Annotated in this window: 49 protein-coding genes, 1 tRNA gene and 4 pseudogenes (2 of these 54 running past the window's edge); 39 read left to right on the top strand and 15 right to left on the bottom strand. The window is 61.3% G+C overall.

Translation table 11 applies throughout. From position 1 onward, the window contains the following. Window positions 1–865 carry the 3' portion of a bifunctional GNAT family N-acetyltransferase/nucleoside diphosphate kinase regulator gene (locus PVE35_RS11485; protein WP_277374878.1) on the top strand. Its footprint begins 47 nt before the window's first position, so the window shows 865 of its 912 coding nt (coding positions 48–912); the start codon falls outside the window, past its left edge; the stop codon is at window positions 863–865. A 280-nt stretch (window positions 866–1,145) separates the two neighbouring features. On the opposite strand, the gene PVE35_RS11480 is transcribed toward PVE35_RS11485, so the two are convergent. Then, on the bottom strand, window positions 1,146–2,324 hold the full coding sequence (locus PVE35_RS11480) for a non-ribosomal peptide synthetase (RefSeq protein ID WP_277374701.1): 1,179 nt from the start codon (window positions 2,322–2,324) through the stop codon (window positions 1,146–1,148). Between the two features lie 284 nt (window positions 2,325–2,608). Between PVE35_RS11480 and PVE35_RS11475 the strand changes: the two genes are divergently transcribed. Continuing rightward, a complete protein-coding gene (locus PVE35_RS11475; protein WP_277374700.1) occupies window positions 2,609–4,216 on the top strand; it encodes a methyl-accepting chemotaxis protein in 1,608 nt (535 codons plus the stop codon). Between the two features lie 253 nt (window positions 4,217–4,469). Further along, window positions 4,470–6,266, top strand: coding sequence for a thiamine pyrophosphate-requiring protein (locus PVE35_RS11470; RefSeq protein ID WP_277374699.1), 1,797 nt, complete (start codon window positions 4,470–4,472; stop codon window positions 6,264–6,266). A 128-nt stretch (window positions 6,267–6,394) separates the two neighbouring features. Here the strand turns inward: PVE35_RS11470 and PVE35_RS11465 are convergent. Continuing rightward, window positions 6,395–6,508 (bottom strand) — tRNA-OTHER (locus tag PVE35_RS11465). A gap of 167 nt (window positions 6,509–6,675) precedes the next feature. On the opposite strand from PVE35_RS11465, the pseudogene PVE35_RS11460 reads away from it, so the two are divergent. The 3 genes and pseudogenes from PVE35_RS11460 to PVE35_RS11450 all read left to right on the top strand — a co-directional run. Further along, window positions 6,676–6,945: pseudogene (locus tag PVE35_RS11460) on the top strand (TauD/TfdA family dioxygenase); the annotation flags it as partial. A 9-nt stretch (window positions 6,946–6,954) separates the two neighbouring features. Beyond that, window positions 6,955–7,323, top strand: coding sequence for a rhodanese-like domain-containing protein (locus tag PVE35_RS11455; protein ID WP_277374698.1), 369 nt, complete (start codon window positions 6,955–6,957; stop codon window positions 7,321–7,323). Window positions 7,324–7,826: 503 nt separating this feature from the next. Further along, on the top strand, window positions 7,827–8,762 hold the full coding sequence (locus PVE35_RS11450; RefSeq protein WP_277374697.1) for a hypothetical protein: 936 nt from the start codon (window positions 7,827–7,829) through the stop codon (window positions 8,760–8,762). 311 nt (window positions 8,763–9,073) lie between these two features. Here PVE35_RS11450 and PVE35_RS11445 read toward each other — a convergent pair whose 3' ends face one another. From PVE35_RS11445 to PVE35_RS11435, 3 genes are read right to left on the bottom strand one after another with little or no spacing between them, the layout of a single operon-like run. Continuing rightward, the gene (locus tag PVE35_RS11445; protein ID WP_277374696.1) at window positions 9,074–11,143 is read right to left on the bottom strand and encodes a 3'-5' exonuclease; all 2,070 of its coding nucleotides are present in this window, start codon (window positions 11,141–11,143) and stop codon (window positions 9,074–9,076) included. Between the two features lie 47 nt (window positions 11,144–11,190). Next, a complete protein-coding gene (locus PVE35_RS11440) occupies window positions 11,191–13,929 on the bottom strand; it encodes a site-specific DNA-methyltransferase (protein ID WP_277374695.1) in 2,739 nt (912 codons plus the stop codon). Continuing rightward, the gene (locus PVE35_RS11435; protein ID WP_277374694.1) at window positions 13,926–17,021 is read right to left on the bottom strand and encodes a DEAD/DEAH box helicase family protein; all 3,096 of its coding nucleotides are present in this window, start codon (window positions 17,019–17,021) and stop codon (window positions 13,926–13,928) included. Before PVE35_RS11435 ends, PVE35_RS11440 begins: the two co-directional genes overlap by 4 nt. 646 nt (window positions 17,022–17,667) lie before the next feature. On the opposite strand from PVE35_RS11435, the gene PVE35_RS11430 reads away from it, so the two are divergent. The 3 genes and pseudogenes from PVE35_RS11430 to PVE35_RS11420 all read left to right on the top strand — a co-directional run. After that, entirely contained in the window at window positions 17,668–17,937 is a 270-nt protein-coding gene (locus PVE35_RS11430; RefSeq protein ID WP_010791781.1) for a hypothetical protein, read from the top strand. Continuing rightward, the gene (locus PVE35_RS11425) at window positions 17,934–18,281 is read left to right on the top strand and encodes a LasR-specific antiactivator QslA (RefSeq protein WP_277374693.1); all 348 of its coding nucleotides are present in this window, start codon (window positions 17,934–17,936) and stop codon (window positions 18,279–18,281) included. The genes PVE35_RS11430 and PVE35_RS11425 overlap by 4 nt, the downstream gene beginning before the upstream one ends. Window positions 18,282–18,772: 491 nt before the next feature. Next, window positions 18,773–19,003 (top strand): annotated as a pseudogene (locus PVE35_RS11420) (DNA repair protein RadC); the annotation flags it as partial. A 5-nt stretch (window positions 19,004–19,008) separates the two neighbouring features. On the opposite strand, the pseudogene PVE35_RS11415 reads toward PVE35_RS11420, so the two are convergent. Then, window positions 19,009–19,200: pseudogene (locus tag PVE35_RS11415) on the bottom strand (DDE-type integrase/transposase/recombinase); the annotation flags it as partial. Between the two features lie 19 nt (window positions 19,201–19,219). Then, window positions 19,220–19,942, bottom strand: coding sequence for a Crp/Fnr family transcriptional regulator (locus tag PVE35_RS11410; RefSeq protein ID WP_277374692.1), 723 nt, complete (start codon window positions 19,940–19,942; stop codon window positions 19,220–19,222). Between the two features lie 291 nt (window positions 19,943–20,233). On the opposite strand from PVE35_RS11410, the gene PVE35_RS11405 reads away from it, so the two are divergent. The 7 genes from PVE35_RS11405 (at window position 20,234) to PVE35_RS11375 (ending at window position 32,881) form a co-directional block, all read left to right on the top strand. Next, window positions 20,234–28,855, top strand: a complete 8,622-nt coding sequence (locus PVE35_RS11405) for a glucoamylase family protein (RefSeq protein ID WP_277374691.1) — start codon at window positions 20,234–20,236, stop codon at window positions 28,853–28,855. A gap of 5 nt (window positions 28,856–28,860) precedes the next feature. Further along, on the top strand, window positions 28,861–29,076 hold the full coding sequence (locus PVE35_RS11400) for a general stress protein CsbD (RefSeq protein WP_277374690.1): 216 nt from the start codon (window positions 28,861–28,863) through the stop codon (window positions 29,074–29,076). A 1,107-nt stretch (window positions 29,077–30,183) separates the two neighbouring features. After that, window positions 30,184–30,915: a serine protease gene (locus PVE35_RS11395; protein WP_017676988.1), complete on the top strand. Its 732-nt coding sequence runs from the start codon at window positions 30,184–30,186 to the stop codon at window positions 30,913–30,915. Window positions 30,916–31,022: 107 nt separating this feature from the next. Next, the gene (locus PVE35_RS11390) at window positions 31,023–31,271 is read left to right on the top strand and encodes a hypothetical protein (RefSeq protein WP_196475022.1); all 249 of its coding nucleotides are present in this window, start codon (window positions 31,023–31,025) and stop codon (window positions 31,269–31,271) included. Continuing rightward, window positions 31,268–31,480, top strand: coding sequence for a CsbD family protein (locus PVE35_RS11385; RefSeq protein ID WP_013715900.1), 213 nt, complete (start codon window positions 31,268–31,270; stop codon window positions 31,478–31,480). The genes PVE35_RS11390 and PVE35_RS11385 overlap by 4 nt, the downstream gene beginning before the upstream one ends. 235 nt (window positions 31,481–31,715) lie before the next feature. After that, window positions 31,716–31,874 (top strand): DUF3309 family protein, encoded by a 159-nt coding sequence (locus PVE35_RS11380; RefSeq protein WP_017676990.1) that lies wholly within the window; start codon window positions 31,716–31,718, stop codon window positions 31,872–31,874. Window positions 31,875–32,047: 173 nt separating this feature from the next. Continuing rightward, window positions 32,048–32,881: a BON domain-containing protein gene (locus PVE35_RS11375; RefSeq protein WP_277374689.1), complete on the top strand. Its 834-nt coding sequence runs from the start codon at window positions 32,048–32,050 to the stop codon at window positions 32,879–32,881. Between the two features lie 125 nt (window positions 32,882–33,006). Here the strand turns inward: PVE35_RS11375 and PVE35_RS11370 are convergent, their stop codons facing one another. Continuing rightward, window positions 33,007–33,549, bottom strand: coding sequence for a hypothetical protein (locus PVE35_RS11370; protein WP_277374688.1), 543 nt, complete (start codon window positions 33,547–33,549; stop codon window positions 33,007–33,009). A 223-nt stretch (window positions 33,550–33,772) separates the two neighbouring features. On the opposite strand from PVE35_RS11370, the gene PVE35_RS11365 reads away from it, so the two are divergent. Further along, window positions 33,773–34,474: an alpha/beta fold hydrolase gene (locus PVE35_RS11365; RefSeq protein ID WP_277374687.1), complete on the top strand. Its 702-nt coding sequence runs from the start codon at window positions 33,773–33,775 to the stop codon at window positions 34,472–34,474. A 36-nt stretch (window positions 34,475–34,510) separates the two neighbouring features. Here PVE35_RS11365 and PVE35_RS11360 read toward each other — a convergent pair whose 3' ends face one another. The 4 genes from PVE35_RS11360 to PVE35_RS11345 all read right to left on the bottom strand — a co-directional run bounded on the left by PVE35_RS11360 (window position 34,511) and on the right by PVE35_RS11345 (window position 35,949). Next, window positions 34,511–34,720, bottom strand: coding sequence for a hypothetical protein (locus PVE35_RS11360; protein WP_179576556.1), 210 nt, complete (start codon window positions 34,718–34,720; stop codon window positions 34,511–34,513). A 100-nt stretch (window positions 34,721–34,820) separates the two neighbouring features. Next, entirely contained in the window at window positions 34,821–35,126 is a 306-nt protein-coding gene (locus tag PVE35_RS11355) for a hypothetical protein (protein ID WP_017676995.1), read from the bottom strand. Continuing rightward, window positions 35,123–35,545, bottom strand: a complete 423-nt coding sequence (locus PVE35_RS11350; protein ID WP_277374686.1) for a phage holin family protein — start codon at window positions 35,543–35,545, stop codon at window positions 35,123–35,125. Before PVE35_RS11350 ends, PVE35_RS11355 begins: the two co-directional genes overlap by 4 nt. A gap of 23 nt (window positions 35,546–35,568) precedes the next feature. Next, complete coding sequence (locus PVE35_RS11345) at window positions 35,569–35,949, bottom strand: DUF883 family protein (RefSeq protein ID WP_013715907.1); 381 nt, start codon at window positions 35,947–35,949, stop codon at window positions 35,569–35,571. Window positions 35,950–36,157: 208 nt separating this feature from the next. Between PVE35_RS11345 and PVE35_RS11340 the strand changes: the two genes are divergently transcribed. The 4 genes from PVE35_RS11340 (at window position 36,158) to PVE35_RS11325 (ending at window position 38,886) form a co-directional block, all read left to right on the top strand. Then, the gene (locus PVE35_RS11340) at window positions 36,158–36,367 is read left to right on the top strand and encodes a hypothetical protein (RefSeq protein WP_277374685.1); all 210 of its coding nucleotides are present in this window, start codon (window positions 36,158–36,160) and stop codon (window positions 36,365–36,367) included. Between the two features lie 63 nt (window positions 36,368–36,430). Further along, complete coding sequence (locus PVE35_RS11335; protein ID WP_277374684.1) at window positions 36,431–36,826, top strand: DUF4398 domain-containing protein; 396 nt, start codon at window positions 36,431–36,433, stop codon at window positions 36,824–36,826. Further along, entirely contained in the window at window positions 36,823–37,614 is a 792-nt protein-coding gene (locus PVE35_RS11330; RefSeq protein ID WP_277374683.1) for an OmpA family protein, read from the top strand. The genes PVE35_RS11335 and PVE35_RS11330 overlap by 4 nt, the downstream gene beginning before the upstream one ends. A gap of 45 nt (window positions 37,615–37,659) precedes the next feature. Next, on the top strand, window positions 37,660–38,886 hold the full coding sequence (locus PVE35_RS11325; RefSeq protein ID WP_277374682.1) for a GGDEF domain-containing protein: 1,227 nt from the start codon (window positions 37,660–37,662) through the stop codon (window positions 38,884–38,886). A 21-nt stretch (window positions 38,887–38,907) separates the two neighbouring features. Here the strand turns inward: PVE35_RS11325 and PVE35_RS11320 are convergent, their stop codons facing one another. Beyond that, a complete protein-coding gene (locus PVE35_RS11320) occupies window positions 38,908–39,624 on the bottom strand; it encodes a Crp/Fnr family transcriptional regulator (RefSeq protein ID WP_017677000.1) in 717 nt (238 codons plus the stop codon). Window positions 39,625–39,743: 119 nt separating this feature from the next. Then, window positions 39,744–40,472: a Crp/Fnr family transcriptional regulator gene (locus PVE35_RS11315; RefSeq protein WP_277374681.1), complete on the bottom strand. Its 729-nt coding sequence runs from the start codon at window positions 40,470–40,472 to the stop codon at window positions 39,744–39,746. Window positions 40,473–41,127: 655 nt separating this feature from the next. Between PVE35_RS11315 and PVE35_RS11310 the strand changes: the two genes are divergently transcribed. From PVE35_RS11310 to PVE35_RS11265, 10 genes are all read left to right on the top strand, one after another. Next, on the top strand, window positions 41,128–41,397 hold the full coding sequence (locus PVE35_RS11310) for a hypothetical protein (RefSeq protein ID WP_277374680.1): 270 nt from the start codon (window positions 41,128–41,130) through the stop codon (window positions 41,395–41,397). Continuing rightward, window positions 41,394–41,741 (top strand): LasR-specific antiactivator QslA, encoded by a 348-nt coding sequence (locus PVE35_RS11305; RefSeq protein ID WP_277374678.1) that lies wholly within the window; start codon window positions 41,394–41,396, stop codon window positions 41,739–41,741. The genes PVE35_RS11310 and PVE35_RS11305 overlap by 4 nt, the downstream gene beginning before the upstream one ends. A 575-nt stretch (window positions 41,742–42,316) precedes the next feature. Further along, window positions 42,317–42,616: a GNAT family N-acetyltransferase gene (locus PVE35_RS11300; RefSeq protein ID WP_277374677.1), complete on the top strand. Its 300-nt coding sequence runs from the start codon at window positions 42,317–42,319 to the stop codon at window positions 42,614–42,616. Between the two features lie 284 nt (window positions 42,617–42,900). Beyond that, the gene (locus tag PVE35_RS11295) at window positions 42,901–43,413 is read left to right on the top strand and encodes an antirestriction protein ArdA (RefSeq protein ID WP_277374676.1); all 513 of its coding nucleotides are present in this window, start codon (window positions 42,901–42,903) and stop codon (window positions 43,411–43,413) included. A 594-nt stretch (window positions 43,414–44,007) separates the two neighbouring features. Beyond that, window positions 44,008–44,289, top strand: coding sequence for a helix-turn-helix domain-containing protein (locus PVE35_RS11290; RefSeq protein WP_218575876.1), 282 nt, complete (start codon window positions 44,008–44,010; stop codon window positions 44,287–44,289). An 11-nt stretch (window positions 44,290–44,300) separates the two neighbouring features. Then, window positions 44,301–45,128 carry a replication initiator protein A gene (locus tag PVE35_RS11285; protein WP_277374675.1) on the top strand — a complete coding sequence of 276 codons (828 nt, stop codon included), beginning with the start codon at window positions 44,301–44,303 and terminating at the stop codon, window positions 45,126–45,128. A 244-nt stretch (window positions 45,129–45,372) separates the two neighbouring features. Then, window positions 45,373–46,011 carry a ParA family partition ATPase gene (gene parA, locus PVE35_RS11280; protein WP_277374674.1) on the top strand — a complete coding sequence of 213 codons (639 nt, stop codon included), beginning with the start codon at window positions 45,373–45,375 and terminating at the stop codon, window positions 46,009–46,011. After that, window positions 46,008–46,250: a hypothetical protein gene (locus PVE35_RS11275; protein ID WP_277374673.1), complete on the top strand. Its 243-nt coding sequence runs from the start codon at window positions 46,008–46,010 to the stop codon at window positions 46,248–46,250. The genes parA and PVE35_RS11275 overlap by 4 nt, the downstream gene beginning before the upstream one ends. Beyond that, window positions 46,247–46,774 (top strand): S26 family signal peptidase, encoded by a 528-nt coding sequence (locus PVE35_RS11270; protein WP_277374672.1) that lies wholly within the window; start codon window positions 46,247–46,249, stop codon window positions 46,772–46,774. Before PVE35_RS11275 ends, PVE35_RS11270 begins: the two co-directional genes overlap by 4 nt. 349 nt (window positions 46,775–47,123) lie before the next feature. Beyond that, window positions 47,124–49,073: a relaxase/mobilization nuclease and DUF3363 domain-containing protein gene (locus PVE35_RS11265; protein WP_277374671.1), complete on the top strand. Its 1,950-nt coding sequence runs from the start codon at window positions 47,124–47,126 to the stop codon at window positions 49,071–49,073. Window positions 49,074–49,090: 17 nt separating this feature from the next. Here PVE35_RS11265 and PVE35_RS11260 read toward each other — a convergent pair. Then, window positions 49,091–49,944 (bottom strand): annotated as a pseudogene (locus tag PVE35_RS11260) (helix-turn-helix transcriptional regulator). Window positions 49,945–50,100: 156 nt separating this feature from the next. On the opposite strand from PVE35_RS11260, the gene hemA reads away from it, so the two are divergent. From hemA to PVE35_RS11220, 8 genes are all read left to right on the top strand, one after another. Continuing rightward, window positions 50,101–51,333: a 5-aminolevulinate synthase gene (gene hemA, locus PVE35_RS11255; protein ID WP_277374670.1), complete on the top strand. Its 1,233-nt coding sequence runs from the start codon at window positions 50,101–50,103 to the stop codon at window positions 51,331–51,333. A gap of 1 nt (window position 51,334) precedes the next feature. Continuing rightward, window positions 51,335–51,838: a GNAT family N-acetyltransferase gene (locus PVE35_RS11250; protein WP_277374669.1), complete on the top strand. Its 504-nt coding sequence runs from the start codon at window positions 51,335–51,337 to the stop codon at window positions 51,836–51,838. Beyond that, window positions 51,835–52,905: a Gfo/Idh/MocA family oxidoreductase gene (locus PVE35_RS11245; protein WP_277374668.1), complete on the top strand. Its 1,071-nt coding sequence runs from the start codon at window positions 51,835–51,837 to the stop codon at window positions 52,903–52,905. The genes PVE35_RS11250 and PVE35_RS11245 overlap by 4 nt, the downstream gene beginning before the upstream one ends. 22 nt (window positions 52,906–52,927) lie before the next feature. Continuing rightward, complete coding sequence (gene asnB, locus PVE35_RS11240; RefSeq protein ID WP_277374667.1) at window positions 52,928–54,781, top strand: asparagine synthase (glutamine-hydrolyzing); 1,854 nt, start codon at window positions 52,928–52,930, stop codon at window positions 54,779–54,781. Window positions 54,782–54,866: 85 nt separating this feature from the next. Then, entirely contained in the window at window positions 54,867–56,066 is a 1,200-nt protein-coding gene (locus PVE35_RS11235; RefSeq protein WP_122109873.1) for an MFS transporter, read from the top strand. A 13-nt stretch (window positions 56,067–56,079) separates the two neighbouring features. Next, complete coding sequence (locus PVE35_RS11230) at window positions 56,080–57,006, top strand: LysR family transcriptional regulator (RefSeq protein WP_277372376.1); 927 nt, start codon at window positions 56,080–56,082, stop codon at window positions 57,004–57,006. Window positions 57,007–57,163: 157 nt separating this feature from the next. After that, window positions 57,164–57,508, top strand: a complete 345-nt coding sequence (locus PVE35_RS11225) for a toxin (RefSeq protein ID WP_196622127.1) — start codon at window positions 57,164–57,166, stop codon at window positions 57,506–57,508. Continuing rightward, window positions 57,505–57,671, top strand: the 5' portion of a protein-coding gene (locus tag PVE35_RS11220; protein ID WP_196622128.1) for a transcriptional regulator. Its footprint extends 142 nt past the window's final position; only the first 167 of its 309 coding nucleotides appear in the window; its start codon is at window positions 57,505–57,507; its stop codon lies beyond the right edge, outside the window. Before PVE35_RS11225 ends, PVE35_RS11220 begins: the two co-directional genes overlap by 4 nt.

Genomic DNA, 57,671 nt, shown 5'->3' with positions numbered 1-57,671 from the left:
CGCACTGAAGCTGATGGATTGGCTGGAGGATGAGCGCGTTACCTACTATCTGAGCGATTCGCGTGATGTCTCCCGTTCCATCGAGCAAGCCATCGATCGGACTCAATTGCCGATCCTGACCCATCTGTTCAACCAGGGCGGCCGTTTCTTCATGGCCTATGACCGGCACGACGAGCCTGTGGGCTTCGTTCGCCTGGTCAAGAGTGGCTCGAGTTGCGAGATCGTCCTGGCCATCGGAGACAGCGACAAGTGGGGCCGCAAGCTCGGCGCACGGATGATCCGTGAAGGCATGAAACAGGCCTTCCTCGACATGCGCGCCGAGACGCTCGTGGCCAAGATCCACCCGGACAACGTGCGTTCGCAGAAAGCCTTTCTGCGCAGCGGCTTCGTGCTCGAGCGCGAAACGCCGACCTTGAAGTCGTTTGTCATGACGGCGGGGCGTTATCTGCAGTTCCTGCGCGAAGGCAGCATCAGCGACCGCAGCGATATCTACATCACCGAAATCGACAAGGCCAGACTCGAGAGCCTGGTGGTGCTCGAGCAGGGGCCGGCCCTTGTCGAACTCGAGCATGAGCTCGAGCGCGCCGTCGTCGTCCAGCCGCAGCAGGTGGCGAGCACCGTGGTCACGATGAATTCCAGGACCTTGCTGCAACTGGACGACGAAGAGATCGAAGTGGCCTTGGTCTACCCGGAAGACGCGGACAGCAGCGCCGGGAAGCACTCCGTGTGCTCCGAGATCGGCGCTGCGATCCTCGGCTATCAGGAGGGCGACGCCATCGACCGGCGAATTTCCGACCGAACCCGCCGCATCGAGATCAGGAAGGTGCTTTACCAGCCGGAGGCGGCGGGGGATTTTCACCTGTGATGGGTGTTAGGCTTTGTACGAAAAGTGCCTGCGCTCGGTGATGCTGCGTTGAAATCACTCTCAGAATGCTCATTTACAGCACGTAAACTGCGCTTCTTCGAGCGATTTCGCCTTGCCTGACCTTCGCTCGACGACTTTTCGTACAGAGCCTAGCGATAACGCTTAATTCTCAGCGAGATGGAAGCCCACAGAGTCTCCCTAGCCAAGCAAGGAGACTTTCCTACCGGGAAACCTCTGCCCGAGCCCATCGCCATGAACCCGGGCAGTAGCCTTCAGCGCATCAGGCCTCCTGCAAGACCTTGTCGATCGCCTCACCCAATGCCTGGACATAAGGTGCCTTGACCAAGCTGTTGTGCGTGCCTGGCAGCGCCACAGCCTGCACCTGTTCACCCACCACCTGTGTCCAACCCAGAGTCGGATCCTGGCGTGGCTGGTCGGCAGCGCTGAACAGCTTCAGGCTCAGCGTGCTCGGCGGGGTCACGTAGGCGCCCACTGCCTTGCGAATGCCCCAGGCCACCGCCAGGTGGCTGCGCAGCAAGGCCAGGTCGATGCCCACCGGCAGTTCTTCGGGCTGCAGCCCGTGTTCACTGCACAGTGCGAGCATGGGCTCCACGGCGTTGTCCTCGGCCAGCGACTGCAGGCGCTGGTGCAGATCCTCCGGGATGCTTTGGGGCAGCCAGGCCATCAGGAACTGCGCTTCGCTCGGTGCAGGCCCAGCCTCGGCTTCGGTGCGCGCCGAAGCGTCGATGATGCCGAGGAACTCCAGGCGCTCGCCGCTGGCTTGAAGCTGGCGCGCCATTTCATAGGCGATCAGGCCACCCGCCGACCAGCCGGCGATGCGGTAAGGTCCACGGCCTTGCACCTGGCGGATAGCGGCCAGGTAGCGCGAGGCCATGGCCGGCACGTCGCTGAGCACGCTTTCATCGGCCTTCATGCCGCTGGCGGCCAGGCCGTAAACCGGCAGGCTGTCCGGCAAGGCGGCGGCCAGATCGTAGGCGTACTGCACCTCACCCCCCAGTGGATGCACCAGGAACAGCGGGCGCCGTTCGCCGCGCGGGCGTACTGGCACCAGGTTGCTCGCCTGGCCTTGCCCGGCCTCGCCGCTCAGCGTGCGGGCGAAGCCTGCCAGGGTCGGTTCGACGAACAGGTCGCGCACCGCCACTGGCTTGCCCAGCACCTTGCGCAGGCGTGAGGTCATTTGCACGGCCATCAGGGAAATCCCGCCCAACTGGAAGAAATCGTCGTGGCGGCTGATCTGCTCCTTGTTGAACAGGCTCCGCCAGATGGCCGCCACCGCCTGCTCGACGGGGCCTTGCGGCGCCTCGAAAGGCTTGGGCTGCGCCGCGGCCTGTAGCGCCGGTTCATCACTGTGCACTTTGCGCACCGGCACCGGTAGCTGAGCCAGCACCTGGCTGAGCGGCTGGGTGGCGTCGCTGATTGGCGCAGCAACGCGGCTCACGTCGAAACGTCAACAGGCCCTAGGATGTCGATACGCTGGAGCGCTCGGTTTTTTTGGGCTTGAGGGGTGTTGTGAGGGACTTTCCACTTAAAACGCGTTGGTGCAGAAGAATAGGGAAACTTGAATGCGGCTCGCGGACATGCCTGGCATGCAATTTAACATAATATATATTATGCGAATTAACGACATGACCATTACGATCAACCACCAACATATGGGTAGAATCATTTCCAGAGGCTTCGTCTAGACTGATCACCAAATGCCATCTGAACTCGAGTGAATTCATGAAGATTCGACACAAGATGATCGCCAGTGGCTTGATCAGTATCCTCAGCGCTGCGCTCTTGGGCGGTGTTGGTTTCTGGGGACAGACTCGTCTGGCTGCGGCCTTGGAAGAAAATGAGTTGAGCGTCACCGCGCTGCGTAACCACCTTGAGGGCGACATGATGCATGACGCTCTGCGTGCCGATGTGCTCGCTGCCTTCACCACCAGGCCAGGTGACGAAGCCGCCGTGCAACAGGTGCGTGACGACCTGGCCGAACACAGCGCCTGGTTCCAGAAAGCCATGGACGCCAATGCCAAACTGCCGCTGCCTGCAGACATCCGCAGTGCCATCGATCAGTCGCAACCGGCCCTGGCCGCTTACATCACCCAGGCCAAGAGTATCGTTGACAAGGCCCTGACCGATCCTCGCGCGGCCGAAGCCGAGATGCCGGCATTTCGCGACAGTTTCACTGCGTTGGAAGAAAAGAACGAGGCCCTCAGCAGCCTGATCGAAGCCCACAGTGCCCGGTCACGCGATGCCGGCCAGGCCGCCGTGAACCAGGCTGCGATCATGTTGGTGCTGGGTATCACCCTGACCTGCGCCCTCCTCGGCCTGATCACCTGGCATCTGATGCGCAGCGTTCTGCGGCCCCTGGACAAATCCGTGATCGCTGCTCGCGCCATCGCTAAAGGCAACCTGCGCGAACGGATCGACATCGACAGCGATGACGAGAGTGGCCAACTGCAACGCGCACTGGCTGACATGCAGAGCAACCTGCGCCAGATGATCGACAGTATCCGCCAGCAGAGCGAACAGCTACAGCAGACCGTTAGCACCCTCAACGGCACCTCTCGGGACATCCTGCAAGCCACTGGCGAGCAATCGGAGGGCGCCACCAGCATTGCGGCCGCCATGGAGCAGATGATCCAGAACATCGCCCAGATCGCCAACCACACCCGCGATGCGCAGAGCATCTCCGCTCATTCCGAGCGCATGGCCGACAGCGGTGGCCAGGTCATCCTCGACGTGGTCGAAGGCATGAACCGCATTGCCGCTGCGGTCAACGAATCCTCGACCACCATCACGGCCCTGGGCCAGTCCTCCGAGGAAATCCATTCGATCATTCAGGTCATCAAGGGCATCGCCGAGCAAACCAACCTGCTCGCGCTCAATGCTGCCATCGAGGCCGCCCGCGCCGGCGAGGCTGGGCGTGGTTTCGCCGTGGTGGCGGATGAAGTACGAGGCCTTGCGGCCCGTACCGCCCAATCGACCCAGGAAATCACCGCCATGATCGAGCGCATCCGTAACAGCACGGCAGACGCGGTGGCCAGCATGCAAACCGGCGTCGACAGCGTTGGCGAAGGTGTGGCCCTGGCGCGTCAGGCCGGCGACTCGATCAACGAGATACGCAGCGGCACGCAGCGTGCCGCCCAGGTGGTCGAGGAAATCTCGCACAACATCGACGAGCAGAGCAAGGCCAGCAACGAAGTGGCACAGCGCATCGATCACATCGCCCAGATGTCGCAGCACAATACCCAGACCGCTAACGAGCTGGCAGCGGCAGCTCAAAATCTGGATAAGGTGGCTCAGGGCATGCAAGGCGCGGTGCAGCGCTTCCAAACCTGAAGCCGAACTCGAAACGGCACTGTTGCTTACCCTATCGCCGTCGGGCTTCCAAGGTCTGCTGCCGCCTTGCGCCCCTCCTTTATCCATACAGACCACCTGCACCTGAACACAGATCAATCAGTAGAAACTTCCCAGCGCCTGCCCCAGTCCACCCTACTCCACCAGCCATGCAGGACGGTAGCGACCCGCTGCGGCTCGTTCGTCAAGCCACTGTCTTGTCTGGCCCACGTTGCGATTACAAGGGAGGACTTCCATGGCCACGACAGTCGGTGACTTCATCGTCGAGCGCCTTTATCAGTGGGGTGTACGGCGCATCTATGGCTACCCTGGGGACGGCATCAACGGGGTATTCGGCGCGCTCAACCGCGCCAACGGCAAGATCCGCTTCATCCAGGCCAGGCATGAGGAAATGGCTGCCTTCATGGCCGCAGCGGACGCCAAATTCTCCGGCCAGCTAGGCGTATGCATCGCCACCTCCGGACCGGGAGCCGCCCATTTGCTCACCGGCCTCTACGATGCGCGTATGGATCACATGCCGGTGCTTGCCATCGCCGGCCAGCAAGCGCGCACCGCGCTCGGCGGCCACTACCAGCAGGAAGTGGATCTGCTATCGCTGTTCAAGGATGTCGCCGGCGCCTTCGTTCAGCAGGCCAGTGCACCGGCGCAGGTGCGCCACCTGGTGGATCGCGCGATCCGCACCGCGCTCGGCGAGCGGCGGGTGACCGCGATCATCCTGCCCAATGACCTGCAGGAGGCCGAGTACGCCGAGCCACCGCGCAAGCACGGCACGCTGCACAGTGGTGTCGGCTACACGCGGCCAAGAGTGTTGCCCTATGACGAAGATCTGCGCCGCGCTGCCGAGGTGCTCAATAGCGGCAAGAAGGTGGCCATGCTGGTGGGAGCCGGCGCACTGAAGGCCAGTGACGAGGTATTCCAGGTGGCCGAGAAGCTCGGCGCCGGCGTGGCCAAGGCGCTGCTCGGCAAGGCCGTGCTGCCGGACGAACTGCCCTGGGTCACCGGCTCCATCGGCCTGCTCGGCACGGTGCCGAGCTACAAGATGATGGAAGAATGCGACACCCTGCTGATGGTCGGTTCCGGCTTCCCCTATTCCGAATTCCTGCCCGAGGAAGGCCAGGCTCGCGGCGTACAGATCGACCTGCAGCCGGACATGCTCGGCCTGCGCTACCCCATGGAGGTCAATCTCGCTGGCGACGCCGCCGAGACCCTGCGTGCGCTGCTGCCGCTACTGGAGGACAAACAGGAGCGTAGCTGGCGCGCCAGCATCGAAAACTGGCGCAGCGACTGGGAGCAGACCCTGGAGGAGCGTGCCCTGGTCTCGGCCAAGCCGATCAACCCGCAGCGGGTGGTCTACGAGCTGTCGCCCCGTTTGCCGGATCGCGCCATCGTCACCTGCGACTCCGGCTCCTGCGCCAACTGGTATGCCCGCGACCTGAAGATTCGCCGTGGCATGCTCTGCTCGCTATCCGGCGGCCTGGCCTCCATGGGCGCGGCGGTGCCCTATGCCATCGCCGCCAAGTTCGCCCACCCGGATCGACCGGTGCTGGGCCTGGTCGGCGACGGCGCGATGCAGATGAACAACATGGCCGAGCTGATCACCGTGGCCAAGTACTGGCGTGAGTGGGAGGATCCGCGCTGGATCATGGCAGTGTTCAACAACCAGGATCTGAATCAGGTCACCTGGGAGCAGCGCGTCATGGAAGGCGACCCCAAGTTCGAGGCCTCGCAGAACATTCCTGACGTGCCCTACCACGCCTTCGCCGAATCCATCGGCCTGCAGGGCATCCTCATCGAACGCGAAGAGGACGTCGGCCCGGCCTGGGAACGCGCCCTGGCCGCCGAACGGCCGGTGTTGCTGGAGTTCCGAACCGACCCGGACGTACCGCCGCTGCCACCGCACATCAGCCTGGAGCAGGCGAAGAAGTTCGCCAGCACCCTCCTCCATGTCGATCCCGAGCAGCGCGGCATTCTCGCCCAGACTGCCAAGCAGGTGTTCGGCTCGCTACTGCCGGGCCAGCACAAGGACAAGTGATGGTGCCGCCCATCAGCCAACTGCGCGTCAGGGCCTTTCGTGTGCCGACCGATGCGCCGGAGGAAGGCCAGCACCCTGGTGCTGAGCGACCAGAGAGCTTGAATCTGCTATGGCTATAGATTGCTAGATGGTGCCCGAAGCCGGACTCGAACCGGCACGCCATTGCTGGCGAGAGATTTTAAGTCTCCGAAAATGTGCATGATAAACAATCACTTACTTAGCTATCCGTTCCGCAATCGAGCGGTCTTAGGTTCGCTATAGGCCCCTGAATTCATGGGGGTGCAGAAAATTGCGGAACGCTCATGGTGTTACTTATCACGCTGTCCCCCGATAGTGCCGGACAAAAATATCGTCTGGCCGAGTGCATAATTTCCACACCTCAAGCCCAAGGCTTGTAAGCCGAGTGGCTACCCATCCTGTTACCGGGCGCAAGGGCCTGTTCGTCAACGACGGCTTCACCAACCGCATCAACGAACTGGAAGCGGCCGAAAGCGACGCCCTGCTGCGCTTTCTCTTCGCCCACGCCACCCGCCCGGAATTCACCATCCGCTAGCGCTGGCAGGAAAACGACGTGGCCTTCTGGGACAACCGCATCACCCAGCACTACGCCGTCGATGACTACCGTCCTCAACGCAGAGTGATGCATCGCGCTACCATCCTGGGCGACAAACCCTATTGAGAGGTACCCATGGCCGAACATGACGACGAGTTCCTGCGCCGCGCGGCACAGGCCAAGAGCCGCATCGTGCAGATCAGCCCGCAGCAGGCGCGAGCAAAAGTTGCCCAAGGCGTAACCCTGCTGGACGTTCACAGTGATTCAGAATTTCACGAAGGGCATATAGATGGTGCGCTCAACCTGAGCGCGGACGAATTCGACAGCCGTATCGAAGATTTGCTACCGGACAAACAGGCTCCGGTCGTCTGCTACTGCCGTGGCGGCAACCGTGGTGCGTTGGCTGCGGACAAGCTGCAACAATTGGGGTACACGAAGCTGTCCTCGATCGAAGGCGGGCTATCGGCTTTTCTTTCCGAGGGGAGCAGCGACAAAAAAGACTGATCAAGAGCCCCCGCGTCGGCCGTCATCCTTGCCCGATGCGCGGCCTGCGGGAGGTAAGCGAACAGTAGCATGCTGGCCGCTGTTTACCATATGGGCCCCCTTGCACCCCATGCCGGAGGTCGAACAAATAAGATATTGATTTTATTAGAGTATTTTTGAGCGCTCGCTGCAGCCATTGCTCTACTCTATCCAACGGTTAGCAACGATTCCCCGCAAAAGTCCCTGGGGGCTACCAGGCGAACAGTGCCTTCAAATCTTCTTAAGCCCCATTTTTGGCCAGAGGCAAGCAAGAGCCTCCTTTCCCTCTCCGCGGGCGATTGAAAACCAGCAAGACAAAGGGCAGCAATCTCAGAGAGATCTCTCTCACGGAGCCGATCAAGGATGAAAAGACGTTGAGGGCTTCCAATACAATACTGTTTATATATACAGTATATCTAGATGCCGCCCTGCTGGTAAATGACCAGTGATCCGGCATCCCCCCTGAACGTCATAAAGGAAGCTCTATGCTGGAATTCGCCTTAGTCATCGTGTTCATGCTCACCGCCGCCGCCCTGCTCGGACATATAGCCCACGTCCACGCCTCTCCGGAAAAGCTGGCTTGGTATCTGCAGGTGACGGATTGGAAGGCCCAACATTACACAATGGCATTGTTCGTGGGACTGCTGCTCGTCTTGTATGCAATTACTGGCATCAGCCAACTGACCGGCTGGAAACCACAGCAACCGATTGGGCTATTTCTGCTAGCAGCAACCTGCATCACCGCAGCAGCCTACCTTTGGTTTTACTGGGATCTGACACCTAAAGCTGCCAAGTATAAAAGCCTTTTGAAGGCCATAGGCGCTCTGCTCACTGTCTGCATCGCTACCACATCCAAAATCCACTCAGACATGGCTATCGCTGAGCTAACTGGCCTTCCCGCACAGGAACTACCAGGAGCACAGCTGTTCCTGACCTTCATCCTGACACCAACCATCTGGTTTTTGGCGATTTCGTTTGTAGTGGGCTGTATCAGCATACCGCTTACATTGCTGTTGCTGATCTGGGGTATCTACAAGGACTGGAAGAAAGACAAAGGCAGTAAATTCGACTTTGCATCCGCGAGACATGTCTGCGCCTGGGTTGCCATGACCTATTTCAGCATCATTATGCTCACCATGAGCTCTGGCATTCTCAAGAAAAATTTCTATGAAAAGCGGCTGAACAACGCTATTGCTTATTCTGCTTTCCTGCTCCCACCATCTTACTGCGGCCTGCCAGATATAAAAGGGGGCAGCATCGCAGTGATGAAGTACAAGCGCGCGGCCTTGGCCTTACCAGACGAGAAGATGGGCTATACGTTCAGCAAAATTGCCTGCGACCCACTGCAAAAATCGCCAGAGCAGTTGGTTTCCGAGCTCGGAGCCAAGAGCCCCCCGATTGGGTTAACTCAGGCGCAGTGAACGAACATAACGTGCTGTTCTAACGCTGGTGAGGCTCAGTTGCCCGCCAGCACCACCCCAACTGCCCACACACCAGCCTACTCGACTCCAGACGCACCGGCGTCTACCCTCTAATACTGGGCACGTTATTCGAGGATCGCCTGTAAGCGACCATGATGGCGTCCATCAGTTGCCCGAGCTAAAACCGGCTACTAAACACCCAGGCTCGCCTGCTTACAAGCAGGCAGTGGCTGAAGAATCTGATATTCCGCACTGAATGAACCAGGTGTTCTCAGTCTCGCCTACCGGGTCAATTTTGAATCTGATTACAGCTATCTATGCATCACTAGATCATCCAGAAACTCCGAAGCCGGACTCACGCTAGTCACCAGTAACTCATCTCGTGCGCGCGTACAGGCCACATAAAGGAGATGCCGCTCTGTGTCATACACCTCTTGAAGGTCAGCATCATCACCCACTGTTTCGATCCGTTCCTGCAGCGGGATCACTTCGTCATCACAGGCCATGACGACCACAGCCCGAAACTCCAGGCCTTTTGCTAAGTGCATAGTGCCAATAGATACGTAGCCGCTCTCTGTATCCACATGCTCGTCCAGTACCTTGAACGGCAAGCCCGCTGCTGCCACCGCCTGCGATGCCCGATCTACCTGGGCGTCTGAACGAACGAAAACCCCGAACTCATGGGGCACAAACCCAGCCTGACTCCGTGCACTTATCCAACTGGCAACGCTCTCGATCTCGTCGCGTATTGTTTTCAGCACATGAACGGTTGGCTGCGGGCCATTGAAAACCGAAACAGTATCACTCCGGTCTTCAGTGATTCCGTCCACGTCGCTCACCATCGGCCCAAGCAAACGGTCTGCCTGTAATCGAATTTGGTGCGAGGTTCGGTAATTGATGCGCAAGGTCCGCGAGCGCCCCCTCACATCAACACCCAATGATTTCCACGAGAAAGACTGTTGGAAGATGCGCTGTCCCAGATCCCCAGCAAAGAACAACGCATTCGGGCGGCTGCCACCAATAGCGGCGAGAAATTTGAGGTGCGCAACGCCAATATCCTGCGCTTCATCAACGATGGCGTGATCGAAGATTACCTTGTCGCTCTCGGCAACCTTCCCGGCCAAAATCGTGAAAACCTCTGACATCGTTACTAGGTTGAGTACCTTCAACTCGATCTGCACGCGTTCAAAGATGCTCCACAGCACCTTGCGCTGTGCCTCCGGGAGGCGGGTCTTTCGGCCAAGCCGTGCTACATCGCGATACGCTTCCCACCCCTTCAACTGCCAGGCATCAACTACCTGCTCCCATTCGGTAAGCAAGAAGTGCAGACTGAATTTATGGCCATCAACAGCCTGGCTGGCTTCATCGATCAAAGAGCGGATCTGTTCGCGGCTCGCAACGGAAACGGCTCCGATACGAGACTTGTAAAGCCGCAGACCTATCGCCTCAAGTGAGTAAACGTCGATACGTTCAGCCAAGCGGGGCTCATTGCTCAGCAACCATTTCAATTTCGCGTGCAACGCGTTCGCGAGCGTGTTGGAGAAGGTAGTCAGTAATACGCGTGATTCTGGATTTGCACGCACCAAAACCGCTGCACGGTGCAACGCCACTACTGTCTTACCTGTACCCGCAGAACCGGAAACTCGTGCGGGCCCGGAATAATCGCGTTCGACAAGTTGCCGCTGCTCTGGGTGCAGGAATACCGTCCATTTTTCCCAAGGGCAGTCGAGCGCACGCTGCAGCTCTTCAACATCCGCCATAACACGGAAGCGGCGCTGCGCGTCCGGGTGATCGAAAGGGCTTTTCTGATCTGCAAGGAAGTCCAGAATTCGCGGCTTGCCGCCAGTCGCGAGTTCGAGCAATGCCTCCGATGCCTCGGCAGGCAGGTGATCCGTCAAGGTCAGCAAAGAGTTTTCTGTGGCCTGTTTTACATCCACCAGCCACTCCGGAGGAACGCCGTAGCTCAGGAGCTCATCGTCGGATACTCCAGAGAACAGAAGCACTGCGTCCAGCTTCTGCTGCACGTACACCGGAACCAGGATCTCCTGAACCGTCTCGCGAATTTCAACCAGTTGCGCGGCGCCCGTCTTGGGGTGCGTTTCAAGTTTTCTCCGTTCGGCCCAGGCGTATGCCTTGTCGTGATGATCGACGTAGCACAGCAACAAACTCGAATCACCGCGATGGACGATGATACGAATGTCACTACTGACCCGTACCGACCAGAAATTCTTGTCCTTCGCCTTGTCGAGCTTGTGGAAACTCATGCCAGGGTTGGCGGGGTTCAGCTGCAAATCGAAGGCTGTCATTTTTGCGGCCTTCTGCTCTTCACCCGTCAGGCGAGCCAGGCTATCGGTAAATGTGTCCGCGATCCGGAAATCCATACCCACTCTGCTTGTCTCCTAAAGACCAAACCCTGGCCATGAAATGGTCAGCTGACCTTGAATACCTTCATCACTTCATCACCCAGGTGATTGATCACCTTTACGGCAATCCGGCCGGACTTCGGCTTGGGGAAAGGACGTGAGGTATCACTATTGAGCGAAGCCCAAGCGTCAGCGTCGATCTCGGCCTTGAGCGTGGTCTTCAGCGAGTTGTATGGATCATTCGCACCCAGAAAGTAAGCATGGCGGACGAAGAAGCTTTCTTCGTTGTAATCGGTGTCGATGAACCAGCAGGCGATGCCGTCGGCACCGTCGCTGATGACTTCGCCAGTCTGCGGTTTGAACACATCAACACCGAGTACCTTCACACGCATTTGGCCGTCGTCATGGGGGATAAGATCGATGTCCGGCTCACCGAAGATCACAAAAAGGTTGCCCTTCCCTGTGTTCTTCAGATCTTCGGCCATGTGCAGGTCAGCGTTCATGCGAGCCTTGAGCACTGGCAACTTGCCTAGCTTGGCGAACTCAGTGGTGTGAGCCTCGAAGTTGAAGGCGCAGGCAATAAGCACATCGAAGCCAGCGTCTGCAGCTTCACGCGCAGCAGCCACCAGATCGGCACGTTGCACGGTGCCGAACTCGGGACCAATGAAGATGGCTGCTCGTTTCTCTGACTCGCCTTCCAAGTAGCGCCCTTCGGCACACACCAAATCACCCGGCCAGGGGGTAAGCGCGGTGAAGCTGATGCGGTCTTCCTTATGTGCCTGCTGCACACCAGCTGTTCTTAGATTCGTCAGAATTAGCTGCGGGAAGGATTGCTTAGCCGCATAGTCGGCACCTGGCTCGGATATCTGCAACTGATCAATCAGCTCGTCATTTTCATCTACGCCCAACGTGCGGTGCGGACTGAGACTTTCCACCGTGAAGGGACCTGCCACGCGTACGGCCTTCTTGTTCTCATAAGGCTTGTCGTAGAGGTACTCGAATTCAGCCTTGGCGGCAATGGAGGCATCAATTTCACTCTGCCTAGCGATGCGCGCTTGCCACCATTCGGCGTGAATTTCTTTAGCCTTGTCTGACCAGTCCTTGCCCACGCTGCGTGGAATCTGCCATTCCTGCCAGGATTTTTTCAAAACCGCATTCAGTTGCTCGCGCAGCGGCTCCAGTATCTGCTGCCACTTGTCCCATATCACATCGATCTCGGCGTTGTTAGCGATAGATTTCAGCGTGATATGTGGCACACGGTCATAGACGAAGCCATGTCGAACATTGCCATGCACAGGTTGACTGCTCGGTGCCGTGCGCGTGAGTTCGGCTTCTTTCAACTGGCCTTCGAGCGAGTCGGCGAGCAGGTAGAAGGGATAGCGTGCGCCCATGATGCGGGCGCGGGCAAGTGCCAGCGCTACACGCGAGGTGTCAATAGTAATCCAACGGCGCCCACCTTGTTCCGCTGCGGTTGCGGTAGTGCCGGAGCCGCAGGTCGGGTCAAGCACGAGGTCGCCGGGATCGGTAGCCAGTAACAAGCAACGTCCTATGATACTTGTCGATGTTTGAACGACATAAATCTTCGGATCAGATCGGCTTTGGACAGCGCCACTGATGTCAGCCCAGAGATTTCCCATCGCACCATAACCAAAGTCATTTTGCGACCTGCGATAGTTGAGCTTCCCATTCTTTGTGACAACTAATCGATCCGCTTTACCTAATCGAACGAGCCCCGACTCTTTGGTCTTAAATGTGCCTTTTCCTGGAGTGTGCTCTGCGCCAAACCACTCAAACTTGGTCACATCACCTTCACCCGCAGATCGCGAGCTTGTCAAATTATCCAGCCGAAAAAATGTTCCATCAAAGTATCTTGAGGTATAGCGACCCTCTGAACTTTCGCTGCGACCAACATAAAGTGTTCGTGCCTTTGTTACTTCCTTGTTCTTTCCAAACCAAAGCACGAAATCACAAGTAGCACCGAGTAAAGTATTTCCTTCGCTGGTCGTCTTGCGCACGGTGATTTGGCTGATGAAATTATCGTCACCAAATACTTCCTCCATTACCGCCCGTACTCGATGAACATTCTCATCGCCGATCTGCACAAAGATCGAACCCGAGTCGGTCAGTAAATCACGCGCCACGGTCAGTCGATCTCTCAGATAGGTGAGATAGGAATGAATGCCGTCACGCCAGGTGTCTCGGAAAGCCTTGACCTGTTCTGGCTCGCGCGTGATGTGCTGCGCCTTACCATCCTTCACATCACGACTGGTAGTTGACCACTGGAAGTTGCTGTTGAATTTGATGCCGTAGGGTGGGTCGAAATAGATGCACTGGACTTTGCCACGTAGGCCCTCGCGCTCGGCGAGGCTTGCCATGACCTGCAGGCTATCTCCCAAGATCATGCGGTTGGTCCAGTTTTGGTCGTGCTGGTAAAACTCCGTCTTGTCCGCCCCCTTGGGGATGCCGTTGAAGTCTGAAAACAGGTCAGCCGTGGCCTGTCCAGCATCGTGCTCACGCTCTCGTGTCTCGCGCAGTAGCTCGTCAATCAGCGCCTTGGGATGCACTTTTTCCTGAATGTAGAGTGGCGGGGCGTTGACGACGAGATCGCTCCAGTCCTGTTCATCTTTACCACGCCAAACGAGCTGAGGATCGAGATCAGTGTTACGCGGGTAGCGAATCTGCTTTGGCGTTGCAGGCTCCTGGACAAAGGATTGCTGCTCGGCAGAAGGGATATTTTTGCGCTTAGCGTCGTCGTGCTTGATGGTTTCTACAGTCTTGAGCTCGGGTTGCTTCGCCATGGTCATGCTTTCTCGCTGTCGGCCAGCACGGTGGCGGACTCGATCATTTTGTTGAATTCGTTTTCGATTTTTTCAGCAAAATCGTGCTGCATCTGGAATACGTCGGTGAGCTCAGCAAAGGCCCAGCGGCCGTAGCTGCCGAGGTGATTCACGCCGGGCACCCAGTAGGTATCCATAGTGGACTTCTTTTCCACCGCGTCTTCGCCGCGATAGCCCTTGATCTCAACAACGAGGTTAAGCAGATCGTCAGGGCCGCGGCCATCGTCGACACGCACGATGAAGTCCGGCAGATATTTGCGCATTTCCGAGCCGAAGCGATACGGTACTTCGAAACCGAGACCGTGGTTTTTCACGTAGGCCCGCACTTGCGGGTGCCGCTCAGCGACACGGCAGAATTCAGCCTCCCAGTCGCTATCGAGGACTACCCAGTTGACGTGGCTGTACTGAGAGCTGGTTTCCCAACGGCTAGTCTTAGAGGTGTTGAAGCGCACATTCCGGGTTGATCCACTGGGGTTGTATGGATCAAGCAGCGCCTTGATGGGGCGGTCACCAAGAAAGTGCCGAGTAATGGCCGCAGTGATCTTGTTGCAGGCCATGTCGGCCAGTTCCTGATACATCAGCAGGGCGGGATAAGTATCGCCTTTGCAGATGAGACAGGTGTCCAGCCATTGCTTGGTGATGCGCTTGAGCTGGCCGAAAAGGTGCAGCCTGGGTTCCTCGCCGGGATCTCGCCACTTGGTGTAGAGCAAGTGCTGTGTAAGGTTGAAAACCAGGCTGGAGGGGCGCATGTCCCCAAGATGCTGGAGCGTCATATCTGCCGACTCACCGATGATGCCGGCATTTTGCGTTTGCGATGGGCCTACCAGCGCGGGCGTAAGCACGAGTTTGGACTCATCATTAAAGTCAGCAGCTAATCGCTCCTCAGGCAGCTCGACTCGATAGCCTTCGACACGTGGAAAGACAATCTCCAACGCATCGCGCTCAGGACGCATCGCTTTGATCTGCACAGTTTCGCGCGGTGTGGAAGGCGTTGCGATTACTGGTTTGGCGGTGAAGTCGAAGGGGATACCGAACACATCGGCATATTCGACGTTGAACAAGCCCTCGTCGTTTAGCTCGTAGGATTGACGGCGCAGAGCGCGGCCAATGACCTGCTCACACAAAAGCTGAGTGCCAAAAGCGCGGATGCCTAGTACGTGGGTAACGGTATTGGCATCCCAACCTTCTGTGAGCATTGATACCGACACAACGCAACGGATCGAGCCACCCAACTGCCCAACCTTGCCGACCGTATTCATTACCTCGCGCAGCAGCTCCTGATCCGTAACATTGTCAGCCGCTCGTACGTCTCCGCTACGTTCAACGATCTCACGGCGGAAACGCTCAATTTCATCTGCAGCCATGTTGCGGAAGTTATCGTCCAACGCATCACCGACTTCGAGCTGTTCGCTGTCGATAAGTAAGGTGTTTGGGCGCGGCAACGGATTGCCGTGTTCATCGAAGTTACGAAACAAGGCAAGGCGGCCATTTTCCGGCGTCGATGTTCCGTTGTCGTTCTTGCGAATGAAACCTGAAATGTAGTCATATACCAGCTTGGAGATAGCAGTGTTCTGGCAAACGACGATGAAGCAAGGTGGAACACTGATCCCAGCGTCCTGCCATTTTGCGTAAGTCTTCTCATAGTGCCCGTAGAGGGCTTGCAGAGCTGTCTGCAGCCTTGTCGGAAGTTTGAGTGGATCGAGATCCTGATTGGAGCCACGCCCTTTCTTGGGCATGTCCTTGCGGATGTTTTCCCACAGGTTGCGGAACATCGGCATCTCATCGCCAGTGATGTTTTCTGCAACAGGGACGCGTGGCAGCTTGACGATGCCGCACTCGATGGCGTCCATCAATGAAAAGTCGCTCATCGTCCACGGGAACAAGGTGCCTTCGACATAGCCAGAACCAGCCAGGAAAAAAGGGGTGGCCGAGAGGTCGATGACGCGATTAACTCCCAACTTGCGGTTGACCGCTTCCAGCCCGGAAATCCAAAGGCGGGCAGCTTCGTTCTCATCCTTGGCGTGCGCCTTAGCTTCTTTCAGGGCTTCTCCCGTAAGCGGATTGCCCTTGTCATCAATGTAGTCGTCATCCGACGCAGGCTTTTCCCGGTAGCAGTGATGCGCTTCGTCGTTGATGACCATGATGTTCTTCATGCCCATCAAATCCGACATCACGCGTTGAATCATCTGCCCTTCAGTTTCAAGCGTTAGGGGATCATCGCCAGTTCGCCCCTTGAGCAGTTGCCTGCCGCCCTTTGAAATCTCAATACGCTCGCGCAGCTTGAAGGCGTGGTAGTTGGTTATGACGATCTTGGCTCGGGAAATGTCGTCAAGCATGTCACTCGGAACAAGCTCGCGTTCCTTGTAGTAGCTATCAGGATCGTTAGGCTGCAGCACGCGCAGACGATCCTTGATGGTGAGGCCAGGAGCGCAGAGCAGGAATCCTCGCGTAAAGTGCTTGCTGGCAGGGCTACGCACCGCGTTGACGGTCTGCCAGGCAATGATCATCGCCATAACCGTGGTCTTGCCGGCACCCGTAGCGAGCTTGAGCGCCAGGCGCATCAACTCAGGATTGGCGTCCTTGTTGGCAGCCGCGAGATGCTCCAGCAGCTCTTTGCCAGGCTTGGATAAGGGCGCGACCTCTGTAAGCCAAATCGCCGTTTCAACTGCTTCGACCTGGCAAAAGAACGGGCGCACACCATGAAAATCGTGATGTCGCCAATGCTGGAGCAAGCGTGCCGTTTCGGGGGTAACCTGCCATTGGCTCGCAGGCAGCGCACGCCATGTGTCTACATGGCCACGGACTTTATTGATGATAGAGGTGGGATCGTATTGCTGTTTGCCTGTGGACAGCCCTTTGCCTTCGTCAAAGAGAAAACCATCCTGCTTCGGAGTCACCTTCTGCTTCTTAGGCTTTGGAATCGGCGTTATGAACTGCGCTTTACGCCGATCTTCAACGATCTTCTGTGTCGGTTGGCCAGTTTCGTCTAGCTCCCAGTGACGGCTAGGGCGCTGGTATGGGGAATTCAGGATCGGGTGATCGAAAAACGGGTTCGACATAAATAGAAACCTGCGCTCCTTGGTCTTGTCGTGCGGTTGGGCAACGTACTGGTCACATTTTGCACCCAACTGTATCGGCACATGCTTGGGATTGAGCCTTCCGCGTCCCATTACCGAAAAAAGCGAAGGATAACTGTTTATGATGCCGAATTGGTGGCTATCTCGATTTGCGCAGCACACTAATCGTCGCCCAGACTAAAGGTCGAAGGATGTAATCACCTAGCGCAGACCAGCCGTTGGTTTGTATACCAGGGGGCATTTACCGGCAGCCAACTACGCCACAGTAGGTTGCCATCCTGAAACCCTCGGGCTAGAGTGCGCCCGTCGTGGTAAATCCCACGGCCGGGTGTAGCAACCTGATTCGTTCGAGGCGCGGTAGCGCCATAGTTTGAGTAGCCAGCACTCGACGTGCTTGGTTGCTTAACTTCTATGGCGGACCGTGTGGGGCAGGCTTTTGCCTGGCCGGTTCCCTCGGACGCCGGTTTGCTACCCCCGCACGGTCCGCCTCCATTACCGTGTAGCAACGGCGGTAGGCGGCTCCTTAATCGTCTGAGGAGCATAAGGAAAATGCGCTACCCCCTTTTTACCCGAGAGCTCCGCCTTGGGCTTCTGGTCTTGCTGTCCACCTCTGATCTGGAGGTGCGCCATGGCTGAGTTCGAATCCTGCGTTGTACCTTTCCCGCTGCAGCGAAGCCCGCTGCATGAATCCGAACGCTCTCCCCTACCCTCTGAAGCTGCCGCTGAACTGCGCGGCGTCATGCTCGGCAATCTGCTCGATCAACTGGCTGAACCTGAAGGCTTGCAGCCCGCGGATCTGCGCGTGCGCATCGCTGCTTATTCAGCGCTGGCTCTGCTCGATGAGATGGTCGTGCTCTATCGCCGCGCCCTCTCCGAAGTGCGGGGAGGTGCCAGATGAGCAATGGCGTCATGACGTGCCTTCCACCTAATGACGGCCATCCAGGCATCGAAATAGCCTGGGCTGCCGATTGCAGAGAGGCGTTCGACCAGGGCGTGAAGCTGGCCCAGACCTGGCTCGACAACGCCCGCAGTGGATGGCTCTGGGCAGTGATGATCGCCGAGCGCGATCTGCTGCCATGCGCCATTGAGAGACGAGCATTCGAGGTGGGTTTCCTGAGTCGTATCCACCAGCGTTTGTGCTCGCACCAAGGCTGCGGTGAGAAGGCAAAGACCTATACCACTGGTGAATACTTCGGGCACAGAAAGACCCTGACGCTCGCCGGAGCGAGCTGTCAGGGCTGACCTGAGCCATGGCAAATGCCAATGAAGAGGCCTGTTAAAACAGACCAGGAAGGAAGGTTCTGAGCTAACGGAGTGCATGGGGTCAGCGTCCTGCCTGTTCGCACTTCGTTAGCCCAGCGAGCGGAGAATATTTTGGTAGCGGCCATCTGCCAACCCTGCAGGATGGGCCATTGGTCACATAGCGAGATTTTTCTCCTGTCTCTCACACTGGCTGTTGTACGCCATGGCTGCCTTTCTGCTGCTCGCCCACAACGCCTCCGGGCGTTTTACGCCGTGTCGACAGAGCCTGCGCTGCGCTTGCCGGTGACGCCTGTGAGATCGGTGGAGTGGCGGTCTTGCTGTTTCCTCCCACCCTATCACGGCGTTCTCGCCGTCAAGGGCTGCATGCGCTTCGCGCATTTGCGGCTGAACCGGCTATCCCCCCTGACTGCTGCGCTGCGACGTGCTGGGCCGGTTCCGGGCAATTCCGTCCAAGCAACTGGAGCACGATCATGTCGCAGCTTTCTCTCGCCTTTGACACTTACCTGCTGAATCGAGACGAGCAAGATCGCTATCTGCCTGCCAGTGCAGAACAAATCCTGAACGCTGCTCGCAAGGTGACCAATCAGAAGGTTCAGCGAGGTGCAGCCTTTACATCTTCGGAACTGGTCAAGGACTACCTGATCGCGAAGCTGGGTGGCTTTGAGCACGAGGTTTTCTCAGCGCTGTTTCTGGATGCCAAAGCCACCCGCGAGTGCAGATCGATGACCACCGCCAGATACAACCAACCTTCCTCCGTGGAGAGGTAGGTGATGTCGCCCACCCATTTCTGATTCGGTGCCGATGCCGTGAATTCCTGCTTGAGCAGGTTATCTGACACCGTCAGAGAATGGCGGGAGCTGGTGGTAGCCTTGAGCTTCCTGGCGCCTCTGGCACGCAGCTCAGTTCAGCCAATACCCCTATCTGAGCTTTGCTACGCAGGGTTGTAGACGCTCACTTTCCCGCTTGACGAGCCTGTAGCATTCGCAACACAACTGCTCCAGCTGATGCCGATCGAGCACGGTAATGGTCTCGGCGTCGTAATCGATTATCCCTTGGCGCCTGAGCTTATCGGCGGCGCCTACCATGTTCGTGCGACTCGTACCGGGCCTATCTCCGAGCAACTCTTGCGGCACCGTCGCATCGTTACCCGGCAGATGATCCAGCCAGAGCAAGAGCAGGCGACAGAGCTGCTGATCGATAGAATGATGCCGGGTACAAACGGCGGCCTGCGCCATCTGCGCGATCAAGGTTTGCGTATAACGCAGCACGAGCCCGAGCAAATCTCCGTAACGGGCGAACTCATCCCTGAGCAGCGCGCCCTCGAGGCGAAAGGCATGGCCGCTGCGCTGAACCACGGCACGGCTCGGGAGATTCTCCCCGCCAATCGACAAGGCGATACCCACCATCCCGTCATCTCCAACGACCGAAATCTCCGTCGCGGCGCCGTGCTCTGTCTGGTAGAGCAAGGAGATGACGGCATCGACCGGGAAATAGACGTGACTCATCACATCATGTCGCTCATGGAGAACCTGGCTCGATGCCAGATGCACCCGTTCGAGGTGTGGCAATAGCCCTGTACAGACATCCGGCGATAGCGCACCGAGCAGATGGTTTCGCACAGGCAGTGGTAGTTCTTGCATGTTCGATCTCCCGCAGTACAAGCGCAACGCAGCCCAGCATACGCCGAGAATACGGGCCGTCAGTACGCTGGAACACAAACGCCGCTAGAGGCGGGCTCCATGACTGAGTAAGACTTGGAATAACACCTGGAGAGCCCGGAAGCTATGTGCGGCAGCGGACAGACGTCCCACCTGTTTCAGAGCCTGATGACTGTTCACGCATCTGGATCTGCGCAACGGCATGCTGGCAACCCTGGAGTGATTGCTCTGCGCTGGCCTGTCCGAACGCTGACGCCGCACGCCAGGAAGCATATGGATACTCAGTGGTCTAGTCTCATCCGGCGATTATGGCGCTCTACGCCTCGTACATTCGAATACGAGGCCGTCCTACGCTCTGAACTGTTCAGTGCCGAGCAAATGGCGAACCATGGTGTCGAGCTCGCGCATCAGCATCGACTCAGCCAGCACACCACCTCGGACGCCTTGCTGGAGCGACTGACCGAGAACGCCAGGGTACTGGCGAGCAGCTGCCAGGCCATGACGGTCGCGACGCTTTCCAGCCAGCGGGCCACACCCGCCGCCGAGTGGTTGCTGGACAATTTCTATCTGATCGAAGAGCAGATCCGTACCGCCCAGAAGCACCTTCCCAGAGGCTATTGCCGCGAGCTACCCGGGCTGTCCCATGGGCCATCGTCCACACTGCCCCGCGTTTACGACATCGCCCTGGAAACCATTTCCCACGGGGATGGGCGGGTCGACAGCGAAAGTCTCGGGCGTTTCATCACCGCCTATCAGTCCATCACTGTGCTGAGCCTGGGCGAACTCTGGGCCGTGCCCATCATGTTGCGCCTTGCTCTGATCGAAAATCTGCGCCGTGTGGCCGCACGGGTGATGGCCAGCTGGAACGATCGCAACCTGGCGAATCACTGGGCAGACCGCCTGAGCGAAACCGCTGAGCGCGATGCCAAGAGCATCGTGCTGGCCGTAGCGGACATGGCGCGCTCACCATTGCCCATGTCCAGCTCGTTCGTCGCCGAACTGGCGCGCCGGCTACAGGGGCAGAACACCGCGCTCATGCTGCCGCTGACCTGGATCGAGCAGACACTGGCGGAGTCCGACCTGAACATAGAGCGTCTGGTGCAGTTGGACGCGCAATCACAAGCGGCCGAACAGGTCTCCATCAGCAACAGTATCAACAGCCTGCGCATGCTCGCGGCCACCGACTGGCGCAAGTTCGTCGAGCGCATGAGTGGCGTGGAGCAGGTGCTGCGCGAGGACCCTGCGGGCATCTACGCGCGCATGGACTTCGCCACGCGCGATCACTATCGGCATGCGGTGGAACGGTTGTCCCGGGCCTGTCAGCACGACGAGACAGGAGTCGCGCGCGCGGCGCTCGACCTGGCCGCAGGCGCACCGCCTGATATCCCGCGCATGGCCCATATCGGCTTCTACCTGATCGATAAGGGTGTACCGGCACTGGAGCGACAGCTCGGCGTGCGGTTGTCACTCATCGAGCAGGGGCAACGGCTGCTGAGTCGTGCGCCACTGTATTTTTTCCTGATTCCGGCCCTGCTGCTCACCGCCCTACTGGCCTGGCCCCTGCTGGCCCTGGCGCATGCCGATAATTGGTCGCTGCTGTACCTGGCCCTGCTCAGCGTACCGCTCCTGCTGATGACCAGCCGCCTGGCCATCGGCCTGGTGAACTGGCTGGTGACCCTGACGATGCCGGCGAACATGTTGCCGCGCCTCGATTACAGCGAGGGCATTCCCGCGGATGCCTGTACCCTGGTGGTCGTGCCGACACTGATTGGCAGCGCGCTGGATGTCGACGAGTTGGTGGAGGGCATGGAAGTGCGCTACCTTGCCAACCGCGACAGCAATCTGCATTTTGCCCTGCTCACCGACTTCCTCGACGCGCAGCAGGAAACCCAGGATGAGGATGCGCCGCTGCTGGAGCGGGCCAGCCAGGCAATCGAAGCGTTGAATGACAAGTACCCGGCCATGGAAGGCAGCCGGTTCAACCTGTTGCATCGACCCAGACGCTGGAACCCGACCGAGCGCCGCTGGATGGGGCATGAACGCAAACGCGGCAAGCTGAGCGAGCTCAATGCAGTGTTGCGCGGCCACGGAAGAGAACGCTTCGACACGATCGTCGGCGATCTGGCGAGGCTGCAGCAGACTGTCTACGTGATCACCCTGGACACCGACACGCAGCTACCGCGTGATGTCGCACGCCAGCTCGTCGGTACCCTCGCTCACCCTCTGAACGCGGCGCAGTTCGACGCCAGCAAGCGACGCATCACCAGCGGTTACGCGATCCTGCAGCCACGGGTCGGCATCAGTCTGTCGAGTATCGCGCGCTCGACCTACGCCCACCTGTTCGGTAGCGATGCAGGGATCGACCCTTACACACGCGCCGTTTCCGATGTCTATCAGGATCTGTTCAGCAATGGCTCGTTCATCGGCAAGGGCATCTATGCCGTGGATGCCTTCGAGCGCGCGCTGGAGGATTGCCTGCCGGCAAACCGCATTCTGAGTCATGACCTCATCGAGGGGTGCTATGCGCGCTCCGGCCTGACCAGCGACATCCAGGTCTATGAGGAATACCCCGCCTGCTACAGCGCCGATGCCAAACGGCACCACCGCTGGATTCGCGGTGACTGGCAGTTGCTGCCTTGGTTGCTCTCATGCCCTCCCTCGGCTGGCTGCCAGCAGGCTACCCGCCTGGATGCTCTGGGCCGCTGGAAGATCTTCGACAACCTGCGCCGCAGCCTTGAGCCGGCGGCTTTTCTGTGCGGTCTCTTGTGGGCCTGGTTCGCCAGCTCGCAGCCGCTGCTTTGGGTACTGGCGATCATTGCCCTGGTGGTTACGCAACCCTTGCTTGGCCTACTGCACGAATTGCTGCACAAGCCACCCGAGGTACCGCTGCGTCTGCATCTGACGACAACCCTGCGCAGCAGCGGATCAAGCTTTCATCGAGCCCTCTTGCCGCTGGTATGGCTGCCTTTCGAGACGCTCAACAGCCTGGATGCGATTGGTCGAACACTATGGAGAATGCTGGTCAGCCATCGCAACCTGCTGCAGTGGAACCCTTCTCGGCAAGTCGAGCGCGGCAGTCGTAACGATCTATCCGGGCTGTATCGCCTCATGTGGGTGTGCCCGGCACTCGCCGCCGGACTGTTCATCCTGCTGGTCATGCATCCTCTGGCTCTGGCGGTCGCCGCACCCTTCCTGCTCGCCTGGTCGGTGGCCCCCGCACTTGCCTGGTGGCTGAGCAAGCCTTCGGCCTCGCTGGCGTTCGAGCCCACTGCACAGGAGCGACGCTTCATGCGCCGCCAGGCCCGCCGGAACTGGGCATTCTTCGAGGACCTGGTCGGGCCTGCGGACAACTGGCTGCCACCGGATAACATCCAGGAACAGCCGGTGGCCGTCACCGCGCATCGCACCTCCCCCACCAACATGGGGATGGCGCTGCTGTCCCACCTGGCCGCCCATGATTTCGCCTATATCAGCGGCGGGCACTTGCTCTCGCGACTGGAGCACATGCTGACCAGCATGGCCCTGCTGCAGCGTCATCGCCGGCATTTCTACAACTGGTACGACACGCTCACCCTGAAACCGCTACCGCCGCATTACATCTCGACGGTGGATAGCGGCAATCTGGCCGGCCTGCTCATGACGCTGCGCCAGGGACTGCTGGAGCTGCCTGATGCTGCGCCGAATGACGCATGCACGCTGCAGGGTCTCAGAGATTGCCTCGATGTCCTGCAGGAAGCCGTGCTGGATGCCGGTCTGGATGAACAGCTTCTGGACGAACTGTTCAAGGTATTGGCAGCACCAGCGCTCACGTCCGAGCCCCCGCACGACCTGCTACCTACCCTGCAGCGCCTGCTCGAGCAGGCCGAGAAACTGACCGTGACCCTGAGCCGGCAAGAAGAACCCAGCTACTGGCTACAGGTGCTGAGTGCGCAATGCCGAGACCTGAGCGCTGAAATGTCCAGCCTGCTCCTGCCAGGCGAACGCTCGCGACGCGTCACCTGGCGGCAACTGGCAACGCTCGATGCCAACGACTGGCCGGCAGACGAGCAGGTGCCAACGCGCAAAGCCAAAGCCTGCGCAATGGAGCGAATCGCGCTGGTAGAACGCCTGGCCACATTGGCAAGCGACCTGGCAGACATGGATTTCAGCTTTCTCTACGACCCGCAGCGAGACCTGCTGGCCATCGGTTACAACGCCGATGAGCAGCGTCTCGATGGCGCCTACTACGACCTGCTGGCCTCGGAAGCGCGACTGACCAATTTTGTCGTGATTGCCCAGGGTCAGTTGCCACAGGAGGGCTGGTTCGCCCTCGGCCGGCTGTTGACCAGCAGCGGCGGCGTCCCGGTGCTGCTGTCGTGGACCGGCTCGATGTTCGAGTACCTCATGCCCCTGCTGGTCATGCCCAGTTACCCAAGAACCTTGCTGGACCAGACCTGCAAGGCCGCAGTGGCGCGCCAGATCGATTATGCCGGCAAGCTCGGCCTGCCCTGGGGCGTATCCGAGTCTGGCTACAACGCCCTCGACACGCAGTTGAACTACCAGTACCGAGCGTTTGGCGTGCCGGGCCTTGGCCTGAAACGGGGGCTCGGCGACGACATCGTCATCGCCCCCTACGCATCGGCTCTGGCGCTGTTGGTGGCACCTGCCGAGGCGTGCCGAAACCTGCAGGCGCTGGCTGGCATGGGCATGGCGGGTCGCTATGGCCTGTACGAGGCGCTGGACTTCACCAGCGCGCGCTTGCCCCTGGGTCGCAGCTCAGCGGTGATCCAGTCGTTCATGGCCCATCACCAGGGCATGAGTTTCCTGGCACTTACTGCCGTGCTGCTCGAGCGCCCCATGCACCGGCGCTTCGAGGCCGACCCGCAGTTCCAGGCCACTGCCTTGCTGCTCCAGGAGCGCATGCCCAAGAGCGCGGCTCAATACCTGCATGCGCCTCAGGTGGCGCAGGAAGAAGCGGCGACTCGCGCCGATGAGAGCAAGTTGCGCGTCTATACCCAGCCTGATCGCGCCCACCCTGCCGTCCAGTTGCTCTCCAACGGCCATTATCACGTGATGATCAGCCATGCCGGCGGCGGCTACAGCCGATGCGACGAGCTCGCCGTTACCCGCTGGCAGGAGGACGTTACCTGTGATGCCGCCGGGACGTTCTGCTACCTGCGCGACACCGCCAGTGGTGCATTCTGGTCGAGCGCATTCCAACCGACGCTGCAACGTACGGACAGCTTCGAGGCGATATTCACCGACGCCAGGGCCGAATTTCGCGTGCGCCAACAGGATATCGACACCCATACGGAGATCGTCGTTTCCCCCGAGGACAATGCCGAACTGCGGCGCCTGCATATCAACAATCGTGGCCTTGCGCGTCGCTCCATCGAACTGACCAGCTACGCCGAAGTGGTGCTGGCGCCGCCGCGCAGTGACTCGGCCCATCCGGCCTTCAGCAAGCTGTTCATAGAGACCGAGCTGCACGCGGATCTACAGGCGATTCTGTGTACCCGCCGGCCGCGCTCGAAAACAGAACACGCTCCCTGGCTATGCCACCTGCTGGCAGCCCATGGCGTTGACATCGAAGCGATTTCCTACGAAACCGACCGCGCCCGATTCATCGGTCGCGGGCGCAGCCTGGCGCAGCCGGCGGCCATGGACGTCGAGGAGCTCTCGGGGACGGTCGGCGCCGTGCTCGACCCCATCGTGGCGATACGCTGCCGCTTCGTCCTGGAGGCCGGCCAGGGCGCCATCATCGATCTGGTAAGCGGTGTCAGCGACAGCCGCAGCGGGTGCCTGCACCTGATCAACAAATACCGCGACCGCCACCTCGCTGATCGCGTTTTCGATCTGGCCTGGACCCATAGCCAAGTGCTGCTGCGGCAACTGAACATCAGTCACGCCGATGCACGCCTGTTCGAGCAGATGGCCGCGTCGATTCTCTACAGTGCGCCGGCGCTGCGCGCCCCCCCTCAGGTCCTGGCGGCCAACCAGCGCAACCAGACAGGGCTCTGGGGCCAGGCCATCTCGGGCGACCTGCCGATCGTGCTGCTGCAAATTTCCAGCGCGGGCAACATCGAACTGGTGCGCCGGCTGGTACAGGCCCATGCCTACTGGCGCCAGAAAGGGCTGGTGGTGGACCTTGTGATCTGGAACGAAGACCAGGCCAGCTACCGGCAGAACCTGCAAGACCTGATCCTGGGCCTGGCGACCTCCGGCAGCGAGGCGCATCTGCTGGATAGACCTGGCGGTATTTTCGTCCGCCCGGTGCAGCAGTTGTCCAGCGAGGATCGGATTCTGATGCAGGCCGTGGCACACCTCGTGCTCAACGACAGGCATGGCCGTCTGTCCGAACAGATCCGCCATCGCAAGGCAGGCCCGGCATTGCCGGCGTTCGATGCGCGCTTGCTGCGCAAGCCCGCGCGCAGCTCAACACGTCCGGAACCAGACCCACGCCTGCTGCTGAGCAACCCCTATGGGGGATTCAGCGCCGATGGCAACGAGTACGTCATCCATCTGATGCCCGGCCAGCCCACTCCGGCGCCCTGGGTCAACGTGATCGCCAACCCTCACTTCGGCACGGTGATATCGGAAAGCGGCAGCGCCTACACCTGGCATGAGAATGCTCACGAATTTCGTCTCACGCCGTGGTGCAACGACCCCGTCACCGACGCAAGCGAAGAGGCCATCTACCTGCGCGACGAGGACAGTGGCCACTACTGGTCAGCGACTGCCCTGCCCTGTCCGGGAAACGCTCGGTACCTTACCCGTCACGGGTTCGGCTACAGCCTGTTCGAGCACGATGAGGACGGCATCCGGACCGAGCTGCGCGTCTACGTGGCGCTGGAGGCGCCGATAAAGTTCTCGCAGCTGCTGGTGCGCAACACCTCGAATCGGCCCCGGCGACTCTCGATCACCGGCTATGTAGCCTGGGTTCTGGGCGAGTTGCGCAGTCAATCGAGCATGCACATCGTCACCGATGCGGACCCGGACACGGGCGCCCTGTTCGCGCGCAACGCCTACTCGATCGAATTCCCTGGCCGGGTAGCTTTCTTCGATGTCGACATGCCGCTCATGAGCAGCACGGCCGACCGCAGCGAATTCATCGGACGCAATGGCAACCTCAAGGCACCGGCAGCCATGGCCCAGGAGCAGTTGTCAGGGCGCAGGGGCACGGGGCTCGATCCCTGCGCTGCGCTGAGGGTCGGGATCGAACTGGCGCCAGGGGCAAGCCACGAGGTGACCTTCCGTCTGGGCGCCGAGCAGAGCGCAAAGAGCGCCTCTCGCCTGGTTCAGCGCATGCGCGGCAACGCCACGGCAGCGGTCGAACTGGAGATCGTACGCACACACTGGCGTTCGACGCTGGCAGCGGTGCAGATTGAAACGCCCGAGCCGGCGCTCGATGTACTGGTCAACGGCTGGCTGATGTACCAGGTCATCGCCAGCCGCTTCTGGGCACGCAGCGGCTACTACCAGTCTGGCGGAGCCATCGGCTTTCGCGACCAGTTGCAGGACGGCATGGCCATGCTGCACTGCGAGCCGGCAGCAGTACGTCGGCATCTGCTGCTGTGTGCAGCCCACCAGTTCATCGAGGGCGACGTGCAGCACTGGTGGCATCCGCCGATGAACCGTGGCGTGCGCACTAGCTGTTCCGATGACTATCTCTGGCTGGCACTGGCAACCAGCCGCTACGTGCAGGTCACCGGTGACCACAGCGTGCTCTCGGAAAGCGTTGGTTACCTGGAAGGACGCGCACTCGATAGCGGTGAGGAATCCTATTACGACCTGCCTGGCCAGTCGGCTCTGCGAGAGACGCTTTACCAGCACTGCGTGCGCGCCATCGAGCACAGCCTGCGACGCGGCGTTCATGGCCTGCCACTGATGGGGCATGGCGACTGGAATGACGGGATGAACCGTGTCGGTGAACAGGGCCAGGGAGAAAGCGTATGGCTCGGCTTCTTCGGCCATGAGGTGTTGAGCCGATTCGCGACGACCGCCGAACGCAATGGCGACCCGGACTTTGCACGCCGCTGTCTGCAGCAGGCCAAGGCCCTTGGTGAAAGCCTGGAAAGCCACGCCTGGGATGGTGCCTGGTATCGCCGTGCCTACTTCGACGACGGCACGCCGCTGGGCTCGGCCAGCAACGACGAGTGCCGTATCGATTCCATCACCCAGAGCTGGTGCGTACTCTCGGGCGCGGCCCCCGAGAAGCGCCAGCGCATGGCCATGGCGTCGCTCGACCGTCACCTGTTTCGTCGCGACATAGGTCTGATCAAGCTTCTCACGCCGCCTTTCGATAACGGCGCCATGGACCCCGGCTACATCAAGGGCTATCTACCCGGCATCCGCGAGAACGGCGGCCAATACACCCACGCAGCGGTCTGGGCAAGCATGGCCTTCGCCGCGCTCGGCGACAGCACTCGAGCCTGGGAACTCCTGCACGCCATCAACCCGATCACCCATGGTGACAGTGCCGCTGCGATTGCGACCTACAAGATCGAGCCCTACGTGCTGGCTGCCGATGTCTACGGCATGCCGCCGCATGAGGGGCGTGGCGGCTGGAGTTGGTACACCGGCTCCGCCGGGTGGATGTACCGCTTGATCGTCGAGTCCTTGCTCGGTGTGCAGCGCAGCGGCGCCTGCCTGCATATTCGTCCGCTATTGCCGGCACACTGGCCCGGTTTCACCTTGCACTACCGTTATGGCGCCACGCCTTACCGAATCACGGTGCAGCGCACAAGGCAGGATGAGCAGACGATCGACCTCGATGGCATCCGCCTCGAAGGCGACGGACTGCCATTGCGCGATGATGATCGGGAACACCACGTGGACATCAAGCTGCCGCTGAATCTCATCAGCAGCCCTGATCCCGTCATGCCGCCTACTCAGCCTTTGGACATCACGGAGTAACTCAAATGAGCAGACTACTTGGCGACATCATCAAAGGAAAATGGCGGCAACTGGCCGGCCCAGCCATGATCAACTGGGATGAGCTGAACCTTGATGAGCTGATCAAATCCGAAGGGGATAAAGATAAATTGACCCATCTGGTAGAGGTGCGCTACGGCATGACCCACGAAGAAGCAGAAAAACAGGTGCTGAGCTTCTTCGAGCGCAATCGCACCACGTAATGATCGACTACTTCTTCGAATACCGACCTCTAGAAAGTTAGAGCAGATAGTTCAACCTGCAATATCCGAGAAACAAAAGACAGCCCTGCCTTAAGCGATAGAGTTTCAAACGACCTAGCCCTAGAGTGGCTTGACCACACCGGCAAATCAACGCAATGCAATCCAGCACTCAGTTATTTCTAGTCGCGGGTTTCTCCACATGGCAAAAAGTTTGGACCTTGGCTTGCAAGGCATCTGCCATCTCCTGCGCCTCACTCATGGTTGTGCCAGCTACGAGGTGTATGATCACCGTGTGATGAGGACTACCTGGCTGCTCATCAAGTGGCTCACAAACGATAGTAAGTGGAACATTCTTTGGCTCAGGAGGCGACGGCGCAAGCTCTCTGACAATATATCGATAGATATCTGAGTACGAAGTTTTCATCACGACCTCCCAATAGGCCGGTATTAGGCCTAGCTAATTGCCCCGTCCCCTCGCCATTGCAACTCATGCTCGCGAAGCAAGGACTACTTTTTTAATAAAAACAGACGACCAACGAAAATATCACCTTTTCATATGATCGCTGACACTCAAGCTAGCGAAGACTCTTTCTGCGAAAGACCGCATAGCGTTAATGCGCTAGCTATCCATCAAGTCGTCTTGCAAGTCTCGTGTCGATTGTTCGCGCTTCTCGCGCTTGAGAAGTCGACGTTCACGCTGCTCAACCTCTTGCTGGTAACTGCTGGAATCAGCCCCCCCGGGCAAATACTGGTCAGCAGGTTTACTCGGTTGGTCAGATTTTTTGGGCTTGTGCATATCGTTCACCAATCGGAATTATCCGACGCGAAACAGACGCGCCATCCATATGGATACTGCCACCCCGTACCCACTCGATCCGTACGCTGGCACGCATACGATTCGGTCTTCACCCGATAGACTCAATGCACCGAAACGAGGGATGGCCCCGCATTCATCGGTGATGCCATGGCTGGCTGCAGAATGGATGAAAGATCAGCACGCAATGGCACGAGTAACACCGCTGGTTTGACTGTTTGCGGGCTAGCCCAATGACTTGATGCGACATGACAGTCGGTAAGCAAATTATCGACCGGAGGCTCTGTAAGGCGATGATCGATTCCCTGATGTTGAGCGTGGCACGTATCACCACCATTGCAGGCACGCAGGTGCTGACCAATGCCAGCGGGTTCTTCTTCGCTCGCGATGAGCGCCTGTTCCTGGTCACCAGCCGCCACGTATTGATCGATGAGCCCACGGGTCATCACCCGGACAGCCTGGAGATAGAAGTCCACACCGATTCGACCAATATGGCCAGCTCCACAGGCTTTTCCATCCCTCTTTACCGCAACGGCGGCAGCCTATGGCGCCAAGGCCTGGATAGTGCCGGCGAAATCGATGTGGCCGCGATCGAAATCGAACGCCCGGCACTACCCACTGCCATCGCCTACCACGCCTTCAGACCGGAACATTTAGTGCAGCCTCAGGAACATATCGAGATCGGCGCCCAGTTGCTGGTGGTTGGTTTCCCGCTCGGCTTCCATGACAGCCTTCACCACATGCCAGTGGTACGCCACGCAATTCTCGCGTCCTCTTTCGGCCTTCGCTTTCAGGGTCTCGGTTATTTTCTCACCGACGCTCGCACTCACCGCGGTACCAGTGGCTCACCGGTGGTGATGCGGACCAGCAATCCCGCCACAGGGCAACAATCCCTGCCGTGGCGCCTGCTGGGTATTCACTCGTCCCGGGTCGACCTGGGCAGCCGTGACCTGTTGCTGGACGAGGCGTTAGGCCTTAACTGCACCTGGTACGCCGATATTCTGATGACGCTGACCGAGCACTGACTTGCAACCTAAGCGCGACAACGCACCGACTGGCCCGTACCAGCCTGTCACAGTCCTCTTCCCGGCACCTCGCACCTTTGCAGTTGCCGGTTTTAGCAGAGGTCACCATGCACAAGCCCACCTATCAACAACCGGCCAAGCATTCGGGTAAAGCCGAAGGCCAAACCCAGAAACCGTCAACCGCCAGCACCGCCCAGCCGTTCTACAAGGCGGATCGCGATCCTGTCATCAGCAAGGACAGCTTCGAGGGGCCCGCCAAGTCGCCTCAACAACCCAAGGAAGCGGCCAACCAAGCCAAGCCGCAAGCCACTCAGGACAAGCGCAACGCGCAGAACCGGGAGCCGAAAAAGTCATGAGCCTGCCAAGTACGGATGCCCTCAAAGGCAAATGGCAGCAACAGGTCGGCGCCGCGAAGATCGCTTGGGGCAAGCTGACCGAGGACGAGTTGCTGAAAACCGAAGGCCAGGAGCAGAAACTGGCTGGTCTGATCAAAGAGCGTTACGCCCTCACGCGTGACGAGGCAGACAAACAGGTCAAGAGCTTCCTGCAGAAATGCAAAAGCTGATCTGACCGCGCACTCCATCGCTCCGCCCTCTGCGGAGCGTTTGGCTTCCTGGCGTTCAGCGCCAAGCTCCCCTCTCCTGCCCGCCGCAACAGCTTGCAGCGCTATCGCCAGCTTACGTGCGCAGCCGTACAGATCGGCAGCCCTGTCTACGTCATGCTGATGCCATGTAGAGCACGGACCCACCACTGCGCGCCTGCTAAACCCACCCCATCATCAATACCGCAAGGAGCCTGCCATGAGCCTGGGCACCATTCTGCTGATCGTGCTGATCCTGCTACTGGTCGGCGCCATTCCCACCTGGCCCCACAGCCGCAGTTGGGGCTACATGCCCAGCGGCGCCCTGGGCCTGATCGTCGTCATCCTCCTCATTCTGGTGCTACTTGGCCGGATATGAACCTGGGCCTGCCCACGGTGCGCCAACGCACCGACTGCCAGCCCATGGACTGCCAAGCTGCATCATCCGGTATCGGCCATAGCCGATACCGGTGCAACGCCCTCCCATCGACCATCAGCCAGGCGCCAGCTGCACGCGCATCGCCGCCGGCTTTCTCGCAAAGGACTCTTATCATGCACACGCAACCGCGCACCCTTCTGCTGGCTTCATCGCTCGCTCTGGCCATCGCCACAGCGAGCGGTGGTGCGCTAGCGGAAAACATGTCCCAGGACATCACCGAGGCACGCCAGGAAAGCCAGATCTCGACCGCCTACTCCATCAGCCCCTATCTGCGCGCCAGCGACCTCAAGGTTTCGGTGGACAATGGCAAGGCGACGCTGACCGGCCGAGTGACCGAAGAAGCCAACAAGGAACTGGCCAATGAGATCGCACTCGGCGTCAGCGGCATCGAGTCGGTGACCAACAACATCGTCGTCGATGCTAAGTTCACCCCGAGCAAATCCAGCGGCGAACGCAGCTTCGGCGATACCATCGACGATGCCAGCACCACGGCGGCGATCAAGTCCAAGTTGCTGTGGAGCCGACATGCCGAGGGCATGGATACCAAGGTGGTCACCCGCGACGGTAAGGTCACCCTCAGCGGCACCGTGGGCAGCAGTGAAGCCCTCGAGCATGCGGCCAGCCTGGCAATGAGCACCAACGGCGTGACTGCCGTCGATAATCAGCTAAAGGTCAAGGCTGACAAACCGGGTATGGTCGACAGCAGCAAGCAGGCCGCCAGCGAAGCCGGCGACGACATCGCCGACAGCTGGATCACCACCAAGGTGAAATCCACTCTGCTCTATTCGCGCAATGTCGGCGGTACGGGGATCGATGTCAGCACCGAGAACGGTGTCGTCACCCTCAGCGGCAAGGTTGACGATGGCGCCGAACGCGCCTTGGCGGTGAAACTTACGGAAAACGTGCGCGGGGTGAGAAGCGTGCAATCGAAGGCGCTGACCTTCTGAGACGAGGACGATATGCCAGGTCAGCCCCAACAGGCTGACCGGCCATATCTACTGCAAATTACGCCGCGCTGGCTGCCATGCCTCAGGCAGACCGAAGGACGCTGATGCCGGACATGACCCGCAACTTAGCTTAACCAGCCGTCACGCCCGCTCTGGACCATATCCACATCCTTGCAAGTACCACTGGAAGCCGTCAGCACTTCACGGACCATGCTGGTTTGCTCGGCACTGCGGGTATTGGCCAACAACACGCTACCGCCGGCGGCTATCTCCTCTGGAGTCAGGCTCGGACGCCACGGGACAACCGCAGCGAGGCCGATCAGGGCACCTAGCAAGGCCCCAAGAAAAGCACCCCAGCCCATCAGCATGATCGGCGCAAGCGATGGGCTGGCAGTCAGCAAGCCCATGTCCGAGATGACCAGAGCGGCTTGGGCCAGTGCGCCCAATACCCCGCCGACCACAGCGCCGATGGCGCCATAGGTCAGCATCGCATTGCGCGCCGAGCGGCTTTTGAGCCGAGCCGCCAGGCCCAGCGGCGTGTGCTCACTAGCATCCAGTATCTGCAACTGCTCACGTGATAAGCCGCGTTTGAGCAGCTTGGACAGGACGCGATCAGCCGCTGCACGCTGGGCAAAACTGGCGGATACATTATGACGATAGGTGTCCATCGCTCTACTCCCGATTGGCTCCACGCACAAAGCGCGTACGGCTTCAGGCTATTGCCACGGCAGCGCCGCGTCTGTGCGTTCGCGTACCCCCCACAGCTCAGTGCCGCCGCCCCTGGGTGCGCTAACGCACGGTCGCCACGCCGCGCATGGCGCAACCTGAGCAGAAGCTGTGTCCAGCCTGTCCGGATTCCCCCCATCTGCCGATAAAATTGCGAGGCCGACCATGACCAGACCACACCTGCTGCTGCTTCCGGGATTACTCTGCGATGCGCGCCTCTGGCAATATCAGGCCGCAGCTCTCGCCGCCACCACGCACGTTTCGGTCGCCGACGTCAGCGATGAAGACTCCATTGCCGCCATGGCCAGCGCGGTGCTTGCCCAGGCACCGGCCGATGAGTTCGCCCTGGCCGGTTTTTCCCTGGGCGGCTATGTCGCCCTGGAAATTCTCCGCCAGGCACCGCAGCGCGTGCTGGCTCTGGCCTTGCTGGATACAAGTGCCAGGCCCGACACGGACGAAAATAGCGAAGCCCGAATGCAATCGATACGTCTGGCGGCAGTGGACTTTCCCTCCGTCCTCGAAGGGCTGCTACCAAAACTGGTTCACCCAGCACATCTGGATGATCCGGGCTTGCTGGAGGTGATTCATGCCATGGCCAACAGTCAAGGTGCGCAAGTCTGCATCAACCAGCAGCGGGCCATGATCGGCCGTGTCGATAGCCGTCCGGACCTGTATCGGATCGCCTGTCCAACCCTGGTGCTGTGCGGCAGCGACGATGCCATCACACCACCGGAAGTCCACCGGGAAATGGCCGACGCCATCACCGCCTCGCATCTGGCCATTATCGAGACTTGTGGCCATCTGGCTCCGCTGGAGCAGCCGGATGCCGTCTCAAAGGAACTAAAAAACTGGCTCGCGCGGCTGTAGCCGCAAACGGTGCCAGAGATCAGGCGTCCAGCGGGCTCAAATCAGACGCTGCCAGACCTCCGTATCGGCCAGATCGTCGAGTGTGGCGTGGCGCGCCTGGCCGTACAGCGGATTGAGCTCATAGCTCCAGGCCGACTCGAGACTGGCGGCATAGCGCATGCCACTGGGTTTGTGCAGGTAGAGCGCGAGCGACTGGCACTGCGCATTGATATGCCTGACGAGGGGTGATTCGATCATTCCGTGCATGGCGAAACCTGCTGCGGCGCTGGCCGTTCTGTTTCTGGTCAACTTCATGCTGTGCCAGTGCAACGCAGTTGTATGTACGCCAGCGTACTTCCCAGACACATTACCTCAGGCGCTTTGGCCGAGCACTTGCCGGCCTCTGCCGTGGCGCACCAGAAGCGAGCAGACGCACGAAGCGACCGAGAATCAGCAGTAGACTGAAACTGCGCAAGGCACGCGGCCCCAGCAACATAGCCAGCGCAGAAACCAGCTGCACGCGCTGGGCGGGCATAGCCCTGAGCAGGCGCAGGGTCAGGCTGCGGGGATAGCTGCCCTTCGAGTCAGCGCCCAACAGTTGCTGCAGACGCTGACGCTGCGCCGCTAGCTGCAAGCGCAACGCCTGGCGTTGTTGCTCGGGGGATACCTTCATATCGTCCGCCGCAGCGCGACGAACCCAGCCGTCAGTTCCTCACGCGTCGCCGCGAAGGACTGGGCGCCACGGCCAACGAGCACCTTCAGGCGCCAGCAGGCCAGTAACAGTCCCAGACCATGCAAGCCTACCACCGCCAGAACGCCAGACCACTGGTACGGCGTTGCCCAGCTCAGCGCCAGCAACAGCGCACTGAGTACCAGCAACAGGCTTAACAGGCAGGCAAAAGCCAGTCCGGCGAACAGCACAAGCCGCAGTAGGCGACGCTTCTCCTCTGCCCACTCCAGACTAGCCAACTGCCCGTGCAGCTCGACCTGTTCGAGCAATTGCGGGCCGGCGACACGCCACAGGCGCAGAAGGCGCAGCAAGCCCCGCAGTGCGCCTGGCGCTGCGGGGCTGACGGGGGAAGACTTGGGCATATACATTGCCGTTCGATCCATGCTTATCGGCTACGAGCCAGCACACAGCCGAGCAGAAAGGCCGCCGCCGCGCCGACCCCGATGGCCTTCCAAGGCTGCGCATGCACGTAATCATTGGCCATCACTGCCTGATGATTGGCCTGTTTGGCCAAGCTAAGCCCAAGCGTCTCGATTCCCTGACGAGTGCTGGCCAGGCGGGCAACCAGCCGATCCTTGGCATGTGCCAGATCGTCGGCACCGAGCGAGGTGGTTTCCTTGATAAGGTCTTCGAGGTCGGCCAACAGATTGTGAAATTCCTTGCTCAGGCCGGTGCGTGTGGTGCCCTCGGGGAGAACCAAGGCGGGTTGCGCCGCGCCACCAAAACCATTGCTACCCGACTCTGGGCGATTGTCTGAACTATGCATGATTGACTCCAAATGAACTGAGGCTGAGTGAAAGAGCAGCCTGCGCCGCCGTCGCAAGTGCGTCTGTGCGCCAGCGAACGCCATCTCCGGGGCCGCCGCAGCTTCCCTCTATGCGCGGCAACGTACCGACGCCGATTCGTACACCAGGCAATCTGCTGCATCAGGGTCAGGCACTTCCGCCGGCCCCGCTCCCCAGCAGAGGTGCACGATGCACGACCCCATGCAACCCGCCCCCACCTATCAACCGCCACAGGTGACCGAGCGCCGCCGCCCGGCCGAACCCGGCTCGATCACTGAACCCGGTTTTCAACCCAAGCGCCGGGACGATACGGACAAGAGCATGCCCCCGCAGCAGTCGCCGGGGTCATTGGCCGGGGCACCTGGCGGGCGCCATACGTTGGACGCCAAACACCGCTGAGCCGCCGTCGATTTATCACTGTGCAGGCGGATGCCCAGGCTCCGCCGGCACGAGGACAGCTAGATGAACGAGACCAAGAAAACCACCCGCATCGGAGCGCTACTGGGCCTTGCCGGAACCGCCCTGCTGCTCGCGGCCTGCGCATCGCAACCTGTGCCGCCTATCCAGAAACTGCAGGCCGCGCAATTTGCCATCCAGAGTGCCGAACAGGCCCGTGCCAGCGAACATGCCGCCTTCGAACTAGGCATGGCCCGGGAGAAACTGGCAGCCGCAGAAGTGGCGGTGCAGAACGAGGACATGCCGCTGGCCACGCGCATGGCCGAACAATCGCGGGCTGAAGCCGAACTGGCCATGGCCCGTTCGCAAATGACCAAGGCGCTCATCGTCAATCAGGAAATGCGTGACAGCACCGAGAGCCTGAAGCAGGAAATGCAACGCAACACGGGAGTGAGACCATGAACGTGCACTACACGCAAGTCTATCTATTGGTTGCCGCCTTCTCCCTCGGAGGCTGTGCAGCCACGCCAGTGACACCGACGGGTGCAGCCGATGCCCGCCACCGGTTGACTCAGTTGCAAAACGACCCGCAGTTGGCCAGCCGTGTACCGGTCTCACTGAAGGCTGCAGAGACCGCCGTACTGGCTGCCGAACAGCCGCGAACCGATGAGATCCTGGGCCAACACCTGGTGGTGATGGCTGATCGCAAGGTGGAGATCGCCCGTGCTCGCGCCCTGGAGCGTTTCTATGAGGACCAACGTAGGCAACTGGGCGAACAACGCGAAAGTGCCCGCCTCGACTCACGCACCCGCGAAGCCGATCAAGCGCAGCAACGCAACGTCGATCTGCAACGGCAGATCGACGGCCTCAACGCCGAGGAAACCGAACGCGGCCTGCTGGTGACCCTGGGTGATCTGTTGTTCGCCAGCGGCCGAGCGGAGCTCAATAGCAACGCCAACCATAACCTGGCCACACTCACCGACTTTCTCAATCGTCATCCAGAACGTACGGTGACAATTGAAGGCCACACCGACAACGTCGGCAGCGAGAGTGCCAACTTCGGTCTGTCGCAGCGTCGTGCCGACAGCGTGAAGTCCCACCTGCAAAGCCAGGGCATCGCCGCCAGCCGCCTGCTCGCCTCAGGCATGGGCGAAGGCTCGCCGGTGGCCGGCAACGACTCGGCCGCGGGACGGCAACTGAACCGTCGGGTCGAGATCATCATCAGCAACAATCTCACCTCGTCGCGCTGAAGCGGCCGGCAAAGAGGCTCCAGGCAACCGGCAAGGGGAAACGCCATGGCCTATCGAATTCTCCTGGTCTCGACGGATGCCGCAGCCGGCTGCGGGCTCCAGGCCATACTGAACCAGGCCGGCGACGGCTGTTTCGTCGTCGAATGCCTGGATCGACTGGACGATGCGGTCATGCGCGCGCAGGCCGGCGGTCTGGATATCGCTCTGTTCGAGCAGAGTCTGTATCCCGGTACCGCCCTGACCAACTTCGAGCTGCTGTCACGCATCGCCGCGGCCGTACCGCTGATGCTCTATCGAGCTCTCGGCGATGGCCGAGATTCTCGGACCACGCAGGCGTTCTGCGCCCTGATTCCAGCAGACCGGCTTGCCCATGAGCACGCACACGCCCAGATCATTCTCGATTCGATCGGCGCTGCGGTGATCACGACCGACCTGCTAGGCCGTGTCGATTACCTCAACCGCGCGGCCCAGCGTATCAGCGGCTGGACACTGGAACGAGCGCGCGGCCACTCCATCGCCGAAGTGATGCCGCCGCCCGATGGCGACGCCAGCCGCTGCGCTGCAACGGCGCCGCAGATCCTGCGAGAGAATCGTCCAACGCCCCCTGACCAAGGCACGCGTACACCGCGGGCGTTCGAGGACTCCTCGGCACCGATCCACAATGGCGATGGGCAAGTCAGCGGGGCGGTGGTCGTCTTTCATGACGTCAGTGCAGCGCAGGCGAAGGCCGACAAGATGACGCACCTGGCCCAGCACGACATCCTTACCCACCTGCCCAATCGTCTGTTGCTCGACGACCGCATTGCCCAGGCGATGCACCTGGCAAAACGGCATGCCAGTTCACTGGCACTGATGTTTCTCGACCTCGATAACTTCAAGCAAATCAACGATTCACTCGGCCACACTGTCGGCGACCAGTTGCTGCAATCCGTCGCCCGACGCCTGCTGGCCTGCGTGCGCAGCTCGGACACCGTCAGCCGGACCGGCGGCGATGAATTCATCGTGTTGCTGAGCGAAATCCAGGGCGAACGGGACGCCGCCGTCAGCGCGCGGAAAATTCTCGGCGCCCTGGCGGCGCAGCACTGCATCGAGCAGCTCGGGGTACAGATCACCTGCAGCATCGGTATCAGTCTGTTCCCGGCCGACGGCAGCAGTGCCGAGGCATTGCTGCGCCATGCCGACAGTGCCATGTATCAGGCCAAGCAGACCGGCCGCAACCGCTATCGGTTCTTCCACGACAGTATCGAGGTGCACGCGGATGGCAACCGGTAAGCCGCGCAGACGGTACCTGACTCAGGCCAAGCGGCGCAGCGGCAGGCTGAACTGCCGGCTGTAGTCGTCGAGCATCTCGGCGTAGCACTCGCAGGCCGCCGCCTCCAGCCGCGGCCGATCAAGAATGCTGATTTCGCCACGGCTGTAGTGGATCAGCCCACGTAACTGTAGCGCGCCAGCGGCAATGGTCACCCCGCTGCGGCGCACCCCGAGCATGTTGGCCAGGTATTGATGAGTCAGGTGGAAATGGTCGGCATGGGCACGGTCGTGTGTCATCAACAGCCAGCGTGCCAGGCGCGGCTCCAATGCATGGAACTGACCGCAAGCGGCGTTCTGCGACAGCTGCACCAGCAACACGTAGAGATAGCGCTTGAGTCGACGCTGCAGCCGCGGGCTGGCCAGCAGCTCTTCGTGCAGTGCTTCGATGGTGATGCGCAAGGCGCTGCCTGCGCCCTGCACCACCGCTCGGCTGGGCGCCGTCTCTACCCCCAGTACAAGGGTGACACCGAGCATGCCTTCGTAGCCGATCAAACCCAATTCCAGCGGATGATGGCCACTCAGGATATTCACCTGCGAGATAAAGGCGGTGAGCGGAAAGTACAGGTAGTGCATCGGCTCGTTGGCCTCGCACAGGAGGCTGCCGAATTGCAGCTGCACCAGCTCGCAGTGCTGCAGCACGGCATTACGCTCTTTGACCGGCAGGCCGGCGAGGAGCAGATTCTGGATGACCCCTGACATGGGCGAGTCCCTGCGGCACGTACGAATCGGAGGGGTGCGGAGCAGGTGCCTGACCATCCCGCGTCGCCAGTCTGGGGCAAGCCGGTGGTGGCGCTCTGTTCGCTACGGCACGCAACGCCTCAGTTGACCTGACGCTGCGGCACGTATGGCAGCAGACGGTCAGTCTCCTTCTTCACCACCGCGTAGCACTCGCAACTGAGCTGTTCCAGCTTGTGCCGGTCGAGCACGGTGATATGCCCGCGGCTGTACTCGATCACGCCCTGGCGCTGCAATTTTCCAGCCGCCTCGGTCACGCCTTCGCGGCGCACACCAAGCATGTTGGCGATCAACTCCTGGGTCATGGTCAGTTGGTTGCTCGGCAACCGGTCTAGCGACAACAGCAGCCAGCGACACAGCTGTTGGTCGATGGAGTGATGACGGTTGCACACCGCGGTCTGCGCCATCTGGGTGATCAACGCCTGGGTATAACGCAGCATCAGCACAAGCAGCTCGCCATGGCGATCGAACTCGGCCTTGAGTAACGGCCCCTTGAGTCGGAAGGCATGCCCACCGCTCTGTACTACCGCTCGGCTCGGCGTGCTCTCGCCGCCCATGAACAGGGCGATTCCGACCAGTCCCTCGTTGCCGACTACGGAAATTTCCGCAGAAGCGCCACTCTCCATCACATAGATCAGCGAGATGATCGAATCGGTGGGGAAGTAGACATGGCGCATGGTATCGCCCGACTCGTAGAGCACTTTGCCAAGCGGCAAGGGTACAAGCTCGAGGTGCGTGAACAGACGCTGGCGCACCTCGGCTGTCAGGGCCGCCAGCAGATGGTTCTGCTGCGGCAGATGCGACTCGTGCATGATCGGCCTCTCTCGGCGCAAAGCGCAGCGCAGCGCAGTGACTCCAGCATACGCCCAATGGTCGAGTACTCCGTACGCTAGCGCACAGAGTCCGATGTACGGCTGTTGATGCTTGTGGCAAAGAACGGAGTAAGCGATGCGCGATCCCAGCGACTGGAGCGGGTGGCTGATCGATATCTGTTACGAGCTGGCGGCCGGTAAGCCGAAAGCCACAAGCGGGGTACTCCCTCACCTACCCCACCAGGTGACCTGTGGGGCGGACGCACGAAACTAGAAACCCGACTACGCCACAGTAGGTTGCCATCCGGAAACCCTCGGGCTAGAGTGCGCCCGTCGTGGTCAATCCCACGACCGGGAGTCGAAACCCGCTTTGTCTGAGGGCGCGGCAGCGTTCATAGCTGTGTAGCTGGTGTTAGTTTCACCGAGCTACTGCATTTCTATGGCGGGCCGTGCGGGGCAGGCTTTTGCCTGGCCGGTTCCCTCGGACGCCGGTATTTCGACCCCCGTACGGTTCGCCACCATTTCCGAGTCGAAACGGCACTGGTGGCTCCTCTAACTGTCCGAGGAGCATAAGGAATGCGCTACCCCCTTTTTACCCGAGAGCTCCGCCTTGGGCTGCTGGTCTTGCTGTCCACCTCTGATCTGGAGGTGTGCCATGGCTGAGTTCGAATCCTGCGTTGTACCTTTTCCGCTGCAGCGAAGCCCGCTGCATGAATCCGAACGCTCTCCCCTAGCCTCCGAGGCTGCGGCTGAACTACGTGGCGTAATGCTCGGCAATCTCCTGAATCAACTGGCTGAACCTGATGGGCTGCAGCCGGCAGATCTGCGCGTACGGATCGCTGCATATTCAGCCTTGGATCTACTCGACGAGATGGTGGTGCTCTATCGACGAGCCCTCTCCGAAGTGCGAGGAGGTGCCAGATGAGCAAGGGCGTTATGACATGCCTGCCACCTCACGATGGCCATCCAGGTGTCGAAATCATCTGGGCTGCCGACTGCAGGGAAGCGTTCAACCAGGGCGTGAAGCTGGCCCAGACCTGGCTCGACAACGCCCGCAGCGGCTGGCTCTGGGCAGTCATGATCGCCGAGCGCGATTTACTGCCATGTGCTATTGAGAGACGAGCTTTTGAGGTGGGTTTCCTGAGTCGTATCCACCAGCGTATGTGCTCGCATCAGGGCTGCGGTGAGCGCGCCAAGACCTGTACCACTGGTGACTATGTTGGCCACAGAAAGACCCTGACGCTCGCCGAAGCGAGGTGTCAGGGCTGACCTGAGCCATGGCAAATGCCAATGAAGTGGCCTGTTAAAACAGACCAGGAAGGATGGTTCTGAGCTAACGGAGTGCATGGGGCCAGCGTCCTGCCTGTTCGCACTTCGTTAGCTCAGCGACCGGAGAATATTTTGGTAGCGGCCATCTGCCAACCCTGCAGGATGGGCCATTGGTCACATAGCGCGATATTTCTCCTGTCTCTCACACTGGCTGTTGTACGCCATGGCTGCCTTTCTGCTGCTCGCCCACAACGCCCCTGGGCGTATTCGGTCGGGTCGACAGAGCCTGCGCGCTGCGCTTGCTGGTGGCGCCTGTGAGATCGGTAGAATGGCGGTCTTGCTGTTCCTCTCACCCTATCACGGCGTTCTCGCCGTCAAGGGCTGCATGCGCTTCGCGCATTTGCGGCTGGGCCGGCTTTCGCCCCCTGACTGCTGCGCTGCGCCGTGCTGGGCCGGTTCCGGGCAATTCCGCCCGAACAACTGGAGCATGATCATGTCGCAGCTTTCTCTCGCCCTTGACGCTTCCCTGATGATTCGCGACGAACAAGGTTGTCGCCGAGCTAAACGGGAGGCCTGTGGGCTATCTCGCCGTTTCCCGTGGCTGGAATCACTTCGCTGTCATTGAGGACATAGCAGTCGATGCTCAGCACAGAGGCAGCGGCATTGCCCGCCGTCTAATGGATGCCGCCGTTGGCTGGGCACGCCGAGAAGATCTTGCAGGTGTGCGGCTCGAGACGCAGTCGAACAATGTCACCGCATGCCGCTTCTACAAACGCTACGGATTCAAACTGGGCGGTTATGACCGCTACCTGTACAGCGGGATGGACTCCGGCAGGCAGGAGATCGCAATGTTCTGGTATCTGTTGAATCCGTGACGCTGCCCTCCTCTTGATACCCATAATCAGATGGCTCGCGGAGGATAGCCTAGCCAAACAGGCTCCCCTTATCGTTTGGGGGCCTCCACCAGCCGTGAGTCAAAAATGCAGGGGTTCTTGCCCCCTCAAAATCAAGAAAAATAGACGGTTTCCACCCGGCCGCTGCGCTGGGTGAATCCTCCGCGATTTTTCCTGATTTTTTCACGACCGCCTTAGTCGCCCTAGTCGGCAGGGGTTCATGCGCAGCGCAAGCGCAGAACCCTGAAGACGAAGGAGCGAAAGCCATGAGCGAACACATCAGGATCTACGTTGCCGACCTGGCCGCCTACAACGCCGGTCACCTGCATGGCGTCTGGATCGACGCCACCCTGGAGCTGGACGACATCCAGGCGCAGGTCAGTGCCATGCTGGCGGCCTCGCCGGTCGAGGGTGCGGAGGAATACGCCATCCACGACTTCGAGGGCTTCGACGGCTACCGCCTCGGTGAGTACGAGGGGCTCGAGAACGCACACGAGATTGCATGTTTCATCGAGGAGTACCCCGAGTTCGGCGGCGCCCTGCTCGCTCACTTCAACGACCTGGAGCAGGCGCGCAAGGCGGCCGAGGAAGATTACTGCGGCTGCTACAGCTCGCTGTCCGACTATGCCCAGGAGCTGACCGAGGAAACCACCAGCATTCCGCAACACCTAACCATGTACATCGACTACCGTGCCATGGCCCGTGACATGGAATACAGCGGCGACGTATTCACCCTGGAGACCGGCTTCGAGCAGGTGCACGTGTTCTGGAATCGCTAGGCCAGCGAAAGGCACCGGGGCGAGCCGGTGCCTTGTTTTTGTGCCCCTGTCCTGCCGGCCACCCTCGCGCCCCACCCGCAAGGCTGATGCACAGGCGTCTGCACCCAACGATCAGCCTGGAGCAACCTCTTTGGGTCGTCCGCTGATTGAGACCGTTACGGTCTTACGGTTTTACCCAAATCCGTCGATCCGTATCCAAGGATTTACGGATTGGTGGGGAAGCGGATTTACGTTTTTACGGATTTACAGAAATCCGCCGTTGCGGTTTTCCGGTTTTGTGGAAAGCCGTAGGCACGTATATCCGTAGGCTGCGCGCACGGAGCTTGGCGTGCTTGAGCAACGTGGCCGGCGACACGCGTAAATCAGCGTACACGGTCAGCGTCCAGACCTTCCCGGTATCAATCCTCGCCCCTCCTGCCTGCGCATTCGCCCAGACCCAACCCGGTATGATCGAACGCGACGGCTACCGCACGGTGCTCCTCCCACGTCAACGGAGGACACACCATGTCGCACTCACACGACCTTTCCCGCCACCCGCATCGCATCGATCTTGACGCGCCGCTGCACCGCAAGGCCGGGCCGACGACGCATGCCATGCGGCCCGTGGAGGGCGCTATTGAGGCGCAAGCGCCACAGGCCTGCCCTACCCCTCGCTACCTCACCAACAACGAAGCAGCGGCCTTCCTGCGGCTGTCTCCGCGCACGCTGGAAAAGCAGCGGGTGATCGGCGGCGGGCCGCGCTTTCACAAGTTCGGCCGGCGGGTGATGTATGCGCTCACCGATCTCGAAGCTTGGGCCGCTGATCGCAGCTTCGAGACCACCTTCGATCCCGAGTACCTCGACCGCCACCCGGGAGCACAGCGTGATGAGCAGTGAAGCCCTTGTCCATGAGCCGCAACTCTCAGGACTCGCCTGCCCAGAGTGGGCAACTGGATCTGTTCCGAGCGCTGCCGGGCGACATGGCGCCGCGCGACGCCCAGGACCTGATGGCGCATCCGTTCTTCTCGCTGGCCAAGTCGCGGCGCACCGTACCCATCGACTTTCGCTCGGGCGAGGTGACGGTGCGTGTGGAAGGCACGTTGGAGCATGGCATCGCCACGATCTGGGATGCCGACATCCTGATCTGGGCGGCCAGCCAGCTTGTCGAGGCGCGCGATGCGGGTATCCCGACTTCGCGGCTGATGCGTGCAACGCCCTACCAGATCCTGCGCTTCATCGGCCGGGGCACCTCGCTGCGCGACTACCAGCGCCTGAAGGCCGCCCTGGATCGGCTACAGTCGACCAGTGTGGCCACCTCGATCCGCGAGACCACCGGCCGGCGCCTGCATCGCTTCTCCTGGATCAACGAGTGGAAGGAGTTGGCCGCGGAGGATGGCCGGCCACTGGGTATCGAGCTGATCCTGCCGGACTGGTTCTACAGCGGGGTGCTGGATCAGGCCCTGGTGCTGACCATCGACCCGGCCTACTTCCGTCTCACCGGCGGCATCGAGCGCTGGCTGTATCGCCTGGTGCGCAAGCATGGCGGCAAGCAGAAGGACGGCTGGCAGTTCGACTTTCGCCATCTGTACCGCAAATCGGGCAGCTCGGCGCGCTACTCGGACTTCGCCCTCGACCTGCGTGCGCTGGCGGCTCGCCAGTCGCTGCCCGGGTATCGCCTGGAAGTGGTGCGTCTATCCCGTTCGACCGAGCTGCTGGCCTTCCGGCGCGTGCCGTAGACGGCACGGGGATATCTTCTGGAAAAGCTGTGAATCCAGACGTGCTTTCAGGCGCACGCTGGCCCGTGCTATCAGGAGCGCGGAACACGTGCTTTCAGGCGCACGAACTTCTCTACAGGCCAAGGCTGGCGCGCCTTCCAACCCTCTCTAACATTACTAACTTAAAAGCTCTAACTTGTTATTGGGGCAGCGCCTGTGTGTGGACAGCTGCTGATTGGGGCGGTTTGGCCGGGGAGATCCGGCCATGATCGTCGCTCTGCTCAACCAGAAAGGCGGGGTGGGCAAGACCACCCTGGCCACCCATATCGCCGGCGAACTGGCCCTGCGCGGGCAGAACGTCATCCTGCTCGATGCCGACCCACAGGGCTCGGCACTGGACTGGACGCAGCGGCGCAGCCAGCAGGGCTTGCCCAGGCTGTTCAGCGCCGTCGGCCTGGCGCGCGAGACGCTGCACCAGGAAGCCCCGGAGCTGGCTCGTCGCGCCGATCACGTGATCATCGACGGGCCACCGCGCATCGCCGCCCTCGCCCGCTCGGCGTTGCTGGCGGCGGATCGCGTGTTGATCCCGGTGCAGCCCAGCCCCTACGACCTGTGGGCCAGCGCGGAGATGGTCAACCTGATCCGCGAAGCGCAGGTGTTCAGGCCGACACTGCGCGCGGCGTTCGCCATCAATCGTCGCGTCAGCACCACGGTAATCGGCCGCGAAGCGCGGGGCGCCCTGGCCGACCAACCGCTACCGGCACTGCAGGCCGAAGTACGCCAGCGCATCGTCTTCGCCGAGAGCGTGGCAGCCGGTAAGCTGGCACCTGAACTGGCGCCGGATAGCGCTGCTGCACGCGAGGTCAGCAGCCTGGTCGACGAGTTGCTGAGGTGGTCGCCATGAGCAGCAAGCGCATCGGTATCGGTGCACGCCCGCTTGCCGATCCGCAGGCCGAAGCCTGGATACGCAAAGGCGCTGGAATCGATAACGACAAGGTCGAGCGTTATAGCGCCCGGCTAACGCTGGACGTGACGCCGGCACTGCGCACGCGGATCAAGCTGGCGGCCTTCGACCGTGGCGTAACCATGGCAGAGATGCTGCGCGAAGTACTGGAGAAGCAGTTTCCAGAGGCCACGACATGACGCTGGGTACTCTCGGCGTACGGTGGACACTGGCGCTGCTCGCCTGCAGCTTGTTGGCCCTAGGTTGGGCGGCGCTCACAACGTCGCCACCGCAGCTGGTCTACAACGCGTCCGACAGCGTGCCCGTCGGCTGGTACCGCATTTCGCCAGCCAACTCGTTGGCACCGGGCGATATGGTGCTGGTTCATCTGCCGCCGGAGGTTAGGTCGCTGGCAGCGCAACGCGGCTACCTGCCGGCGAACGTGCCGTTGCTGAAGACCTTGGCGGCAGTGGCGCCGCAGCGGGTGTGCATGCAAGGCAGTCAGGTGCGTATCGATGGCGTGCTTATGGTCAGGCGTTTGAGGTGGGATCGACAGGGTCGCGCGCTGCCAACCTGGCAGGCCTGTCGGCGCCTAGTTGGTGACGAGCTGTTCCTGCTCAGCAGCAGCAACCCGGCGTCGTTCGACAGCCGCTACTTCGGCCCGGTGTCTGCCGACGCAGTGATCGGTCGGGCGCAGCCCTTGTGGCTGGAGTCGCGTCGATGAGCTGGCCGTTTCCCTGTCGCCCCGTATGCCGACTGCATGCGCTCGATGTTCGCACTCGCGGGCCACCTGGCTGCAGATAACTCTGCCCTTACCTGCCGGCCAGGAGCTTTGGAAGTCGCAGTCCCGTATCTCCTGATTACCCAACTCAGCAGCGCAAAGGCACGGAAAAAGCGGAGGGCAAGATAAAAGGGGGCGGCACTTCGCTGGCCTGGAAAGCAGTCTGCACCGGGGTTGGCGGCGACACAGCGTCCGCGTCGCCAGGTGCCGAAATCGTGTTCGCCCCACAGCGACACTGGCTTAAAAGCGTGCCTGACACGCCGCACTGCGATCAACTTGGAGGAGTCCAAACATGAGCAAGGGAAGCCGTCCGGATGACGAATTGCGCTTTCGCCCGCAGCCGGGCAAACCGCAGCAACGCGGCCAACCCTTCGTCAACCAGGTGCTGCGCCAGGCCAACAAGGCCGGTACCGGAAAGCCGCGCAAGGCGAGCCACCAGCCCGGCGCCCGCCTCGGCCGCGGGCATGTCGCCGCGCGTTTCAGCACGAAGCAACTGCCGTCCAACGCCCGTCGCGTCACCATCAAGACGCGCCTGGTAAACCTACGCCAGGCCGGCAAGCGCTCGACGCTCAGCCACCTGCGCTACATCGAGCGCGACGGCGTCAGTCGCGAGGGTGATCCGGGCCAGGCCTACGGGCCGCTGACCGACCAGGCCGACCTCAATGCATTCGAGGAGCGCGGTCGGGACGATCGCCACCAGTTTCGCTTTATCGTCTCGCCCGAGGATGCCGAGCAGCTCGACGACCTGCGCACCTATACCCGCCACCTGATGAGTAGGATGGAGGCCGACCTCGGTACGAGCCTCGACTGGGTGGCGGTCGACCACTGGAACACCGACAACCCGCACACCCATATCGTCCTGCGCGGCAAGGACGATACCGGCAAGGACCTGGTGATCGCCCGCGACTACATCGCCGAGGGCATGCGCAACCGCGCCTCGGAGCTGGCCACCGAATGGCTGGGACCGCGTACCGAGCTGGAGATCCAGCAGAGCCTGCAGCGCGAGGTGCAGCAGGAGCGTTTCACCAGCCTGGATCGCACCCTGTTACGCGAACGCCTGGCCGGCGGTCTGAGCCTGAAGACACTTGCCAACCACCCACGTCGGCAACTGCTGATCGGCCGCTTGCAGCAGTTGCAGAAGTTTGAACTGGCTCATGAAGTTCGGCCCGGGCAATGGCTTCTGCGGGAGGACGCTGAGTCCACCTTGCGCGCCATGGGTGAGCGCGGCGATATCGTGCGTACGATGCAGCGGGCCATGGGTAGCCTGCAGCGCGAGCTGGCGGTCTTCGAGCCGGGCAAGGGCACTCCCGGGGTGGTCGGCCGGATCGTGGCCAAGGGGCTGGCCGATGAGCTAAACGACCGTGGCTATTTGGTGGTCGACGGGCTCGACGGCAAGGCGCATTACCTGGCCCTGCCCGCCCGCGCGGAGCTGGCTGACTACCCCATCGGCGGCGTGGTGGAAACACGCAGCCTGAGCGAGCCGCGCGCGGTGGATCGCTCGATTGCTTCGCTGGCTGCGGACGGCCTGTATCGCAGCGATCACCACCTGGCCCTGGCACGATCACAGGCATTCGAGGGACAGGATCCCGAGGCACTCGTCGAGCGCCATGTGCGGCGCCTGGAAGCCCTGCGCCGAGCCGGTATCGTCGAGCGGCTGGACGAGGGCGTCTGGCGGGTGCCGGCCGATCTGCCCGAGCAAGGCCGGCAGCATGACGCCCGCCGCCTGGGCGACGTCGCCGTCGAGCTGCGCACGCCGCAGCCCCTTGAGCAGCAAGTGCGCGCCCTCGGTGCGACCTGGCTGGACCAACAACTGATCGGCGGCAACCGCGAGCTGATCGACAAGGGCTTCGGCAAGGAGGTGCGTGAAGCGTTGCGACAGCGTGCCGACTTTCTGGTGGAACAGGGGCTGGCCGAACGCCTGGGCCAACGCGTGGTGCTCGCACGCAACCTGCTGGCCACCTTGCGCGGAAGGGAGCTGACCGCGGTAGCGCGCGAGATCTCGGCGCAGACGGGCCTGCAGTACCGCCCGGCAGTCGATGGCCAGCGCGTCAATGGGATCTACCGACGTAGCGTGCAGTTGGCCAGCGGCCGTTATGCCCTGCTCGATGATGGCATCGGCTTCAGCCTGGTGCCGTGGAAGCCGGTGATCGAGCAGAGGCTCGGGCAGAGCGTATCGGCAGTGATTCAGGGCAACAGCGTCTCCTGGCAACTCGGCCGCCAGCGCGGGCCGTCGATTGGTTGAGCAATCGGCGCTTGGGCTTATACCAGCGCCGGCTCCTGCTGAAGCCACTGCTCGAAGTCTCGGCTTTGCGGCATGCCTTCCTTCGCCGCGTAGTAGACCAGGCGCAGGTGGCGGTCCTCGTCGATGGTCAGCGTGGTGTGTTCGAACACCACCTGGCCAACTGCTTCGATGTACAGGTGGCGTATCCCCTGGCACGGGCCGTGGATGTCCTGCTGCCGCCACCAGTCCCTGAAGTCCGGCGAGGCCTTTTCCAGATCCTTCACCAGCGCGGCGATATCCGGATCCTGGGTCGCCCGCACGAAGTCGCGGCGGAAGCTGGAGAGTATCTGTAGCGCCTGCTCATCCCAAGGGTTGAACAACTCGCGCATGGTCGGGCTGGTGAACAGCATCCACAACAGGTTGCGGCGGTCGCCGGCAGCGCAGAGAAACCGAACACCCGATCTGCCGCAGCGTTCCAGGCCAGCACATCCCAGCGCAGGTTGAGCACGTAGGCCGGACGAGACGGCAGATCCCCCATCAGGCGATGAATCAGCGCTGGTACCGTGCACCAGGTCTTGCCCGGCTCTGGCGGCAGACGCTGGTGAGCCAGCAGGAACAGGTGGCGACGCTCGGTGGCATCCAGCTTGAGCGTGCGCGAAAGGTTGTCGAGGAAGGTCGCGGACACGCTGATATCCCGCCCCTGCTCCAGCCAGGTGTACCAGGACAAACCCACCCCGGCCAGGGCCGCGACTTCCTCGCGGCGCAGCCCAGGCGTGCGTCTCCGGCCACCTGAAGGCAGCCCCACCTCCGCCGGCGAAATTCGTTCGCGGCGACTACGCAGGAATTCGGCCAGCTCTACCCGGGTGCGTTCAGCTGTGCGAGGCGCGCTCATCCGGTTATCTCCAGTACTAGGATAAACAGTCAAATTGTAACCCCTATAAATCCCGAGAAGAATACCCCGACCTGGCCGCGAATGCCCGAGCCAGGGCTCTCGCTAGATGAGGAAGTCAGCAGAGACGTGTCACCCATTTGCTAAGGAGATAAACGGATGTACCAAGCCCTTCTTCGGGAACAACTGGAGACATTGAAGTCCTCCAACCAGTACCGCACCTTCACCACCCTCAGCCGCATCTGCGGCCAGTACCCGCTGGCCAAACTGGATGGCCGTGAGCAAGAACCGGTGGTGGTCTGGTGCAGCAACGACTACCTCGGCATGTCACAACACCCCGCCGTACGCGAGCAAATGCACGACGCGCTGGAGACCTACGGCGCCGGCTCCGGCGGATCGCGCAATATCGGTGGCTCGCACGAGCTGTATGCCAGCCTGGAGGCGAGCCTGGCCGACTGGCATTGCAAAGAAGCGGCGCTGGTCTTCCCCACCGGCTTTGGCTCCAACGATGCCACCCTCCAGTGCCTGCTGCGGCGCATCCCCGACTGCGTGGTGATCAGCGATGAGCTAAACCACGCCTCCATCGTCAACGGCATTCGCTCCACGCCCAACGAGCGCAAGATCTTCCGCCATAACGATGTCGAGCATCTGGAGCAGATTCTCGCCAGCTACCCGCTGGGTCAGCCGAAGATTGTGGTGTTCGAGTCGATCTACTCGATGGATGGGGACATTGCCCCAATCGCCGAGATCGTTGCGATCGCCAAGCGCTACAACGCCCTCACCTACCTCGACGAGGTGCATGCAGTGGGCATGTACGGCCCGCGCGGCGCCGGTATCGCCGCCGAGCTGGGCGTAGCCGATCAGGTCGACATCATCCAGGGCACCATGGCCAAGGCCATCGGTGTAATCGGCGGCTATATCGCCTCGACCCAGGTGATCGTCGATGCGGTGCGCTCCTTCGCCACAGGTTTCATCTTCACGACCTCACTGCCGCCGGCCATCACCGCAGGCTGCCTGGCCAGCGTCGAGCACCTCAAGGCCAGCAGTACCGAGCGTGATCGCCTGCATGCCCAGACCGCCAAGCTGCGCGAGCGGCTCAAGCACCATGACGTGCCGGTGATGCCCTGCTCGCAGACCCACGTGCTACCGGTGCGGGTAGGTGAAGCCAAGCGCTGCAAGGCAGCGGCCGAACGCCTGCTGCATAACCATGGTGTGTACCTGCAGCCGATCAACTATCCGTCCGTGCCGGTAGGGACGGAGCGCTTCCGGGTCAACGCTACGCCGAACCACAGCGATGCGCAGATCGAACATCTGGCGGTGTCGCTGCGCGAGACCTTCGACTACTTCAGCATCCCACTGGCGTCCGAGGTGTTTGCTGCGGAGGTGGCCTGAGATGGAACAGTCCTTCTTCACAGTACGTCCGGCGAACCAGGCCGACCTGGCCCGTTTGGTGGAGCTGCGCGCGTATCTGCTGGACGGCACCAACGCCAGCTATTCGAGCAATACGCCGGAGGACGCGGCGCGCTGGCGGGTGGCCTACCGCACCTGGCTGAATAGCCGCCTGAACGACAGCGACTGCGTGCAGATCCTCGCCGCCGAGCACAAGGAATCCGGCCAGGTTCTGGGCTGCGCGACGGCCATCATCGACCAACGCGCGCCGGCGCCGGGCTGCCTCAACGGCCTGTCCGGCTGGGTGCAGTCGGTGGTGGTGGAGCCGCAGTGGCGCGGTCGCGGTATCGCCCGGCAGCTGATGCAGCACCTGCTGCGCTGGTTTGCCAACCGCGGCGTCGGCTGCGTGGTGCTGCAGAGCACCGCGGCGGCCAGCACGCTTTACCAGGCCCTGGGCTTCGCCGCCAGCGATGAGCGCCTGCTGATCCGCCAGGAGGCCTCGGCATGAAGATCCTGATCATCGGCCTGGGCTACGCCGGCAACCGCTACCGCCGCGCCTTCGAGCATATCGCCACAAGCACCGGCCTGCCGCTGTCGCTGGCCTATGTCGGGCGCAGCCAGAAGACGACCGAGTTGCCCTACTTCGACAGCGTCGACCGGGCTCTGCAGGTGTTCGAGCCGGACATCGTGGTGGTCAGCGTCAACGACCACAGCCATGCGCCCGTGCTCAAGCAACTGGCCGGCTACCGGGGCTTCGTGCTCTGCGAGAAGCCGCTGGTCACGCCCAGTGACGATCTGGCCGAGCTGCTCGGTGCGCTGGAGCAGGTCGGCGGCTTTGCCCTGGATCTGGTGGAGCGCTACTCGGACGCGACCCGGCAGTTGCGCGAGTGGGTCGAGCGCCACGACTGGCAGCTGGTGCGGGCCAGCTTCCATTGGGGCAAGGACCGCATCAACGACTACCGCCCGACCTGCGGCGTGACCAGCGAGGTGATCCATGCCCTGGATCTGCTCGGCTGGGTCTGCCCGCGCGCCGGCCAGCTCCGGCTCGATGGCGTGCTCGGCGTGCGCTCGGATTTCTCGATCTCCGGCGCAGAGGTGCTCGACACCGTGCAGCTCACCGCCAGTCTGGGCGAGGCGCGGGTCACCGGCTACGCCAGCTTCGTCAACATCGCGCGCCAGCGCACTGTGGATTTCAGCTTCGTCGACCGCGACGCCCGACTGATCCATGCACGCCTGATCTTCGACACCCCACGCTGGGATCACGACCAGTTGCGCATCTGGACGCGCGGCGCCAACGGCGTCGAGGAGCTGCTGCACGCGTTCGCCACCGCCCCCGACGAGCCTGGCCTGAACACCCTGCACAAGCTCTCGCGGCTGTGCCGGCAGGTGGTGCGCGCCGTGGCGCTAAAGGAACCGCCCCGCCAGCCCTTCGCCGGCCTTGATACCGCCGTGGCGCTGCAGCGACTGCTCAATGACCTGGAAACCCATGCCCAAACCCCAGCACCGGCGCGCTACGCCCATGGCGAGACGCGCGTGCTGCTGGCCGAGGACAGCGACCTGGAAAGCCTCGGGTAACCCAATCACAAGGAGAACGATTATGTGTGGAATCACTGGATGGCTGTCCTACAGCCAGAATCTGGAAACGCAACGCGACACCCTGCAGCGCATGACCGACACCATGGCCCTACGCGGGCCGGATGCCGGCGGGCTGTGGATCGATGGCCCGGTCGGCCTGGGTCATCGGCGCCTGTCGATCATCGACCTGGAGGGCGGTCGCCAGCCGATGACGGCGATGCACGGAGGCCCGCGCGAGGTTGCCGCGATCACCTACAGCGGCGAGGTCTACAACTTCCGCGAGCTGCGCACCGAACTGCAACGACTTGGCCACCGTTTCGAGACCCGCAGCGACACCGAGGTGGTGCTGCGTGCCTATGTCGAATGGGGCGAGGCCTTCGTCGAGCGGCTCAACGGCATGTATGCCTTCGCCATCTGGGACCTGCGCTCGCAGGAACTGCTGCTGATCCGCGACCGCATGGGCGTCAAGCCGCTGTATTACTTCCCCACCACGGACGGTGTGGTGTTCGGCTCCGAGCCCAAGGCGCTGCTGGCCAACCCGCTGGTACCGCGCAAGGTGCGTGCAGACGGCCTGCGCGAGATCCTGGAGATGGTGAAGACGCCGGGCCATGCCGTGTTCGACGGCATGCGCGAGGTGATGCCAGGCGAGATCGTGCGCATCCACCGCCAGGGCCTGGGTCGCCGACACTACTGGAAGCTGGAGGCACGCGAGCACGAACACACGCTGGACGAGACCATCCGCCACACCCGCGACCTGCTGGAGGACATCGTCGATCACCAGATCGTCGCCGACGTGCCGCTGTGCAGCCTTCTCTCCGGCGGCCTCGACTCCTCGATCATCACCGCGCTGGCATCGAAGAAGCTGCTGGCCGCCGGCAAGGAGAACATCCGCTCCTTCTCCGTCGACTTCGTCGATCACGGCAGCGGCTTCACCGGCGACGCCGTGCGCGGCACCCCGGATGCGCCCTTCGTGCGCGACCTGGTGGAGAAGATCCGCTCCAGCCACCAGGAGATCGTCCTCGACAGTCGCGAGCTAGCCGATCCGGCGCTGCGGGCACAGATCGTTCGCGCCCTCGACCTGCCACCGGCGTTCTGGGGCGACATGTGGCCATCGCTCTACCGGCTGTTCCAGGAGGTGCGCAAGCACTCGACGGTGGCGCTGTCCGGCGAGAGCGCGGACGAGGTGTTCGGCGGCTACCGCTGGTTCCACGATCCGGAGGCGATCCAGGCCGACACCTTCCCCTGGCTGACCTCGGTCACCGGCAAGTACTTCGACGGCAAGACCCTCTTAGACCCGGGCCTGCTGGCCCAGTTGGACATGCAGAGCTTCCTGCGCGACAGCTACGTCCAAGCCAACGCCGAGGCGCCTGTACTGCCCGGCGAAAGCGCGGTGGACCAGCGCATGCGGCAGATGAGCTACGTCAACCTGACCCGCTTCGTGCAGACCCTGCTCGACCGCAAGGATCGCATGAGCATGGCCGTCGGCCTCGAGGTGCGGGTGCCGTTCTGCGACCACCGCCTGGTCGAGTACGCCTTCAACATCCCCTGGGCGATGAAGGCCTTCGACGGGCGGGAGAAAAGCATCCTGCGCGCGGCGACCCGCGACCTGCTGCCCGAATCGATCAGCGAGCGGGTCAAGAGCCCCTACCCCTCGACGCAGGATCCGGCCTACGAGCAGGCGCTGCGTGACGCCCTGGCCGCCATCCAGGCGGATCGCAATGCGCCGGTGACGCCCCTGCTCGACAGCGGCCGTATCCAGCAAACCTTGGCCAAGCCGCTCGGCGGTGTCTCGCCCATGTACGAACGCATGGGCATGGAGCTGGCGGTCGGCCTCAACACCTGGCTGAACGAGTACGACGTCAGCCTCGAACTCTAGTCCCCAACCGGATGCGGCCCCGGTGCGGGGCCGCATCCATTCGCTGTACCACCCACGCGTTCCTGCAACGCAAGCGAGTCCGAGCATGCACACACCCAACCAATCACCCATCTACCTCATAGCGCTGGGGGCCTTTGCCCTCGGTATGGCCTCCTACGTCACCGCCGGGTTGATCCCGATGATCGAGGCCTCGTTCGCAGTCTCCGTCGCGGTGGCCGCACAACTGGTCACCGCCTTCACCCTGGCCTACGGACTGGGTTCGCCGATCTTCGTCGCCCTGACGCCGGCGCATCGCCAGCGCGCCGGCCTGCTGCTGGCCCTGGGCCTGTTCGTCATCGCCAACGCCGCCAGCGCGCTGGCCGAGAGCTTTACCGCGCTGATGGTCTGGCGCGCCATCGCCGGTATCGGCGCCGGTGTCTACCTGGCCATGGGCATCGGCGCCTCGGCCGCCGTGTCTTCTCCTGAACGGCGTGGCAAGGCCATCGCCATCATCATGGGTGGCATGGCCAGTGGCGTGGTGCTCGGCGTTCCGCTAAGCCTGCTGATCGCCGAACAGCTCGGCTGGCAGGCCGCCCTGTGGCTGGTCACCCTGCTTGGCCTGGTGGCCTTCTTCGGCCTGCTGCTGAAGCTCCCTTCCCTGCCGGCAGCCACCGCCACCACGCTGGGCCAGAAGCTGGCTATCCTCGGCGACGGCCATGTGCTGGTCATCCTGCTGGTCTCGCTGCTGGCCGCCATCGCCAGCCTGGGCATGTACACCTTCATCGCCCCGCTGCTGGCTGACCCAGCCTACGGCGCGGTGCGTTCGGTCACGCCCTATCTGTGGGTCTGGGGCATCGGCGGCGTGCTGGGCAGCTTCCTGATCGGTCCGCTGGTGGATCGCATCAAGGGCCCGGTGCTGACCTTCGCCATCATGCTGATCCTCGCCGTATCGCTGTTCGTGCTGCCGCTGGCGGCGGCCCTCAGCACCTGGCTGGTGATGCTGCCCATCGCCCTGTGGGGCGCGGTCGGCTGGGCGCTGCAGGTGCCGCAGAACAACGAGCTGATCCTGGCGCGCCAGGCCCAAGGCGACGGCAACCTGGCCATCGCCCTGAACGAGTCGGCGCTCTACTTGGGCAGCGCCATCGGCGCCGCGGCCGGCGGCTTCGTGCTGCTGTTGCAGATGCCCACCTGGACCCTGGCCGCCAGCGCCGGTGGTGTCGCCGCGCTGGGCGCCCTGCTGCAGATCGTCAACCTGCGTCGCCAGCCAACCTGGAACGGCGACGTGCAAGCCGAACCCTACAACTGACGGAGGAAAGGCCGTGGAACTGCGCCACCTTCGCTGTTTCATCGCCGTCGCAGAAGAACTGCACTTTGCGCGTGCCGCCGCGCGCCTGCATATCGAACAGTCGCCCCTATCGCGGATCATCAAGGAGCTGGAGTACCGCCTGGGCGTCCAGCTGTTCGAGCGCACCACTCGGCGCACGCGCCTGACCTGGGCCGGCAAGGTGCTCTTGGAAGAAGCGCGCCGGGTGCTGGCCGTGGTCGACCAGGCCAAGGCCAGCGTCAAGAGCGCAGCGGCCGGCTACCGTGGGCGTATTCGCGTAGCACTGTCCGACGGTATTCCCCAGGCGCGCCTGGCGGCCCTGCTCGCCCAGTGTCGCGAGGAAGAACCGGAAGTCGAAATCTGTCTGTCGGAAGTCACCTTTAGCGAACAGGTCAGAGGCCTGAGCGACGACCTGTACGACATCGGGCTTGCACAGTCCGAAGAGGTTGGCGATGGGCTGGTGGCCGAGCCGGTCTGGTTCGACCCACTGGTTGTGGCGGTACCTGCGCGCCACCCACTGCTGAGCTACCGGCGCGTGCCGCTCAACGAGGTGGTGCGCTACCCGTTAGTCCTTTGCGATCCGCAAGTTTGCGAAGGTTTCTGGCAACAGTTGCAGCGGGTGCTTGGCGCCGTAGATACGCGACTGACTATTGCCGACCGCGTTCCAACCCTGGATCTGATGATGGCGTTGGTGGCCGCGGGTTACGGCCTGGGTTTCTCCAGCCTGGCGCGCATCAACGAACTCAACAATCCGGACGTCGTGGCCAGGCCGCTAGACGGCTGCGCATCGATGCTAACCACCTACTTGGTAAGGCGCGAAGGCGAACCGACCGAACAATTGGCGCGGTTTATCGGGCGGGTGAGCCCGGCGGAAAGCCAGGCGTTGCTGCCGGATCACACATCACAGAAGGAAATCGCCTGATCGCCCCAGGCACTAGATCTCCCCTCGCGGCGAGCCCTCTCAGAAGAGCGTCTTAGCGGCAGCCCAGCCAGGCTGCCGCATTTCTTATATCTGGCCACCTGCTCATTTCTTGACAAGAAGATAGCCACCATTAAACATACGCAAATAGCGTACACATATGAAAGCATTGTTCGTTGAACTGTCACCCTTTGAGCGCAACCGAAAAGCCTACCTGGATGACGGCGAATACTCGCTATTCCAACAGATGCTCTTGGCCAACCCGGAGGCAGGCGCAGTCATCGCCAACAGCGGTGGTCTGAGGAAGGTCCGCTTCGGATCGGCCAGGCGCAACAAAGGGAAGCGCGGTGGCGTTCGGGTGATTTACTACTACTGGCACAGCTGTCTGCAGTTCTGGCTCTTCACCCTGTATGACAAAGACGAACTCGATGACCTGAGCAGTGACCAGCGCAGACAGTTGAAAGCGCTCCTTGAGCGCGAAGTGAAGACGAGGCAAGCACCATGACCAAACGCGATATTTTTTCCGAGCTGATCGAAGGCTTCGATGACCTGGCCGCAGCACGTGAAGGCAAGCGTACGCTGCGTACCCACAAGGTCGAATACACGCCAATCGAGCCCGCGACAGGTGCGGAAATCGTCGCACTGCGCGAAAAGCTGAAGATGTCTCA

This window comes from Pseudomonas sp. AA-38, assembly GCF_029457475.1.
In the GTDB taxonomy this organism is placed as follows: Bacteria; Pseudomonadota; Gammaproteobacteria; order Pseudomonadales; family Pseudomonadaceae; genus Aquipseudomonas.
Note: the sequence above shows the minus strand (reverse complement) of the source record. Positions and strands in the feature narration are given on the sequence as shown.

Bases quoted from the DNA above. Each gene is read 5' to 3' on its own strand.
- PVE35_RS11395 (WP_017676988.1), top strand. From the start codon at position 30,184: ATGATCGATTCCCTGATGTTGAGCGTGGCACGTATCACCACCATTGCA.
- PVE35_RS11250 (WP_277374669.1), top strand. From the start codon at position 51,335: ATGGAACAGTCCTTCTTCACAGTACGTCCGGCGAACCAGGCCGACCTG.
- PVE35_RS11315 (WP_277374681.1), bottom strand. From the start codon at position 40,472: ATGCACGAGTCGCATCTGCCGCAGCAGAACCATCTGCTGGCGGCCCTG.
- PVE35_RS11405 (WP_277374691.1), top strand. From the start codon at position 20,234: ATGGATACTCAGTGGTCTAGTCTCATCCGGCGATTATGGCGCTCTACG.
- PVE35_RS11305 (WP_277374678.1), top strand. From the start codon at position 41,394: ATGAGCAAGGGCGTTATGACATGCCTGCCACCTCACGATGGCCATCCA.
- PVE35_RS11335 (WP_277374684.1), top strand. From the start codon at position 36,431: ATGAACGAGACCAAGAAAACCACCCGCATCGGAGCGCTACTGGGCCTT.
- PVE35_RS11360 (WP_179576556.1), bottom strand. From the start codon at position 34,720: ATGCACGGAATGATCGAATCACCCCTCGTCAGGCATATCAATGCGCAG.
- PVE35_RS11435 (WP_277374694.1), bottom strand. From the start codon at position 17,021: ATGTCGAACCCGTTTTTCGATCACCCGATCCTGAATTCCCCATACCAG.
- PVE35_RS11320 (WP_017677000.1), bottom strand. From the start codon at position 39,624: ATGTCAGGGGTCATCCAGAATCTGCTCCTCGCCGGCCTGCCGGTCAAA.
- hemA (WP_277374670.1), top strand. From the start codon at position 50,101: ATGTACCAAGCCCTTCTTCGGGAACAACTGGAGACATTGAAGTCCTCC.
- PVE35_RS11425 (WP_277374693.1), top strand. From the start codon at position 17,934: ATGAGCAATGGCGTCATGACGTGCCTTCCACCTAATGACGGCCATCCA.
- PVE35_RS11470 (WP_277374699.1), top strand. From the start codon at position 4,470: ATGGCCACGACAGTCGGTGACTTCATCGTCGAGCGCCTTTATCAGTGG.
- PVE35_RS11235 (WP_122109873.1), top strand. From the start codon at position 54,867: ATGCACACACCCAACCAATCACCCATCTACCTCATAGCGCTGGGGGCC.
- PVE35_RS11340 (WP_277374685.1), top strand. From the start codon at position 36,158: ATGCACGACCCCATGCAACCCGCCCCCACCTATCAACCGCCACAGGTG.
- PVE35_RS11380 (WP_017676990.1), top strand. From the start codon at position 31,716: ATGAGCCTGGGCACCATTCTGCTGATCGTGCTGATCCTGCTACTGGTC.
- PVE35_RS11265 (WP_277374671.1), top strand. From the start codon at position 47,124: ATGAGCAAGGGAAGCCGTCCGGATGACGAATTGCGCTTTCGCCCGCAG.
- PVE35_RS11355 (WP_017676995.1), bottom strand. From the start codon at position 35,126: ATGAAGGTATCCCCCGAGCAACAACGCCAGGCGTTGCGCTTGCAGCTA.
- PVE35_RS11445 (WP_277374696.1), bottom strand. From the start codon at position 11,143: ATGGATTTCCGGATCGCGGACACATTTACCGATAGCCTGGCTCGCCTG.
- PVE35_RS11325 (WP_277374682.1), top strand. From the start codon at position 37,660: ATGGCCTATCGAATTCTCCTGGTCTCGACGGATGCCGCAGCCGGCTGC.
- PVE35_RS11385 (WP_013715900.1), top strand. From the start codon at position 31,268: ATGAGCCTGCCAAGTACGGATGCCCTCAAAGGCAAATGGCAGCAACAG.
- PVE35_RS11375 (WP_277374689.1), top strand. From the start codon at position 32,048: ATGCACACGCAACCGCGCACCCTTCTGCTGGCTTCATCGCTCGCTCTG.
- PVE35_RS11345 (WP_013715907.1), bottom strand. From the start codon at position 35,949: ATGCATAGTTCAGACAATCGCCCAGAGTCGGGTAGCAATGGTTTTGGT.
- PVE35_RS11310 (WP_277374680.1), top strand. From the start codon at position 41,128: ATGGCTGAGTTCGAATCCTGCGTTGTACCTTTTCCGCTGCAGCGAAGC.
- PVE35_RS11290 (WP_218575876.1), top strand. From the start codon at position 44,008: ATGCGGCCCGTGGAGGGCGCTATTGAGGCGCAAGCGCCACAGGCCTGC.
- PVE35_RS11390 (WP_196475022.1), top strand. From the start codon at position 31,023: ATGCACAAGCCCACCTATCAACAACCGGCCAAGCATTCGGGTAAAGCC.
- PVE35_RS11450 (WP_277374697.1), top strand. From the start codon at position 7,827: ATGCTGGAATTCGCCTTAGTCATCGTGTTCATGCTCACCGCCGCCGCC.
- PVE35_RS11430 (WP_010791781.1), top strand. From the start codon at position 17,668: ATGGCTGAGTTCGAATCCTGCGTTGTACCTTTCCCGCTGCAGCGAAGC.
- PVE35_RS11275 (WP_277374673.1), top strand. From the start codon at position 46,008: ATGAGCAGCAAGCGCATCGGTATCGGTGCACGCCCGCTTGCCGATCCG.
- PVE35_RS11410 (WP_277374692.1), bottom strand. From the start codon at position 19,942: ATGCAAGAACTACCACTGCCTGTGCGAAACCATCTGCTCGGTGCGCTA.
- PVE35_RS11285 (WP_277374675.1), top strand. From the start codon at position 44,301: ATGAGCCGCAACTCTCAGGACTCGCCTGCCCAGAGTGGGCAACTGGAT.
- PVE35_RS11455 (WP_277374698.1), top strand. From the start codon at position 6,955: ATGGCCGAACATGACGACGAGTTCCTGCGCCGCGCGGCACAGGCCAAG.
- PVE35_RS11350 (WP_277374686.1), bottom strand. From the start codon at position 35,545: ATGCCCAAGTCTTCCCCCGTCAGCCCCGCAGCGCCAGGCGCACTGCGG.
- PVE35_RS11245 (WP_277374668.1), top strand. From the start codon at position 51,835: ATGAAGATCCTGATCATCGGCCTGGGCTACGCCGGCAACCGCTACCGC.
- PVE35_RS11400 (WP_277374690.1), top strand. From the start codon at position 28,861: ATGAGCAGACTACTTGGCGACATCATCAAAGGAAAATGGCGGCAACTG.
- PVE35_RS11365 (WP_277374687.1), top strand. From the start codon at position 33,773: ATGACCAGACCACACCTGCTGCTGCTTCCGGGATTACTCTGCGATGCG.
- PVE35_RS11330 (WP_277374683.1), top strand. From the start codon at position 36,823: ATGAACGTGCACTACACGCAAGTCTATCTATTGGTTGCCGCCTTCTCC.
- PVE35_RS11270 (WP_277374672.1), top strand. From the start codon at position 46,247: ATGACGCTGGGTACTCTCGGCGTACGGTGGACACTGGCGCTGCTCGCC.
- PVE35_RS11370 (WP_277374688.1), bottom strand. From the start codon at position 33,549: ATGGACACCTATCGTCATAATGTATCCGCCAGTTTTGCCCAGCGTGCA.
- parA (WP_277374674.1), top strand. From the start codon at position 45,373: ATGATCGTCGCTCTGCTCAACCAGAAAGGCGGGGTGGGCAAGACCACC.
- PVE35_RS11295 (WP_277374676.1), top strand. From the start codon at position 42,901: ATGAGCGAACACATCAGGATCTACGTTGCCGACCTGGCCGCCTACAAC.
- PVE35_RS11475 (WP_277374700.1), top strand. From the start codon at position 2,609: ATGAAGATTCGACACAAGATGATCGCCAGTGGCTTGATCAGTATCCTC.
- PVE35_RS11440 (WP_277374695.1), bottom strand. From the start codon at position 13,929: ATGACCATGGCGAAGCAACCCGAGCTCAAGACTGTAGAAACCATCAAG.
- asnB (WP_277374667.1), top strand. From the start codon at position 52,928: ATGTGTGGAATCACTGGATGGCTGTCCTACAGCCAGAATCTGGAAACG.
- PVE35_RS11225 (WP_196622127.1), top strand. From the start codon at position 57,164: ATGAAAGCATTGTTCGTTGAACTGTCACCCTTTGAGCGCAACCGAAAA.